This window comes from Paenibacillus sp. LT-B23, from assembly GCF_059417685.1.
This window is the reverse complement of the sequence record NZ_JBSQBM010000004.1, coordinates 1-57,671: the sequence shown is the minus strand read 5'-3', so window position 1 is coordinate 57,671 and position 57,671 is coordinate 1. Positions and strand designations below refer to the sequence as shown.

52 protein-coding genes, 1 pseudogene and 1 other annotated feature (1 of these 54 running past the window's edge) are annotated in these 57,671 nt (G+C 47.1%); of the genes and pseudogenes, 9 read left to right on the top strand and 44 right to left on the bottom strand.

The features are described from left to right. The 9 genes from dnaK to gpr all read right to left on the bottom strand — a co-directional run. Positions 1-505: the start of a molecular chaperone DnaK gene (dnaK, locus tag ACWXW9_RS07115; protein WP_044645109.1), read on the bottom strand. It extends 1,340 nt beyond the left edge of the window; the window shows 505 of its 1,845 coding nt (coding positions 1-505); the start codon lies at positions 503-505; its stop codon lies off the left edge, out of view. 85 nt (positions 506-590) lie between these two features. Further along, positions 591-1,163, bottom strand: a complete 573-nt coding sequence (gene grpE, locus ACWXW9_RS07110; RefSeq protein ID WP_044645110.1) for a nucleotide exchange factor GrpE — start codon at positions 1,161-1,163, stop codon at positions 591-593. A gap of 181 nt (positions 1,164-1,344) precedes the next feature. After that, a complete protein-coding gene (gene hrcA, locus ACWXW9_RS07105; protein ID WP_342414937.1) occupies positions 1,345-2,376 on the bottom strand; it encodes a heat-inducible transcriptional repressor HrcA in 1,032 nt (343 codons plus the stop codon). 557 nt (positions 2,377-2,933) lie between these two features. After that, positions 2,934-3,410 (bottom strand): N-acetyltransferase, encoded by a 477-nt coding sequence (locus ACWXW9_RS07100; protein WP_014282525.1) that lies wholly within the window; start codon positions 3,408-3,410, stop codon positions 2,934-2,936. Positions 3,411-3,566: 156 nt separating this feature from the next. Continuing rightward, on the bottom strand, positions 3,567-4,754 hold the full coding sequence (hemW, locus tag ACWXW9_RS07095) for a radical SAM family heme chaperone HemW (protein ID WP_025681999.1): 1,188 nt from the start codon (positions 4,752-4,754) through the stop codon (positions 3,567-3,569). 549 nt (positions 4,755-5,303) lie between these two features. Continuing rightward, positions 5,304-7,118, bottom strand: coding sequence for a translation elongation factor 4 (gene lepA, locus ACWXW9_RS07090; RefSeq protein ID WP_494928846.1), 1,815 nt, complete (start codon positions 7,116-7,118; stop codon positions 5,304-5,306). A gap of 71 nt (positions 7,119-7,189) precedes the next feature. Further along, a complete protein-coding gene (locus ACWXW9_RS07085; protein ID WP_494928845.1) occupies positions 7,190-7,702 on the bottom strand; it encodes a hypothetical protein in 513 nt (170 codons plus the stop codon). Positions 7,703-7,729: 27 nt separating this feature from the next. After that, on the bottom strand, positions 7,730-9,001 hold the full coding sequence (locus ACWXW9_RS07080) for a stage II sporulation protein P (RefSeq protein WP_494928844.1): 1,272 nt from the start codon (positions 8,999-9,001) through the stop codon (positions 7,730-7,732). A gap of 226 nt (positions 9,002-9,227) precedes the next feature. Next, positions 9,228-10,229: a GPR endopeptidase gene (gene gpr / locus ACWXW9_RS07075; protein WP_494928983.1), complete on the bottom strand. Its 1,002-nt coding sequence runs from the start codon at positions 10,227-10,229 to the stop codon at positions 9,228-9,230. Between the two features lie 198 nt (positions 10,230-10,427). Between gpr and rpsT the strand changes: the two genes are divergently transcribed. Beyond that, positions 10,428-10,700 carry a 30S ribosomal protein S20 gene (gene rpsT / locus ACWXW9_RS07070; protein WP_137061850.1) on the top strand — a complete coding sequence of 91 codons (273 nt, stop codon included), beginning with the start codon at positions 10,428-10,430 and terminating at the stop codon, positions 10,698-10,700. 133 nt (positions 10,701-10,833) lie between these two features. On the opposite strand, the gene holA is transcribed toward rpsT, so the two are convergent. The 5 genes from holA to ACWXW9_RS07045 form a co-directional block, all read right to left on the bottom strand. Continuing rightward, positions 10,834-11,865, bottom strand: coding sequence for a DNA polymerase III subunit delta (gene holA, locus ACWXW9_RS07065; protein WP_431087767.1), 1,032 nt, complete (start codon positions 11,863-11,865; stop codon positions 10,834-10,836). A 214-nt stretch (positions 11,866-12,079) separates the two neighbouring features. Next, positions 12,080-13,552 (bottom strand): anti-sigma factor family protein, encoded by a 1,473-nt coding sequence (locus ACWXW9_RS07060; protein WP_494928843.1) that lies wholly within the window; start codon positions 13,550-13,552, stop codon positions 12,080-12,082. Beyond that, a complete protein-coding gene (locus tag ACWXW9_RS07055) occupies positions 13,549-14,097 on the bottom strand; it encodes an RNA polymerase sigma factor (protein WP_014282534.1) in 549 nt (182 codons plus the stop codon). Before ACWXW9_RS07055 ends, ACWXW9_RS07060 begins: the two co-directional genes overlap by 4 nt. Before the next feature lie 231 nt (positions 14,098-14,328). Next, on the bottom strand, positions 14,329-15,228 hold the full coding sequence (locus tag ACWXW9_RS07050; RefSeq protein ID WP_494928842.1) for an iron-hydroxamate ABC transporter substrate-binding protein: 900 nt from the start codon (positions 15,226-15,228) through the stop codon (positions 14,329-14,331). A 245-nt stretch (positions 15,229-15,473) separates the two neighbouring features. Next, positions 15,474-16,445 (bottom strand): aldo/keto reductase, encoded by a 972-nt coding sequence (locus ACWXW9_RS07045; RefSeq protein WP_494928841.1) that lies wholly within the window; start codon positions 16,443-16,445, stop codon positions 15,474-15,476. A gap of 174 nt (positions 16,446-16,619) precedes the next feature. Between ACWXW9_RS07045 and ACWXW9_RS07040 the strand changes: the two genes are divergently transcribed. Further along, positions 16,620-17,291, top strand: a complete 672-nt coding sequence (locus ACWXW9_RS07040) for a TetR/AcrR family transcriptional regulator (protein WP_494928840.1) — start codon at positions 16,620-16,622, stop codon at positions 17,289-17,291. 89 nt (positions 17,292-17,380) lie between these two features. Here the strand turns inward: ACWXW9_RS07040 and ACWXW9_RS07035 are convergent, their stop codons facing one another. From ACWXW9_RS07035 to ACWXW9_RS07025, 3 genes are all read right to left on the bottom strand, one after another. Continuing rightward, positions 17,381-20,113 (bottom strand): ComEC/Rec2 family competence protein, encoded by a 2,733-nt coding sequence (locus tag ACWXW9_RS07035; protein WP_494928982.1) that lies wholly within the window; start codon positions 20,111-20,113, stop codon positions 17,381-17,383. A 219-nt stretch (positions 20,114-20,332) separates the two neighbouring features. After that, on the bottom strand, positions 20,333-20,851 hold the full coding sequence (locus ACWXW9_RS07030; protein WP_431087764.1) for a deoxycytidylate deaminase: 519 nt from the start codon (positions 20,849-20,851) through the stop codon (positions 20,333-20,335). 79 nt (positions 20,852-20,930) lie between these two features. Further along, entirely contained in the window at positions 20,931-21,566 is a 636-nt protein-coding gene (locus ACWXW9_RS07025; protein ID WP_494928839.1) for a ComEA family DNA-binding protein, read from the bottom strand. Positions 21,567-21,844: 278 nt separating this feature from the next. Here ACWXW9_RS07025 and comER point away from each other — a divergent pair, with 278 nt between their 5' ends. After that, a complete protein-coding gene (gene comER, locus ACWXW9_RS07020; protein ID WP_494928838.1) occupies positions 21,845-22,690 on the top strand; it encodes a late competence protein ComER in 846 nt (281 codons plus the stop codon). Here the strand turns inward: comER and leuS are convergent. After that, on the bottom strand, positions 22,671-25,109 hold the full coding sequence (gene leuS / locus ACWXW9_RS07015) for a leucine--tRNA ligase (RefSeq protein ID WP_494928837.1): 2,439 nt from the start codon (positions 25,107-25,109) through the stop codon (positions 22,671-22,673). The genes comER and leuS overlap by 20 nt on opposite strands. A gap of 61 nt (positions 25,110-25,170) precedes the next feature. Next, positions 25,171-25,428, bottom strand: a binding site (T-box leader). 174 nt (positions 25,429-25,602) lie between these two features. Between leuS and ACWXW9_RS07010 the strand changes: the two genes are divergently transcribed. Continuing rightward, complete coding sequence (locus ACWXW9_RS07010) at positions 25,603-25,989, top strand: tautomerase family protein (RefSeq protein WP_494928836.1); 387 nt, start codon at positions 25,603-25,605, stop codon at positions 25,987-25,989. A gap of 86 nt (positions 25,990-26,075) precedes the next feature. Here ACWXW9_RS07010 and ACWXW9_RS07005 read toward each other — a convergent pair whose 3' ends face one another. The 15 genes from ACWXW9_RS07005 to spoVAC form a co-directional block, all read right to left on the bottom strand. After that, positions 26,076-26,849 (bottom strand): class I SAM-dependent DNA methyltransferase, encoded by a 774-nt coding sequence (locus tag ACWXW9_RS07005; RefSeq protein ID WP_134913408.1) that lies wholly within the window; start codon positions 26,847-26,849, stop codon positions 26,076-26,078. Positions 26,850-26,852: 3 nt separating this feature from the next. Next, the gene (locus ACWXW9_RS07000; protein ID WP_014282544.1) at positions 26,853-27,761 is read right to left on the bottom strand and encodes a CvfB family protein; all 909 of its coding nucleotides are present in this window, start codon (positions 27,759-27,761) and stop codon (positions 26,853-26,855) included. Then, positions 27,758-28,105 (bottom strand): ribosome silencing factor, encoded by a 348-nt coding sequence (rsfS, locus tag ACWXW9_RS06995; protein ID WP_025682016.1) that lies wholly within the window; start codon positions 28,103-28,105, stop codon positions 27,758-27,760. Before rsfS ends, ACWXW9_RS07000 begins: the two co-directional genes overlap by 4 nt. Further along, a complete protein-coding gene (gene yqeK, locus ACWXW9_RS06990) occupies positions 28,102-28,698 on the bottom strand; it encodes a bis(5'-nucleosyl)-tetraphosphatase (symmetrical) YqeK (RefSeq protein ID WP_134913406.1) in 597 nt (198 codons plus the stop codon). Before yqeK ends, rsfS begins: the two co-directional genes overlap by 4 nt. Beyond that, entirely contained in the window at positions 28,682-29,272 is a 591-nt protein-coding gene (nadD, locus tag ACWXW9_RS06985) for a nicotinate-nucleotide adenylyltransferase (RefSeq protein ID WP_494928835.1), read from the bottom strand. The genes yqeK and nadD overlap by 17 nt, the downstream gene beginning before the upstream one ends. An 18-nt stretch (positions 29,273-29,290) precedes the next feature. Continuing rightward, the gene (gene yhbY, locus ACWXW9_RS06980) at positions 29,291-29,587 is read right to left on the bottom strand and encodes a ribosome assembly RNA-binding protein YhbY (RefSeq protein ID WP_014282548.1); all 297 of its coding nucleotides are present in this window, start codon (positions 29,585-29,587) and stop codon (positions 29,291-29,293) included. Positions 29,588-29,655: 68 nt separating this feature from the next. Further along, a complete protein-coding gene (gene aroE, locus ACWXW9_RS06975) occupies positions 29,656-30,525 on the bottom strand; it encodes a shikimate dehydrogenase (protein ID WP_494928834.1) in 870 nt (289 codons plus the stop codon). A gap of 105 nt (positions 30,526-30,630) precedes the next feature. Then, positions 30,631-31,758: a ribosome biogenesis GTPase YqeH gene (gene yqeH, locus ACWXW9_RS06970; RefSeq protein WP_494928833.1), complete on the bottom strand. Its 1,128-nt coding sequence runs from the start codon at positions 31,756-31,758 to the stop codon at positions 30,631-30,633. Next, positions 31,751-32,281, bottom strand: coding sequence for a YqeG family HAD IIIA-type phosphatase (locus ACWXW9_RS06965; RefSeq protein WP_044645131.1), 531 nt, complete (start codon positions 32,279-32,281; stop codon positions 31,751-31,753). Before ACWXW9_RS06965 ends, yqeH begins: the two co-directional genes overlap by 8 nt. 173 nt (positions 32,282-32,454) lie before the next feature. Beyond that, on the bottom strand, positions 32,455-34,647 hold the full coding sequence (locus ACWXW9_RS06960; RefSeq protein WP_494928832.1) for a transglutaminase TgpA family protein: 2,193 nt from the start codon (positions 34,645-34,647) through the stop codon (positions 32,455-32,457). Continuing rightward, positions 34,644-35,891, bottom strand: coding sequence for a DUF58 domain-containing protein (locus ACWXW9_RS06955; RefSeq protein WP_494928831.1), 1,248 nt, complete (start codon positions 35,889-35,891; stop codon positions 34,644-34,646). Before ACWXW9_RS06955 ends, ACWXW9_RS06960 begins: the two co-directional genes overlap by 4 nt. A gap of 3 nt (positions 35,892-35,894) precedes the next feature. After that, positions 35,895-36,854, bottom strand: a complete 960-nt coding sequence (locus ACWXW9_RS06950) for an AAA family ATPase (protein ID WP_494928830.1) — start codon at positions 36,852-36,854, stop codon at positions 35,895-35,897. Between the two features lie 224 nt (positions 36,855-37,078). After that, on the bottom strand, positions 37,079-37,429 hold the full coding sequence (gene spoVAE, locus ACWXW9_RS06945) for a stage V sporulation protein AE (protein WP_014282555.1): 351 nt from the start codon (positions 37,427-37,429) through the stop codon (positions 37,079-37,081). Positions 37,430-37,433: 4 nt separating this feature from the next. Further along, on the bottom strand, positions 37,434-38,450 hold the full coding sequence (gene spoVAD, locus ACWXW9_RS06940; RefSeq protein WP_494928829.1) for a stage V sporulation protein AD: 1,017 nt from the start codon (positions 38,448-38,450) through the stop codon (positions 37,434-37,436). After that, on the bottom strand, positions 38,447-38,953 hold the full coding sequence (spoVAC, locus tag ACWXW9_RS06935; protein ID WP_044645136.1) for a stage V sporulation protein AC: 507 nt from the start codon (positions 38,951-38,953) through the stop codon (positions 38,447-38,449). The genes spoVAD and spoVAC overlap by 4 nt, the downstream gene beginning before the upstream one ends. Positions 38,954-39,138: 185 nt before the next feature. Between spoVAC and ACWXW9_RS06930 the strand changes: the two genes are divergently transcribed. Continuing rightward, complete coding sequence (locus ACWXW9_RS06930) at positions 39,139-40,218, top strand: M42 family metallopeptidase (RefSeq protein ID WP_494928828.1); 1,080 nt, start codon at positions 39,139-39,141, stop codon at positions 40,216-40,218. A gap of 98 nt (positions 40,219-40,316) precedes the next feature. On the opposite strand, the gene ACWXW9_RS06925 is transcribed toward ACWXW9_RS06930, so the two are convergent. Next, positions 40,317-41,033, bottom strand: coding sequence for a metal-dependent hydrolase (locus ACWXW9_RS06925; protein WP_494928827.1), 717 nt, complete (start codon positions 41,031-41,033; stop codon positions 40,317-40,319). A gap of 157 nt (positions 41,034-41,190) precedes the next feature. After that, on the bottom strand, positions 41,191-42,342 hold the full coding sequence (locus tag ACWXW9_RS06920; RefSeq protein WP_494928826.1) for an iron-containing alcohol dehydrogenase: 1,152 nt from the start codon (positions 42,340-42,342) through the stop codon (positions 41,191-41,193). Positions 42,343-42,625: 283 nt separating this feature from the next. On the opposite strand from ACWXW9_RS06920, the gene exlX reads away from it, so the two are divergent. Together exlX and ACWXW9_RS06910 are read left to right on the top strand one after the other, a co-directional pair. After that, a complete protein-coding gene (gene exlX / locus ACWXW9_RS06915; protein ID WP_494928825.1) occupies positions 42,626-43,339 on the top strand; it encodes an expansin ExlX in 714 nt (237 codons plus the stop codon). 276 nt (positions 43,340-43,615) lie between these two features. Next, positions 43,616-45,877, top strand: coding sequence for an AraC family transcriptional regulator (locus tag ACWXW9_RS06910; RefSeq protein ID WP_494928824.1), 2,262 nt, complete (start codon positions 43,616-43,618; stop codon positions 45,875-45,877). Positions 45,878-46,176: 299 nt separating this feature from the next. Here the strand turns inward: ACWXW9_RS06910 and ACWXW9_RS06905 are convergent, their stop codons facing one another. The 5 genes from ACWXW9_RS06905 to ACWXW9_RS06885 all read right to left on the bottom strand — a co-directional run bounded on the left by ACWXW9_RS06905 (position 46,177) and on the right by ACWXW9_RS06885 (position 52,168). Continuing rightward, positions 46,177-47,718 carry an extracellular solute-binding protein gene (locus ACWXW9_RS06905; protein WP_494928823.1) on the bottom strand — a complete coding sequence of 514 codons (1,542 nt, stop codon included), beginning with the start codon at positions 47,716-47,718 and terminating at the stop codon, positions 46,177-46,179. A gap of 114 nt (positions 47,719-47,832) precedes the next feature. Beyond that, on the bottom strand, positions 47,833-48,726 hold the full coding sequence (locus ACWXW9_RS06900; RefSeq protein WP_134913395.1) for a carbohydrate ABC transporter permease: 894 nt from the start codon (positions 48,724-48,726) through the stop codon (positions 47,833-47,835). Between the two features lie 18 nt (positions 48,727-48,744). Beyond that, a complete protein-coding gene (locus ACWXW9_RS06895; protein ID WP_494928822.1) occupies positions 48,745-49,740 on the bottom strand; it encodes an ABC transporter permease in 996 nt (331 codons plus the stop codon). A 207-nt stretch (positions 49,741-49,947) separates the two neighbouring features. Further along, positions 49,948-51,138, bottom strand: coding sequence for a copper amine oxidase N-terminal domain-containing protein (locus tag ACWXW9_RS06890; RefSeq protein ID WP_494928821.1), 1,191 nt, complete (start codon positions 51,136-51,138; stop codon positions 49,948-49,950). A 142-nt stretch (positions 51,139-51,280) separates the two neighbouring features. Further along, the gene (locus ACWXW9_RS06885; RefSeq protein ID WP_494928820.1) at positions 51,281-52,168 is read right to left on the bottom strand and encodes a DMT family transporter; all 888 of its coding nucleotides are present in this window, start codon (positions 52,166-52,168) and stop codon (positions 51,281-51,283) included. A 184-nt stretch (positions 52,169-52,352) separates the two neighbouring features. Here ACWXW9_RS06885 and ACWXW9_RS06880 point away from each other — a divergent pair, with 184 nt between their 5' ends. Next, positions 52,353-53,102 carry a YdcF family protein gene (locus ACWXW9_RS06880; protein WP_494928819.1) on the top strand — a complete coding sequence of 250 codons (750 nt, stop codon included), beginning with the start codon at positions 52,353-52,355 and terminating at the stop codon, positions 53,100-53,102. A gap of 428 nt (positions 53,103-53,530) precedes the next feature. Here the strand turns inward: ACWXW9_RS06880 and ACWXW9_RS06875 are convergent, their stop codons facing one another. The 3 genes from ACWXW9_RS06875 to ACWXW9_RS06865 all read right to left on the bottom strand — a co-directional run bounded on the left by ACWXW9_RS06875 (position 53,531) and on the right by ACWXW9_RS06865 (position 55,605). Beyond that, positions 53,531-53,773, bottom strand: coding sequence for an antibiotic biosynthesis monooxygenase (locus tag ACWXW9_RS06875; protein WP_494928818.1), 243 nt, complete (start codon positions 53,771-53,773; stop codon positions 53,531-53,533). Positions 53,774-53,920: 147 nt separating this feature from the next. Next, positions 53,921-54,502, bottom strand: coding sequence for a TetR/AcrR family transcriptional regulator (locus ACWXW9_RS06870; RefSeq protein ID WP_379383256.1), 582 nt, complete (start codon positions 54,500-54,502; stop codon positions 53,921-53,923). A 92-nt stretch (positions 54,503-54,594) separates the two neighbouring features. Continuing rightward, positions 54,595-55,605 carry a fumarylacetoacetate hydrolase family protein gene (locus ACWXW9_RS06865; RefSeq protein ID WP_494928817.1) on the bottom strand — a complete coding sequence of 337 codons (1,011 nt, stop codon included), beginning with the start codon at positions 55,603-55,605 and terminating at the stop codon, positions 54,595-54,597. A 164-nt stretch (positions 55,606-55,769) separates the two neighbouring features. On the opposite strand from ACWXW9_RS06865, the gene ACWXW9_RS06860 reads away from it, so the two are divergent. Further along, entirely contained in the window at positions 55,770-56,792 is a 1,023-nt protein-coding gene (locus ACWXW9_RS06860; RefSeq protein ID WP_494928816.1) for an MBL fold metallo-hydrolase, read from the top strand. A 168-nt stretch (positions 56,793-56,960) separates the two neighbouring features. Here the strand turns inward: ACWXW9_RS06860 and ACWXW9_RS06855 are convergent. Then, positions 56,961-57,254, bottom strand: a pseudogene (locus ACWXW9_RS06855) (transposase); the annotation flags it as partial. Positions 57,255-57,671 lie beyond the last annotated feature (417 nt).

Sequence of the window (57,671 nt, the reverse complement as noted above, 5' to 3'; positions counted from 1 at the left end):
CATAAACAAGAATTGTTTGGTCTTCGGATTTTTCCATACCGTATGCCAGTGCAGCTGCTGTTGGCTCGTTGACAATACGCAGCACTTCCAGACCCGCGATTTTACCTGCATCCTTGGTTGCTTGACGTTGGCTATCATTGAAGTAAGCTGGAACCGTGATAACGGCTTGAGTTACCGTTTGGCCTAGGTAAGCTTCAGCATCGGATTTCAGCTTTTGCAAAATCATAGCGGAAATTTCCTGTGCAGAATATTCCTTGCCGTCGATGCTTTCTTTATGATTTGTACCCATGTGACGCTTGATGGACATAATTGTACGATCCGGGTTCGTGATTGCTTGGCGTTTTGCTGTTTCACCTACAGTACGTTCTCCATCTTTTTTGAAACCAACAACCGATGGGGTTGTGCGCGCGCCTTCCGGATTTGGAATTACAACGGCTTCGCCGCCCTCCATAACAGCCACACAAGAGTTGGTTGTACCTAAGTCAATACCGATTACTTTACTCATCAGACAATTCCTCCTTCTGTATATGCGAGGCCCTCAGGCCAAAATAGTTAAAGCAAACGATCTATTGCTAATATATATTAAAAAGCTACATGCTCACTTTTACCATAGCCGGACGAAGCACCTTGTCCTTCAGCATGTATCCTTTTTGCACCTCTTCAACGACGATGCCTTCCTCATGCTCTTCGCTTTCCACCTGCATGATCGCCTGATGGAAGTCAGGGTTAAACGGTTGGCCCACCGCATTCATGGCCGTCACTCCCTCAGCCTGAAGCACGCTCTCAAACTGACGGAAGATCATCTCCACACCTTTGGTGAATGACTCAGCCTCCGCTCCTTGCGGTGCTGTTGCCAGCGCACGCTCGAAGTTATCCAGAACAGGCACCAATTCGGTAACCAGTTTCATAGATGCATATTTGGCAAGGTCCTCTTTCTCTTTTAGCGTACGACGGCGAAAATTATCAAAATCTGCCTGTGCACGTAAAAACCGCTGTTGATTCTCTTCTGCCTCCACGCGAAGCTTAGCCAGTTCTGTATCACCCTCCTGGGCTTCCAGTGCTGCCGCTTCGTTCACCGGCTCTTCCTGCTGGTTCGTCTCAGTGGCTTCCTCTGTGCTTACATTTTGTTGTTTTTCTTCTTGGAACGCTTGTTCTTCCTTCAAAATGTTTCACCTCCTTCAAGTCATAACTACCATTACATTCATATTTGTACATTCAAACTTGTTTGCTGCACTTCATTTCAAATTGCTGTTACTTTGCAAAAACACGCAGCAATGCACCCGCGCAGGATACATACCGTATCCCGGCGCGGACATGTAGTACCGCAACATGCGCAGTCTTATTCTATTTAAACCGCTGCGTAAGCATTGCGGTCAAATCCTTAGACAGGATACCCAAAATATTAATAACTCTCGCATACTCCATCCGAGTCGGACCCAGTATACCTATTGTGCCCAACGCTTCGCCATCTACCGCATACGTCGCAGTAATCAGACTGCAATTGGCAAATGCTTCATGATCATTTTCTGTGCCGATACGGACTTGAATTTCAGGTGCCCCGGCGACAGGCATCATCAGCTTGAGCAGCGTCGGTGTTTCCTCCAGCAGATCGAGAATATGTTTGACCTTTTCAACGTCCTTAAATTCAGGCTGGTTTAGCATGTTCGTCGCACCGCTCAAATACAAGCGCTGATCCGATTCATTATCCAGTGCTTTGTCCAGCACCTTCATAGCGTCCTCAAAATGAGATACATGCTTCTCCATTTCTTGGCCAAGCGCGGTGTAAAGACGTGATTTAAGCTGATAAATCGGTACGCCGACCAGCTTGCTGTTCAGCAAATTCACAACCTTCTCCATCTCGGAAATCGAAATTCCCGGCGGAATATCCACTGTCTTGTTTTCCACTTGACCGGTATTGGTCACGATAATCGCTACAGCCGTCGTTTCGTTGAGCGGCAATAGCTGAAAATGACGCAATGAAGTATGAAAAACCTCCGGCCCAAGCAGGATGGAAGTATAATTGGTCATATGGGACAAAATACCAGATGCATGCTGGATTACTTGTTCCATTGCATTCAGCTTTTCGGCGTAAAAGGCTTTTAGTTCCCGCGTTTCCATAGGCTTCAACGTATCCAGTGGTACCAAATGATCCACATAATAGCGGTAGCCTTTATGAGACGGGATGCGTCCCGCAGAAGTATGGGGTTGCTCCAGATAGCCCTGTTCCTCCAAATCCGACATTTCATTACGGATCGTGGCGGGGCTGAATCCGACATCCTGCCTTTTGGATATGCTGCGGGAACCCACTGGCTCAGCCGAACGAATGTAGTCATCAATAATCGCATTCAAAATGAGTCTCTGACGTTCGGTTAACAAGCGAATCCCCCCTTGTGTTTATCCATAATAGCATGATCGTTCAATGGAATCATTAGCACTCGTTCGCGATGAGTGCTAACCGATAATACAAAAATACCAAACCGACCGGATCATTGTCAAGTCAGATCAGTATTTTCAATACCATGATTTCATCACTGCGGACAACAAAACCGTTTTTATAAATTTTTCAAGAAAAATATAGAAATTTTACTTCTTATTCTCTATAATATATTGAGCTCTACTGTACAATAAGGAGAAAGCTGGTTGAGAACAAATCGTCGCAGCTTTATCAATGTACTGATTGCACTCTTGCCTACTCTCTGTATGTTTTACCTTTTGATTGAGTTGTTTCCATTCACCTTTATAATAACGATAGTGATGAAGATGCAATAAGGACACTTGAAGATATACCAGCAAAACTTGACCCTCATCACAAGCTGATGTGGCGGTATCTTGAAAAGTCCCAAAAATGAGACAAGCAATTACAGCTTAATATTTACCACGAGCAGATGAAATCTCGATCCAATAAAAAAACGAACTGACCTGATATTCTCAGGTCAGTTCAGCATTTTCAACACCGCAATTTCATCACAATTGTTTTGTTTACTACAGTTAATGCAATCAGTCCATACCTTTTCAGGGAAAATCTCTTTGTTTACCACATCAAACCCGTTTTTTATAAAAAAGGAGACCTCGTAAGTCAAGGCCATAATCTTAGGGATACGCTGCCGCCGTGCTTCTATAATAAGGCCCTCTACGAGCTTGGAGCCGATGCCCATACCTTTATGTCCTTCAGAAATACCAAGTGAGCGAATCTCTACCAAATCATCACCCAGTTTGCATAAAGAACCACAACCGACGACTTCGCCGTCCACTTCTGCCACAATAAACAGCTCCAGTTGGCGCATAAGCACTTCCCTTGAACGTGGCAGCATTATTCCTCGCTCTGCATAGCCGCTAATCATTTGATATAAAGGCTCCACATCCTCAGGAACCGCACTTCTGCACAATACATCTTTACACACTGAAGCCATCTTGCTCTCCTCCTGCCGCTTGCCGCATATAATGAATAAATATACAACATTACGCATAGAATCGCAATACTCCATTTACCCTGCCGTGACAGAATTGTGTTATAAAATGAATGTCCCCGATTATGGTCTGCAAATGTACCGTTTTGAAGCTACGACTTATGAATTTACTGTAATGGAACCGATGAACTCCGCAAATACATCATTTCCGAACAAAATACCACGCTCGCTCAGACGATAACCGTCCTCGACCGGCTCAATCAATCCAGCATTCAGCATTTTTCCGAGAGGGGCCGTAAATGTATCCTCCAGTGACTGACCGAATTGAGCCTCAAAGCGGGACTTCGAGACACCTTCCAGCATTCTCAAACCGACCATGAGAAAATCCTCCATCGCTTCGGCCGCTGGCACCTCAAAGCTATCCAAACGCGGCAGTCCGTTACGGGTAGCCTCCACATAAGGATTAATGCCCTTAATGTTCATATGGCGCTCTCTGCCAACATATCCGTGCGCCCCTGCGCCGAGACCATAATAGTCCTCATTACGCCAGTAGGTCATATTGTGCTTGCTCCCCAGACCTGGTTTCGCGAAATTGCTGATCTCGTACTGCTCATAGCCCGCCTCTTTCATGCGACGCATCAGGAGCAAATACATTTCCAGTTCGTCGTCCTCATGTGGAAGCGGAAGCTGATTTTTCTGGTACAGCGTGTGGAATAGCGTGTTCTCTTCAACCTTCAAGCTATAAATGGAGTAATGAGGAAGTCCCAACTCCAGCGCCCGGCTGACACTTTCATGCAGCATTTCTACGGTCTGATTCGGTAAACCAAACATCAGGTCAATCGACAGATTGTCCAATCCGACCTTGCGTGCATTTTCCAAACTACGATAAACATCATCTGTATTATGAATTCGACCAATACCCGTAAGCAGCTCGTTTTGAAAAGCCTGTACGCCGAAGCTCAGCCGATTTACACCGCCTTCTTTCATCACGGTGAGCTTCTCAAAATCAGTTGTGCCCGGATTGGCTTCCATGGAAAACTCAATGTCTTCCGACCAGTTTGGGAAGTAGGTACGAACGCTTTTCAGGAAATATTCCATTTCCTTCGGATTCAGCGTTGTTGGTGTACCGCCCCCGACAAAAATAGTTTTAATCTCACCCGGCGGGTGAAGGCGAACCGTATGCTCCATCTCCCGTTCCAGTGCATACAGGTATTCCATAACAGGCTGATCCTTGAGCACGTAAGAGTTAAAGTCACAGTAAAAGCATTTGTTCGTGCAAAAAGGTATATGCAGATAAACCGCTTGAGGCGCGGATGAATATTCATGTTTGTGTATGGATGCGGTCATACCGATCCTCCTTGTCAGTGTTGAGGTGAGGTGAAAAAAAGGGCAGTTGAGGTGGAAGGTCGCTCCGTGTATGGATCATTCTTCCGATCGCTGTTACCCCCGGATTTTTCCATTGTAAATAAACCTTAAAGGTTAAAATCGGGGGATAAAGGCGAACGCTTACGCTTCTTCAGAACAATTCCATCCACAACGCTGCTGCCCACCGTCAATTGACCATTTTTTATGGTGTAAGTGTTGCAGTAAAAGAAAAACATCTCTAAAGTTACCCTTGCCATATGCTTGGGTAGGCTGGGTTGGAGTAGATAAGGCTCTCGTCTTGAATAGCTTGCTCAAATAAAGAACGTCCATTCTCCATGCACGGCAAAGGCCACATGAAAGAATGGACGAATACCGCTTGGGAACAAGCGGACCGTAGTATCTTGCAGTGCATCACAGAGTGTGTACCTAAGTTACTACGGGATCATGCTGTTGGTACTTATTTGTATTCAATTCATACTCACGTTCTGTGATGTACCAAATTGAATACGGTGCTGCTTGTGTCAAGCAGCTTTACTCATCTATTTTCAGTACCGCCATAAATGCTTCCTGTGGTACTTCTACGTTACCCACTTGCTTCATGCGCTTCTTGCCCTCTTTTTGCTTTTCAAGCAGCTTCCGTTTACGGGAAATATCGCCGCCGTAGCATTTGGCCAGGACGTTTTTACGCATTGCCTTAACGGTTTCACGTGCTACAACCTTCGTTCCAACAGATGCCTGAATTGGCACCTCGAACATTTGGCGTGGGATCAGCTCGCGCAGCTTCTCACAAATAATACGTCCGCGATGGTAAGCGCGATCTCTGTGGACGATGAACGATAACGCATCAACCTGTTCGCCGTTTAACAGAATATCCATTTTAACCAAATTAGACTGGCGATAGCCTGAAATTTCGTAATCGAAGGAGGCGTAGCCCTTGGTGCTGGATTTAAGCTGGTCAAAGAAATCGTACACGATTTCGGACAGTGGAATCTGGTACGTAATAGTTACCCGTGTCGTATCCAGATACTCCATGTTCACATACTCACCGCGCTTGGTCTGGCAAAGCTCCATAACCGTACCTACGTAATCATTAGGCACGATAATGCCTGCTCTTACGTATGGCTCCTCCACATGATCAATTCGTCCGATTTCCGGGTAATTTGACGGGTTATCGATCTGGATCGTTTCGCCATTCGTCAGCTTAATGCGGTAAATAACGCTCGGCGCTGTCGTAATCAGCGGGATGTTAAATTCGCGTTCAATCCGTTCCTGAATAACATCCATATGAAGCAGACCGAGGAAACCACAACGGAATCCGAAGCCTAACGCACTTGATGTTTCTGGCTCAAAACTGAGCGAAGCATCGTTCAGTTGCAGCTTTTCAAGTGCCTCGCGCAGATCGTTATACTCGGATGTTTCGATCGGATACAGTCCGCAATATACCATCGGATTAATTTTCCGATAGCCTGGCATCGGTTCTGGTGTTGGATTTTTCGCATCCGTCACCGTATCCCCGACACGCGTATCGCCCACATGCTTGATCCCGGCAACGATAAAACCAACATCACCGATGTTCAGCTCGTCCACGATGCTCATACGTGGCATGAAGGCTCCTACCTCGATAACCTCAAACGTTTTATCGGTCGCCATCATTTTAATTTTAGAACCAGCCTTGATGCTGCCATCCACGACGCGGACATATACGATAACGCCTTTATATGGATCATAATGCGAATCGAAAATAAGCGCCTTCAGCGGATTATTCGGATTCCCTTGCGGAGCAGGTACGCTTCTGACCACCTGTTCCAAAATTTCCTTGATACCGATTCCAGCTTTGGCCGATGCGTGTACAGTCTCGCTCGTATCCAGACCGATAACATCCTCGATTTCCTGCTTCACCCGTTCAGGATCGGCACTTGGCAAATCAATTTTGTTAAGCACCGGCAGAATCTCCAAATTGTTGTCCAACGCCAAATATACGTTAGCCAATGTCTGTGCTTCAATGCCCTGTGCCGCGTCTACAACCAGCAGGGCGCCTTCGCAGGCCGCCAAGCTTCGGGAAACCTCATACGTAAAATCGACGTGTCCCGGTGTATCAATCAGATTCAAAATGTACTCTTCGCCGTCATCGGCCTTATAAGTGAGTCGCACTGCCTGGAGCTTGATTGTAATCCCGCGCTCCCGTTCCAGATCCATCTGATCAAGCACTTGCTCCTGCATTTCACGGGATGTGAGTGCACCGGTATATTCCAAAATCCGGTCAGCCAGCGTGGATTTACCGTGGTCTATATGTGCAATGATACTAAAGTTCCGAATTTTACGTTGTCTTGCCAAAATGTCAGTCATGCCTTACCCCCACACAATGCCTAGTGTCAATCAGCTTATTATAGCAGTTGTACAGGGGGTCAGCAATATTTCTATTCCGTCACTCCGTCAAAAACAGACACAACCCAGCGAATACCCTGTCTTGACAGGTTTTGCAGCAGCCCGGCCGTTTTGTCTGCCATGGTATCCACCGAGGTTTGCTCTGCCTTGACCGCCAACAGCTCACGCGGTGTCTCCTGGCCCTGCAAATTGGCATCCTGTGCTGTCGAATACCAATGGCGAGTTTCTCCTGTGGCTTGGGCCTTACTTCGTTCTTTTGCATTAGCTTCGCTCGCAACAGCTCCCGTTCCCGACTCCATTACGACATTCCCATTTCCGTTATATGTGCGGGTATACGCACGAGCATCGGCTGCGGGTGTGTCTTCAATAACCGTCTGCTCATATCCGACAACGTTCTGCTGTACTTTGCTCTGAACCGAGTCTCCGGACCATTCAGGACCATATACAGAACGCAGTCCGGAGCCTGCCAGTTGCATGCCGAGCAGGACCCCCGCCCCCATCAGAAGTACAAATCCAAGCGCTTTTTTACGAAAATGTCCAGACATTGTATTTCCTCCTTTCCACCGCCTCAATTAATCGCCACCGTTGCTCTTTTTCGTATCGGATACGTTAGTACCCGCTTTCTGTGCTTTCTGATCCTCCCAGTACACCTCACCGATCATATCCGCCAGAACGTCAGAGGTACGTTTCAGTTCCTCTTCGGTATTATCAATCCCACCAATTTCGATCAAAATGCTATGAGACGACAAGCTCTGATTGTACTCACCGTTGTTGCCTTTACCGCCATCTTTTCCCCACACCCCACGGGAAACGCCGTGATACGATTTTTCCAGCTTCTCATGAATACGAGCGGCGAAAGCTTCATTTTTGCGCCAGTTTTTGTTGTCATGGCCGATAATAAAATACACCTTGGCATAAGAAAGTCCGTTTATCGTTGCTGTCGTTTTGCCGTGACGTTGAGAATCTCTGTGGATATCAAGCAGATAGGTTAAGCTTTTATTTCCAGCCAAGGCTTCCTTGACCGTTTCACGCGAATATTTATAGGAATAATTCCAATTGTAATTTTGAACGGTTTTGGCATAGTCCTTGTTCACATGCAAAGTAGATATCCCTTGCTTCTCCAATCTCTTTTTTACAAAATCCCCTACTCTCGACACATTGGCTGATTTAGAGCCAGAATTGGGATTAGAGCTGGTTTTACTGAGCAAAGGGTTATATGCCTCTCTCGGATGAGAATGGTAGATTAATATACGTTTGGCACCTTTGACTGCTGTATCACTCGGATCATCCTCTTGCGCAGGGTCCGTTTCTGGCGTTGTCGGAAGATCTGGCGTTGTAGAGCCATTGTTCGGTGGATTGGTAGAAGCATCCGGGCCGCCGGGAGCATCCGTCGTTCCCTGATCAGGCTGATAATCAATAGGCGCCTCCACCTTGTTGTTCCCTGAGCCCTTGCGCAACAAAACAGGCGTCCCCGCAGACATACCAGGAATTTCGCGAGCTATGAGACTTTTGGGGTCCTGTGGATTAATACCTGTGAGCATTTGGAAAACAAAAGGCGACCATTGTTCACCCGACAACGAAGATTGTTGCTTCTTCTGTGCCAAATGAGGTACTTCCATGCCGAGCATGTCCGCAAAAAAACCGCTGGAAACTGAGCCTGCAAATCCTTTCATCGAAGACACCGGAGACGTTTGTAAACGATTTTCCGCCAATCCTCCCAGTCCCAATACAACAAATAAAAGCGCCGAGCCCATAATAAGCAGCACAAGCGTATGTCCCATAGCCAAAATTTCTAGGCCCTTTCTTCTCCATCTTCCGACGTTCCAGGTTTGAATTTTTTTCATGTGGGTCTTGTCCTCCTTCGTCCCGTCGAAGCCCGCCTCATGTTCAGAACTACTGATTCCTGTCAGCAGCGGAAATCTCTTATACTTCAACTCTATGAACGGAGAACAATTACTAGAACACAAAAAAATCTCCACCCCCAGGTAAATCCCACTCTTTATTACAAGAGATAGGATGCCTGCTAGATAGAGAATTTTGTGTATGAAATATGCTTTTACTACCCCTGTATTAATGTGTATAAGCGGCGACGTTGCCAGGATCGACGGCTTCATGCAGGGCAGCGTTCAATCCGGTTGCAATGATATTCGCAATATCTTCGATAAATTCGTCAATCTCCTTAGGTGTCACAATTAGATCATGTCCTAGCGGCTGAAGCACCTCTCTCACCAGTCCAAGTCTCTCAGGCTCGGAAATATCATCCAGCATCCCCAGTATTGCTTTCGTAGGAGCCTTTTCCTTGGCAAAATGTGTTTTCATCAGCTCAATTACATTATTTACGATGGTCGAAGCGTAGCATACAGTTGGAACGCCGATGGCAATACACGGGACACCCATAATATCCTTGGTAATGCCGCGCCGCTTGTTACCAATACCTGAGCCCGGATGAATCCCGATATCTGCCACCTGGATAGTCGTATTGACGCGCTCCAATGAACGTGACGCCAGAGCGTCAATAGCAATAATCAGCTCCGGCTTCGTGCGATCTACGATACCCTGAACAATTTCGCTCGACTCGATCCCCGTAATGCCAAGAACCCCCGGTGCAATCGCGCTCACATCCCGATAACCCGGATTGATTTGATCAGGTGTCAGTTCAAAAAATTGACGGGTCACCATCAAATTTTCAACGACAAGCGGACCTAGTGAATCGGGAGTGACATTCCAGTTGCCCAGACCTACCACAAGTACGCGTGCCTTACTGGAGATCCCTATTTTTTGTATAAATTGCTCCATCTCCTTCGCGAATGCGATTGCTACCCGTTGCTGGAGTCCGGTGTCACCTTCACGTAAACCGGGCACTTCCAGCGTCACATAATGCCCCTGAACCCGTCCAATACGGTTAGCACCCTCTTCATTCAGCACATCCAGACGCGTGATTTTAATACCGTTATCTTCCTCCACGTCCTCATTGATGCCCGCCAGCGGCATTGGCTGATTGCGTTCCGCCAGTTCTCTTGCCTCCAGCGCCAAATCCGTACGTACCGCATACTTCTGCAAATCCAAATCCATCATTTACGCCTCCTTTTATACCATCTCAGGTTATAGTGTGCGAGACACCCAGCAGGTTTATGCACATCCATTTTCATCCTGTAATCTACCCCAGCCCGGAATGTTTTCTTATTGCAATTTGAGGTGTGGCGTGCTAAAATATTTTAAGTTGTGAAACGTTTGTGTTCATAAGTAATGCCTTTACAGGAGGTGAATGTAATGCCAAACATCAAATCCGCTATCAAACGCGTTAAAACAAGCGACAAACGCCGTGCGTTGAACGCTTCTCAAAAATCCGCGCTTCGTACAGCAGTAAAAGCTGCCGATACAGCGTTGGTGAATAACGAAGCTGAAAATGCTGCTGCTGCTTTCAAAGTAGCTTCCCAAAAGCTGGACAAGGCTGTAACTAAAGGTCTGATCCACAAAAATGCAGCTGCTCGCAAGAAATCCCGCTTGGCGAAAAAACTTAACGCTCTTACAGCTCAAGCGTAAGCAAGAGCTACTTTTATACGTTAATGAAAAAATCCTGACCAGCCTTGGCTGATCAGGATTTTTTAGTTCACCACGATTGGATTCTGCAATGTTAACTCTCATTTAAAATAAACCGATCAGCAAACAGACCGGGTTAGACCGAAGCCCCCGCGCCCATTTTCAGCAAAAACATCTCCAGCCCCAGCACCTTGTCGACAACTCCGGTTTTCATGCGGTAATCCAGCTCGCCTAAGTCGTAGAGAAGCTGTCGCAACTGCTCAGGACGAAATCTCCGCGCCTGCTCACCGGCAACTTTCACCCCATATGGATGCAAACTAAGCTGACTTGCAATTTGCTGCTGGGAATAGCTTTGACCCATCAGCTCCTTGACCTGCAACATAATACGGAACTGTCGCGTGATCAAAGCTGCAATCTTGATCGGTTCCTCTTTTTGCTTAAGCAGCTCATAAAAAATACTGAGTGCCTTATCCAGCCGCAAATTAGCCAAATCCTCGACCATCGCAAACACATTTTGTTCCGTGCTGCGAGGCACAAGTGATTCAATATCGGCTATGGAGATGGTACCCTGCGCTCCCGCATACAAGCACAGCTTGTCTATCTCGGCAGCCAGCGATTGCAATCCAGTACCCGTATATTGAATTAGACTTTCAGCAGCTCCCGCAGCCAATTGGACTTCTCGTTCGCCTGCTCGCTTATGAATCCATGCCACCAGGTCATCTCCCCCCAACGGAGTGAAGGCAATGACCGAAGCGTCACTTTTCAGCCTTTTAACAATCTTTTTCCGTTCATCCAGCTTTTCAGCCTGAACCGTAAAAATGATAATGCTATAGTCAGCCGGGTTATCCATATAAGTCAGCAATGCTTCAATGCGGTGCTCAATCTTACCGCCATCCTTGCCTGCCGCAAATACACTGGTGTCCCGTACAATAATCAGCTTTTTGGGCACCAAAAAAGGCGCAGTCTCGGCCTCCTCCACGACTACCTCAATTGGCGTCTCGGTCAGATCATAGGGAATAATAGCAAAGTCACGATGCTCCTCTTCCACCACTTTTTCCTTAAGCATATCGACAAACTGCTTCATTTGATATTTTTCGCTGCCGTAGAGCAAATACACTGGCGAAATATCGCCTTTGCGAATAGCCTTAGCGGCTGTTTTTGCATCCATTCTCCGTACCCCCCATCCATTGATCGTACCCGACATCTGGTCGGAAGGCAAGTCATTATACAAACGAAAGGACCCTGCCTATAGGCAAGATCCCTTCACCACCATCTATATCAACACGGCAGCAGAAAGCTCTAGAAACTTTCGGCCGTCGGGATACGACGTCGGTTCATATAATCTATTCTCTGCTTTTAAAAATGTGCCATCTTCATAGCAACTATTTTCCGGAGGTACGCGGAACGGTATACGTATATTTACTTGCTGTACCATCCTGCTCAGTCTCATACATGAAGGTTTGGCTGTCCTCGGACCAGCTTCCTTTGACCCAGGCACCCTTCAAAGTACGCACTTCCAGCGTTGTCCGGTCTACACCGTTGTCGGAAAGCTTATACACTTTCAGCTTTTTGCCCTCAATAACCACCGCATAGCTGCCATCAGGTGAATTAAGCTGATCTGTAGACGTCGACTGGGAGTTAAAGCCGGAAGCATTATTGCTGTCCGGAGAGATTATTGAATTAGATGAGAAACCTTCATTGCGTACCGGGTTTTGCGACACGGAGGGCTGCTGATCATTTGAAGCTGTATTGCTGCTCATATCTCCCGTCGTAGTCCCCGAATCCTTGGTAGCCCCTTTGGAGGTCGTGTCTTTCGACGTTTCATTTGAAGCAATCCGATTCTGTATCATCATATCCTGACTGACAGACAATGACGAATCATTAGTAGCCGTGCTGTTGTCATTACTGTCTTGAGCAGTACCCGTAACCGCTATAGGTGCTTTTTCTAATTTTGGTTCTCCCTGCTGTTCAGGGGCAATCGTTTGTTGTTCGGATTTTCCCTGCTTTGGCTGTTTATCATCAGACTTAAGAGTATCCGCAGCAGAACTTTGCCCGGCAGAGTTTTCTTTTGTCGCCTGACGATCCGTGTTTGGCTGTCCCTGCTGGCGATCCTGACGGGAAGGATGCCCTGCTGGCGCATGCTTCATTGAGCCTTTTTCACCAGCTCGCTGATCGTCACGTTGTGCAGCATCCTGTTTGGAAGGGTTCTTTTCATCATCCGCACTGTTCACATCCAGTTTGCTCGGGTCAGGTTGCTCCCCTAAAGGTGGCTGGGATGCGTTCGTTCCCTGATCCTGCTCTAACGGCTGCTTGGTCGAATCCGATCCAATAGCTACATCGCGGCCTCCGCTTCCATTCACCGTACCTGGAATTTCTGTCTGTTCCTGCTGACTCATCACTCCAGGCGACTGGGAATCAAGCATGCCTTCCGCATCCTGTACCGTTTTCGGTTCAAAATTGAATACCACAATACCCAGTACGACAGCAGCGGCAGCCACGCCCATCGCAGCTCGCCCACTCATCCGGTTCCACCAAGGTATAGGCTGGGTACGCCGTCTCGGCCCCGGTCCAGGATCGGCAGCTACAGGCTGCATCTCCTGAAGCGCGCTTCCCTGCTCCTCACGTGCGCGGTCAATGGCATCAAGCTGAGGCATGATGGAATCCACCAGGCTGAACGCCGGGGAAACCGCAGGCAATTCCTCCAGCTCGCGGGAAAGCGTCTGAAGAATATGAAATTTTTCCGCACAGTCTGGGCAAGTCGCAACATGGTTCATTAATTGGGACGTCTCTTCTTCGCCCAGCTCATGATCCACATAACGCTGCATCCAATCCATCACCTCGTCCCCACACTTCATCCTGATACACCACCTTTCTGATATTCCTGAAGTAGCCCTTGCAATTGCTGTCTTGCACGATACAAGTATGACTTGACCGTATTTAGCGGCAGATCCAGAGAGTCGGCAATCTCGTTATAAGAGAAATCCTGCAAATATCTCAATACGATCACCGTCCGGTGGTGCTCTGGAAGCTGCTGTATAGCCTCACGAACATCCTGTGCCAGGTAAGAGGTCAACACCTCGGCCTCCACATTTTGGGGATCGTTGAATATCATGTCGTGCTCGTCAATGGATACCGAGGGCTTCGTCCTTCTGAATTTGTCGATACATATGTTCGTTACAATGCGTTGAACCCAGGTTTTGAACTGCGCCTTTTCCTCATAAGAGTTAATTTTGGAATAAATCCGTATGAGGGCTTCTTGTGAAGCATCCATGGCGTCCTGTTCATTGTTTAAAATGTAATATGCCGTACGGTACACATGCTGTTCTATCTCTCTTAATAGGGTAATGAGAGCGTCGCGATCGCCCGATTGAGCGGCTCGAATGAGTCCCTGCTCTACCACAAAGGATCCCCCTCTCCCTGCAATATTACAGACGTTTCCCCTTTGCAAATTGTTGCAGGATAGACGTCTGACGATAATTTTATTTTTTATAGTGTAAAAAATGTTACCAAAAAGCCCATATTCCCCATTATAGCCTCCCTTAGAATAACAGAAAAAGGGAAGGTAGTCACCTTCCCTTAGCCCTTACTCACATAAATCTGCTGGAATCTGTCGAATTGAATTTACATCTTGTTACTTCTTGGAAATCAGAAGATCTGAAATAAGTTCCAACTGGTAATTCAGAGCGATCGGGTCCTGAAAATAAAAATCGTCGATCGAATACTGGTATACTTTCCCTGCTTTAACGGCAGAAAGGTTTTTCCACACACTTTTAGATTCAATATCTTTCCCTTGATCTACTCCATCTCCCCTAATCCCCAGCATCAGGTAATCGGCATCGCCTAGCATCTCCGGTAAAGCCTCCATCGAAATGCTGGCCCAGCCCTGTTCGAACGCCACCTTTTCTACCTTCGCCGGGGCATGAAGCCCCAACTCATCGTAAAGTATGGCTCCTCCCCGTCCGTAGGACTTGCCATAGAGATATAATTCTTTGCCCGTTATCTCAAAAATAGCAATTTTTTTACCCGAATCGATGACGTCAGACAAAGACTGTTTCTTCTCAGCAATCTTAGCCGCAAAATCAGCAAGGCAATTCTTCGCTTCCTGCTCCTTGTTTAACACTTTGCCCAGTTCCATCAGACGATCCTTATATTTATATTTACCGTATGGAATAAACACTGTAGGCGCTATTTTTTTCAGATTTTCATAAGCTTTCTCGTCATAGGTAATGATCAGATCCGGATTCAGGGTGGTCACCTTTTCAAGGGACAATGCAGAGCTGTCACCGATATTTTCAACACCATTCAAGTATTTTTTATAGTATGGAGCATCAAATACGACGTCTGGAGCCCCTACAGGCGTAACACCAAGTGCAAGCACATCGCCTACATAGTCGCCGACCGCTACAACGACACGCTGCGGATCCTCAGGAATAGTAACTGTACCTTTATCGCTTTCATATGTACGTGTGGCAGTTGCATCTCCAGTAGATGCAGTTTTGGAATCAGCCGTTGTCCCATTGTCCGTTGCCATTCCTCCTGAATTCGTAGCGCATGCGCTCAGTACCAGCAACAATGAAATAATCAACAAACAAGCCGAAGTTCGGAATTTTAAATAGTTCACAATAGTCCTACCGTTAATAATGATTCTCATTTTCAATACTTCTTAGATTCTATCAAAGCTCATAGGTTATGTCCATGCAGGTTGGGTTAAAATCAAAAAGCCCACTCCTTAGAGTGAGCATATGTTTTAGTGTTTTACCTGAGTCGCTCTTGTGCTTATTGATCCAAAGTGTCCAATTGGGCATCAGCATATCGGCTGCCATGCACCTTATTTTTGGGACTCACGGCTTCGATGAGAGCTAAATCTTCTGTGGTCAGTTCAACATCCACGGATGCTGCATTTTCCTCCAAATATTTTACACGTTTGGTTCCCGGAATTGGCAATGCGCCATTCGCTATGGTCCATGCTAATGCTAATTGGGAAGGAGTGCAATTCTTCTCTTGGGCAACTTCTTTAATCTTATCGACAAGATCAACATTTTTCTGGAAATTATCACCTTGGAAGCGCGGCATATATCTGCGAACATCACTAGCTTCAAGATCCTCAAATTTACGCAACTCGCCGGAAATAAAGCCTCTGCTCAAAGGGCTGTAACCCACAAGCGTGATTCCCAATTCTTTTATCACAGGCAGGATTTCATCCTCAATCTCCCGACTCCACAGAGAATATTCGGTTTGTAAAGCAGATATGGGATGTACCGCATGTGCGCGACGAACTGTAGCAGCAGATGCCTCCGACAAGCCGAGATAACGAACTTTCCCTGTCTTTACAAGCTCAGCCATAGCCCCTACGGTTTCCTCAATAGGAACATTCGGATCTACCCGGTGCTGGTAATAAAGATCAATATAGTCCACACCTAACCGACGAAGACTTTCGTCCGCTGTCTTTTTTACATAATCCGGATGACCATTAATGCCTTCAAAATTAGGGTCAAAAGCAAACTTTGTAGCAATAACGGCTTGTTCCCTGCGGCCTTTTAAAGCTCGTCCCAGTAGCTCCTCATTATGTCCATTACCATATACATCCGCAGTATCCAGCAAGGTGACACCTAACTCTAAAGCGCGATGAATCGTCCGAATCGATTCGTCATCATTAGTTTCACCGTATATTCCAGGAGACATACCCATTAAACCCAAACCAAGAGATGAAACGACCAAATCACTATTGCCCAGGTTACGTGTTTTCATGTAGTTGACCTCTCTTCCAAATCTTCATTTTTTAACTTCGAGATTCATCATAGCACATCAAAAAACACAATTCAAACAAAATATACGTTTTTTGTCTATATTGTTTTTGGAGTGTACAATATATATTCCATTGTGGATATCAGTTATAATAAAGCAGGATTGGAGGCTAATGATGTGACCGACGATAGCAAGGTAATAGATAAAAAAAACGAGACATGCATTAAACTCAGCATGAAGCTGGCTCCCTATGTAAAAAAACACGGATTTCAGACATTACGTATGGATGAAATCGCAAAAATTATGGATATAAGTAGAGCAACCTTATATAAATACTTTTCAACGAAAGAAGATGTTATAGAATACGTTGTGAACAATTTTATTGAGTTTATCAACGAATTGGTTATGGATTCATTGGATACAGATCAATTGTACGGGACTCGGTTTCAGCAGCTTTTTGAAAAATCAATTTTACTTGCTGTATATATTACAGACATTTTCTTAAATGAACTTGAGCACATATATCCTGAGAAGTATGATCGCTTAAGGATAGCGTTGCAGTTCCGAGAACAGCAATTGTTAGAATTTTATGAAGAGGGCATACAAAAAGGGGTGTTCAACCAAGTCAATGGCAAACTATTAATATTGCAGGATGAGCTATTGCGGTCCATGACTGATATTAAATACTTAATGTTAAACCACTTGACGATTTATCAGGTCTTGTATGACTTCTACCAATTAAAAAAGGTTCAATTATTTAAGCCTGAGAAAATTCAAAGCGTAGATGACGCATCGATGATACCTAGAATTGAGCATCTGGCCCAAAAAATCTCCAAGGAACTATACTAAATTCATTGAGAATTAGGTCCATTCCGGTCAAGTTAAAAGCAGGCTGCCACAGCGCCTGCTTGTTTGTATTTGAGAATTTTGCAAACTCCTCATTTTTTGTGCCGCACACTCAATTTTCCTTGCTGCGCACGGATTTGCACCTCTCCCATCGTATCTGTCCGATATATAGTAGAACCAACCGCTGATAAACGATCCAATACCGCTTCATTCGGGTGTCCATATGTATTGCTAGCTCCGACTGAAATGACGGATACCTTCGGTTTCCAGTAGGATAACCATTCTTCCGAGGTAGAGTACTTGCTACCGTGATGTGCTATTTTCATGACGTCTACAGCTTGCCTTACAGCCAACGTTTCCCCCTTTCCTTCGGTATGGGATGGAGAATGAGCTAACTCGAAGAGCAACTGCGATTCTGCTGCATCATCCATATCTCCTGTGAACAAAAAGGAAGCCCCCTCCATCTCCAATATCATTGCAACGGAATAATGATTTTGTTCCTTCAAAACGGCCAAACTTCCGGTTTCTTCCTCCTGCGACGGAAGCGGATGAATAAAGCGGATTTTCGTATCCTGATCCGGTCTCCACTCCATACCATAATGCGCACCATACAGCTTGACCTGCTTGTTTAAAGTCGTGTTCAACAGCTTGCGGAAAGGGGGCTTGTCTGTCAGGGTGCCGTTAAAAACCAAGGCCGATACTGGAATCTGGTCAAGCACAGCCTGCAATCCTCCAGCGTGGTCATGATCTCCATGCGTTAAAATGACTGCATCCAGCCGATGTACACCGCGCTGCTTCAACAAGGGTACAATCGTATCCTCTCCTACCTCATAGGGGTCTTTTCGTTTGCGCCAGGCATTTTTTCCTGTCGTAAAATCCATCGTGCCCCCGCCATCCACCAAAATATGTTTGCCACCCGGCGTTGTAATTAAAATGCTGTCACCTTGGCCCACATCCAGGTACTGAACTATTCCCGTATTCCCTCCACCTGGAGTTACGTAACCTATACACAGGATGCCAAACCAGGCAATACCGCTTAAGGCCAGCGCCAAATGACTATAACCATTCCACTGTCGACGTGCATATTTGCCTGCTCCTTCAGGCTCACGCTCCGTCTGCAATATAGCCGCCCACTCCGCAGATGCCGCTAATCCTGTATGTATGGGTGATGGCATGGGAGCGGATGTGCTTTGTCCCGCCGAATTGCGTTCGGCTGAAAGCCTTCCCTTGTTCTTATCCGGTGCTACCTCCAAGCCCAGAGATTCATCTGTTCGCCTTAGAGATATCATCCATGTTTTGAGCCAGTACAGAATACTGTACAAAGCAGCATAATACGCAATGACCCACAGAATGGAGGAAGACGGCCAAATACTCACATAAGCGTCATCCACGTTCATCCATTTTACAAGCCAAAAGGTCAGCTCGTTCAGTTGCTCTGCCGGCCATGCCAGGATACGAGCCCCGTCATCCCATAGAAAAGCAATCCCCATCGCAACCGTTCCCAGTGGAAGCACAACATACGTAATAAGTGGAACGAGCACAAAATTAGCTGCAAACGATAGTAGCGAGAATTGATTAAAGTAGAAGACAGTCATCGGAAACGAAACAAGCTGCGCTGTGATCGTAATCGCAATTTCGCCGCCAATCAGAAGAGGCCATTTGGCGAAAAACGGCTTCATCAGCGGCATGTAAATGAGCAGCCCAGCTGTTACCAGAAAAGAAAGCTGAAAACTGACACTAAGCAGGTAGTAAGGATTCCAAAGCAGCATCAATAATGCGGACACACTCAAAATGCTAAGTCCGTCCTTGAGCATTCCCCGTCTGGCTGCAAACAGGCCGATCATAGCCATAATTCCAGCCCTCACAACAGAGGGAGAAGCACCTGTCAGCAGTACATAAGCCGGAATAAGCACCATCACGACCGTAAGAGACGTCTCGCGACTCACTCGCAATAGCTTGAGTAAATACAGTAGCGTAGCTGCATATACCGCCACATGCATACCAGATATCGCTAAAATATGCGTTAATCCAAGCTGCGTAAATTCGTTATACGTTGCCGGATCCAGCTCATCCGTAACACCTAACACCAGTCCTTTCATATATCCTGCGTGGTAAAGAGAACCAAAAGATAAGTCCATCCGTTGCCCCAATTGCTCCCTAAGCTGATCATTCCACCTGAACAAGGTGTAACGGTTCCACTGGGAAGCTTGCTGCTTCTCTAGCGAAGCGGCTCCATTCCCTTTGAAAAGCCAGTGAATCTCCTGTGTATGCAGGTATTCATTGTAATCAAAGCCGCCAAAATTCCCCGCTGTTGCAGGAGCCTTTAAGCTGCCGTGCAGTTGAATTGCATCTCCACGCTGCCATTCTGCCGCAAGTTGCTGTTCCTGTTTGGCAGCCAGCTTGATGTGCACGATAACCTGTTCAGAAATAGCTTCGCTCTTTCCAACCCCGCCCTGAAAAGTGTCATTTGGCAGTAATGTAGAACCAGTACGGGTACTACTCGCAGATGTAGGCTTCTTGTTCGAATTGGAAATGCCTCTCGTTTTGCTTATTGCAGTAATCCTCATCTCAAATTGTGCCCGATCACCATCTACCTGTACCTCGGAAGCAATAAACCCGGATGCTTGAACAGGCACGTCTTCCAGCTTGGAAGCCGATACATGAAGGGCCTCGGGAATATGGCTCACATTATGCGTATCATGCCAAGCCCAATGGAATCCACCTCCGCTCAAGGCAAGCCACAGCAATACCACATGCCGGACTGGAATTTTCATCAATAGAGCTACAAGAGGTAAAATCAGCGTGACACCCGCCCAGAGCAACAGCAGCATACGTCCGGAATACAAGCATGCTCCTGCACTTCCCGTAATCCAACATACCGTAAGGGTCAGGATAGGTCTGCTTAAAACCAGTTTGGCTTGAATATAACCACCTCCCGGTAGAAAAATAGGGTTCTGTGCTCAAACCGCAAAACAAAAAAGAACCCCTGACTAAATAGCATTCGTCAGAGGTTCTTCCTCGTGTACTTTTTAATTCATCATGTCTTAATTCATAACATCCATCAGCGTTTCTTTCGGTGGATGATAGTTCTCCAGCATACGGAAGGCAATACCTTTTTGCTCCATCATGGCACGAACCTTGTCGGCATCCTTTGGGTAAGGACGGTGGTATACAATCTCCACAATACCGCTGTTCGCCAGCATGTTGGCACACGTCCAGCATGGCTGGTCGGTCACATATACCGAGGAGCCTTCACGATCAATCCGGTCCGTGAACAGTAGCAAGTTCTGCTCCGCATGAATCGTGCGGATGCAGCGCTGCTTTTTAACCATTTCCTCCCGCCCCTCGCGATGCACGACCTCGTATTCCTCTGAAATCATACAACCTGCCTCAGAGCAATCAGGTACCCCGGATGGTGCACCATTATAGGCTGTACCCAAAAGCTTTTTGCCTTGTACAAGTACGGCTCCAACATGACGCCGCGAGCAGCGCGAACGGGTGGATACCATATAAGCGATATCCATAAAATAGGTGTCCCAGTCCTTGCGTACATCTGCACTCATATCCATCTCTCCCGTAAACACAAGTTACAACGTAAATATATCCGCTAAAGCCATCCTGACAGCCTTGTCACATGTCCACTTATAAGCTGACGTAAGGCTTCATTTTCGCCAACATTTTAGCACCGATTCCCTTCACATGATCCAAATCGTTCACACGCTTGAACGGCCCGTTCTGATTACGATAGTTCAGAATCGCTTCGGCCTTTTTAGCTCCAACCCCCGGCAGTTCCATTAACTCGGCAGCATTCGCCGTGTTGATGTTCACCTTTTTTTCACCGGAAGCGGATGAAGCAATGGGATCGCTCACTGCATTCGTCCTGTTCGTCGTGGTATTCGAGTTGTCAACGCCAGTAGCGGAAGTAACGGAACCAGAATCCGTCGCCTCAGGCTGCTTTACAGCACTGGAGCTTTCGCTCCCGTCGACCGATGCACTAGCAGAACCCTGTACAGCACCACGCTTCACATTGCCAGCTCCTTCGCCATCCGAACTGCGTTCAGTTTTGCCTGAGGTTTCCGTTACAGCACGCTTTCCTTGAGTCAGTCCGCTATTGCTCTGTGACTCATTTTGGTCCGGCTCTACTAAAGCCTGCTCTACCTTACGATTAAGCAACTGCCACTCTTCTTCCGGCTCCGGACGCTGCCCACCAGCAAACAGAATAAGCCCACTGCCGATTAGAGAAAGCACTATTGCCGTTCCAGTCCATACGCGGTTCATTTCCATTTCGTCCCCTTCTACACATAGATTTAGGGAAAGTGAGCCACTCAATACAGCATCACAATCGAACAGAGCAAGCCTGTCCTATCCCGTTAACCGGAGGATGTAAACAACCTCCATACGGTTCGCTGTGAGCCATTTTCCAAAGAGAGGTACGTCCTTGGGCACGATCTAATATGCTCAGACATAAAATTCGTCATGTCGGCCAAGACCGGGTGCATACACTAAGAAGAATGACAGCGTCTATACCGCAAAGTATGAAAGGAGGACGTTGAACGATGAAAGTTGGATTTATCGGGACTGGCAGCATGGGAAGTCTGCTGATTGAATCTTTTATTCATTCCAACGCACTAAAGCCACAGCAAATATCAGCAAGCAATCGAACGTATTCCAAGGTAGCCGAGCTGGCCCGTCGTTATCCAGGATTACATGCAGCCCAAAGCAACCGTGAGACGGCAGCGGATAGCGATATCCTGTTTATCTGCGTGAAGCCGCTGGAATCAAAAGCCGTGACGGATGAAATACGCAACGTCATTACAGAAGAGCAAATCATCGTTTCTATTACAAGTCCGGTACAGATACGCATCTTGGAGCATTCACTGAAAGCCAAAGTGTCCAAAATTATTCCCAGCATTACCCACCAGGTAGGCAGCGGAGCCTCACTATGCATCCATGGCAGCCGGATTACAGAGGAGGATCGCTCCCTTCTGGAAGAGCTTATGTCCCACATTAGCAGGCCGATTCGGGTTAAGGAATCCCATACGCGTATTACGTCGGATTTTTCCAGCTGCGGCCCTGCTTTCCTGGCCTTTTTTATGGACCAGTGGATTCATGCTGCGGTTCAGGCTACGGGTATAGACCGTACGGAGCTATACGCCCTGGCCGGTGAAATGATTATCGGCACAGGAAAGCTACTTACGGAGGGCGGAATGACACCAGCCGAGTTGCAGTCGAGGGTAGCAGTTCCCGGAGGTATTACCGCTGAAGCCCTCGTGCTGCTGGACAACAGCCTGCACAGCGTCTTCCCCGAGCTGATACGGGCTACGCACAACAAGTATGAGGAGGACATGCAAAAGATAGACGCCTCCTTCGGCTTAAAGCCGATTAACCCGCAACAATATTGACCAGTTTGCCTGGAACAGCAATCACCTTGCGGACCGTTTTACCAGCCAGCGCCTGCTGAACGTTGTCCAGTGACAGCGCGAATGCCTCCATCGCTTTGGCGTCAAGGTCTTTGGCAATCGTCGCACGCTGCACGATTTTACCGTTCACCTGCACCACAATTTCCACTTCGGCATCCACCGTCCATGCTTCATTATAAGCAGGCCAAGCCGCGTAGGTAATGCTTTCGCTGTGTCCCAGCAACTGCCACAGTTCCTCAGCCAGATGCGGTGCAAGCGGCGACAGCATTTGCACGAAGTTTTCCATTGCTGCACGCGGCAGACGGTCTGCTTTATATGCATCATTGGTAAAAATCATTAATTGGCTGATCGCCGTATTGAAACGCAGCGCGTCCAGATCCTCGGTTACTTTTTTCAGCGTTTTATGCCAAGTCCGATTGAACTCATCACTGCCGCCTTCATTTGTAATTTTATCGTTCAGGCTACCATCCTCGGAAACGAACAGGCGCCATACGCGGGACAGAAAACGATGCGCTCCCTCAACCCCGTTTTCGCTCCATGGCTTGGTCGCTTCCAGCGGCCCCATAAACATCTCATAAATGCGCAGCGTATCGGCGCCAAACGTATTCACAATATCGTCAGGGTTGATGACATTACCGCGTGATTTACTCATTTTTTCATTATTGTTGCCCAGAATCATACCCTGATTGACCAGCTTGTAGAAAGGCTCTTTCGTTTCCACAACACCGATATCATACAGCACCTTGTGCCAGAAACGGGCATACAGCAAGTGAAGAACCGCATGTTCCGCACCGCCGATGTACAGATCCACAGGCAGCCATTCGCGCTGCTTCTCCTTGGATACAGGCTCTTTATCATTGTGCGGATCAATATAGCGCAGGTAATACCAGCAGCTTCCTGCCCATTGCGGCATGGTGTTCGTCTCACGGCGTGCTTTCAAGCCCGTCTCGGGATCAATAGTTTCTACCCAGTCCGTCGCATTCGCCAACGGAGACTCCCCCGTGCCTGAAGGCTTGATGTTATCCATTTCCGGCAACACGAGTGGCAGTTGATCCTCAGGAACTGTTTTGATCGTTCCATCTTCCAGATGAATCACTGGAATCGGCTCGCCCCAATAGCGTTGACGGCTGAAAAGCCAATCGCGCAAACGGTACGTTACTTTGCCTTGTCCTTTCCCCTCGGCTTCCAGCCATTCAATCATCTTCGGAATTGCTTCCTCATTCGTAAGTCCATTCAGCGGACCTGAATTGACGTGCGGACCATCCTCGGTGTATGGCTCTTTAGCCACGTCCCCACCTTGGACAACCTCAATGATATTCAGCCCGAATTGCTTCGCAAATTCCCAGTCACGTGTGTCGTGACCTGGTACAGCCATGATCGCGCCTGTTCCGTAGCCAGCCAGCACATAGTCGGCGATCCAGATCGGCAGCTTTTCACCGTTCACTGGATTCACTGCATAAGCGCCTGTGAAGACACCCGTTTTATCCTTTGCCAAATCCGTGCGCTCCAGATCGCTTTTACGGGCAGCTTGTTCACGGTATTGATTGACCGCATCCTTTTGCTCAGGTGTAGTGATAACATCCACCAATTCCTGCTCAGGAGCCAGCACACAGTAGCTTGCGCCGAACAGCGTATCCGGGCGGGTTGTAAATACCGTCAGTTGCTTGTCATGGCCTTCAATTGGAAAATGAACCTCTGCCCCGGTAGACTTGCCGATCCAGTTCCGCTGCATATCCTTAATGCTTTCGGACCAATCCAGCTCCTCCAAATCATCCAGCAGACGATCAGCATATTCCGTTATTTTCAGCATCCATTGACGCATAGGTTTGCGGATAACCGGATGACCGCCACGCTCACTCTTGCCGTCAATTACTTCTTCATTCGCCAACACCGTTCCCAATGCAGGACACCAGTTCACAGGCACTTCAGCTACATAAGCAAGACCGCGCTTATACAGCTGGATGAAAATCCACTGTGTCCATTTGTAATAATCCGGGTCTGTTGTGCTAATTTCACGATCCCAGTCGTATGAAAAGCCAAGCGATTTGATTTGACGGCGGAAGTTATTTACATTTTTCACCGTAATTTCACGTGGATGCTCTCCTGTATCCAGCGCATGCTGCTCGGCAGGCAGACCGAAGGCGTCCCAACCCATCGGATGCAGTACGTTGTAGCCGCGCATTCTTTTATACCGTGAAACAATATCCGTTGCCGTATATCCTTCCGGGTGGCCTACATGCAGACCAGCTCCAGACGGGTACGGGAACATATCCAAAGCATAAAACTTCGGTTTGCCCGGCTCTTCCCCGGTACGGAACGTTTTGTTCTCATCCCAATATTTCTGCCATTTTGGTTCAATACTTTGCGGTTGATAGCCGTGCTTCGGCTGTGTGTCTGTCATTGTCATTTCCTCCTCAAACGGTATGCAACAAAAAAACCTCTGCATCCCGTAGCGTGTCAGCGCTAGGGACGAGAGGTTATATTCCCGTGGTACCACCCTAGTTAGCAGAAAGCGTTCTTCGCCTTCTACTCCCTTTGCACCTGATAACGGAGGTGATCCGATGCGGGTTAATAACAGGGTTCAAGCACCTGTATAGGGCATTCCTGCGTTGGGCGCATATCTCCGAGGCGAGTTCACTTTGCACTGTCAACCGGCTTGCACCATCCGCCGGCTCTCTACATGTCCAGACAAAACTACTATTCCTCATCAGCGATTGTTTAACCGTTAATAATGGCACTATTATATTGAAAACCGCGAAAAAAGTCAAATAGGGACTACATTTGGTGCTAAACACCAACTTCATTCGTTTTCTCCATGACACACGGAGGCAAATGTTTTATAATAACTCCGAGTCAGATTGAGATGAGTTGAGATGAGAAAGGTGAGCTGAGATATGGCACAAATTAAAATTTACGGAATAAAAGAAGCCCTGAATCCGATCAAGGAGCAACTTTCAGATGTGATTCATTCCGCTGTGGTGGATGCCTTCCAATATCCCCCCGACAAAAGGTTTCATCGTTTTTTCCCTATGAATCAGGAAGACTTCATATTTGCCCACGATCGCTCGGAGGCTTACACCATTATTGAAATTAGTGTGTTTGAAGGCAGAACAACAGAGGCTAAAAAGCACCTCATCCAGCTGCTCTTCCAAAGAATTGACGATTTAGGCATTGCCCCTCAAGATCTTGAAATTACTATATTTGAGACACCGAAACAGAATTGGGGCATTCGTGGTGTACCGGGTGATGAACTTCAACTGAACTATAAAGTAAACATATAATTTCGAAGCTCTTATGCAGAAAGACGCCCTTCATGTCATCATGAAAAGCGTCTTTCTTTTTCCCATATTCACTTGATGAAGCTACACTATTTTACAGCAACATAAAATAATCTGGCCGCGTCATCTACTGCTTCTACCCATTCAAAGTCCGCATATACTTTCACATCGCGAAAACCGGCTTTGGACAATTCCGTTTTCATCCAGTCCGGGTCATAGGCACGTTGCACATGAATTTCCTCGAACCGCTGGTATACATCGCGCCCTTCATTTTCTGCTCTCGCAAAAATGCTGAGATGATGCTCAATTTCACAGCGTGGAGCATCCAACGCACAAGTCCAGATATATGAAATGGAGCGCTCATCCAGTACAAAGGGCTGCTCTTCATCATAACGCACAAACGTCTGGGGATGATGTACATCGAACAGAAAGGTTCCGCCAGGCTTAAGACCGGCATACGTTCTGCGAAAAGTAGCAGCAATGTCCTCTTCCTCCAGCAAATAATTCAGACAATCGCAAAAAGAAATGACAGAATCCACAGGCTCCGGTAAATTCCATTCCCGCATATCCTGCTCTATCCAGCGAATGCTACCCTCACGGAACAAACGCTGTCCTTGCGTAGTCGTTTCCATTTTGCGACGGGCTACTGCCAGCATGTCTGAAGACAAGTCGATGCCAGCCACCTCGAAGCCCGAGTTGACCAGTGGAATCGTAATGGAGCCCGTCCCACAGCCCAGCTCTGCCACCGTATGCGGCATACCATGCTGATCCCAGGCCTGCCGAGCAAAACGCAGCCAGTCCGGGTACGGCATGTCCTGCATCAGCTCATCATACACATAGGCAAACTTCCGGTAAGAAGCCATTTTTTATTCCCCATTCCCGTCCTTCGGTTCAGGCATTTTCTCCACCAGGTAGGTCCAGTTTTCCTTTTGTGTAACCAGTCCTTCCTTCATCAGCTTGCCCATCGCACGCTTGAAGGCGGATTTACTGATACCGAACCGTTGCTTAATAATATCCGGTGGCGTTGCGTCGGAATAAGGCATACCGCCACCCGGACGCTCTTTCAGAAAGGCAATGAGACGATCTGCATCCTCATCACGGCCCACTTCCTTGCGTGGCGACATCGCCAGATTCACCCGACCGTCTTCACGAACCAGTGTGACCCGTACCTTCACCTCTTCACCCAAACGAAGCATCCGGTTGCGTTCCGAGGAGTGGATCATGCCAATCGCGCCAAAACCAAGCACGCCTCCGTCCACCAGGACGAACGTACCCATCTGAAGCGGCTTGTACACTGTCGCCTGCACCCATGTATTTAGCCATGAATCAGGTGCATGGAAGGACAACGGAGCCAGCTCCTGCTCACCCGCCAGCTTCGCCCGCAGTCTGCCCTGCTTATCATGCTCCATGATAGCATACACGTAGTCGCCCACCTGAGGATGCAAATCCCGGTTCTCAGGCAACTCACGAATCGGCAGCAGCAATTGACGACCCAATCCCATTTCCAGAAAACAACCCAGACGCGGATGCACATCCGCCACCTGTAGCTTTGCCAGTTCGCCCAACGACAGGAACGGTTTTTTCATAGTAGCGGCCAAACGGTCCTCTGTATCGTGAAAAATAAATACTTCCAGCCGTTCTCCAACCTCGATCTCACGTGTCAATTCTGTATAATGCAGCAGTACATCCTGATCGCCGACTGTGAGAAAGTAGCCGAAGGGGGATACCTCACGATCTACCATAATCGTGACATAAGTACCAGCAATCAGATTCATACCTTCTCCACGACCTTAGCATCCGACCAAAGTCTTTCAATGTTATAATATTCGCGCTCGTCACGATGGAAGACATGCACTACGACATCACCCAAGTCCATCAGAACCCAGCGACCGGAATCCATTCCTTCGATCCCTTTGATTGTCGTACCTTCATCATGAGCGCGTTTGCGAATTTCCGTCACAATCGCCTGTACCTGGGTATCCGAATTACCGTGGCAAATTACAAAATAATCCGCGACAAGGGATACCCCCCGCAAGTCAAGGGCTACAATATTCATGGCCTTCTTATCTTCAGCGGCCTCAACCGTAATTTGCATTAATTTCTCATTAGTTATGGTCATTCATGAACCTCCGATTTTCTCTGTTTAAGTTGTTGAATCAGATCATTTCGCGACAGTACCGTCAGCGGAAAAATAACCTTCTTCTTCTCCAGCAGCAGTGAAATCGTGGAATCAAATCCAGCGACAAGACCCTGCTCCAAACTTTTTTTCGCCTGCTTGCGGATATGCTCGACCCCGGGAAAATCCCGTCCCGGCTCGATGTAATCAGCTAGACACACGACTTTGTCCAGCAAACTCATACCCACACGCCCTGAGGTGTGCCAGCGAATGGCATTCCGTATTTCAAGGTCTTCCACCCCGTAGTCTCTAGAGGCAACGCAATATCCTACCTCAGAATGCCACAGTTGCTTGTCATGCTGTAAAAGCTCCTGGTCACATTCGGGATGATTGCGAATTACTTCCTCCATCTGCTGAACGGGCCAATATTTCGCTACATCATGCAAAATAGCCGCCAATTCGGCCTTATCCGGGTCCGCGCCATACCGCTTGGCAAGCTCCACCGAGGTATGCATGACCCCCAGGGTGTGCTTCCAGCGTTTTTCAGGCATTTGACCGGATACGGCCTCCATCAATTGCTCACGGCTGTACTTCATACAAACCGCCCCTTGTAATGTAGTCATACACACGATCAGGCACAAGATAACGAATGGTACGCCCTTCCGCAACACGTTCCCGAATATCCGTCGAAGAAATATCCACCACCGGCATATCCGCCAGTAGCACCTTGTTCTGCAAATAATGCGGCAGTTCATTCAGCGCAAGTTGGAAACCGGGACGCCGGACACCGATAAAACAAATTCGCTGTGCCAGCTCCTCAATCCCCTGCCAATGAGGTAAGTAATTCACCATATCCGCGCCGATGATAAAATAAAAATCCACAGCAGGATGCAGCTCCTGAAGCTCTTTGATCGTGTCAATAGTATAAGATACCCCACCGCGAAGCACTTCAATATCCAACACTTCAAAAGCAGGATGGCCCGCCACCGCTTCACTCGTCATCTCCAGCCGCTCCGTGCCACTCGCCCCCGCCTGATGCTTGTGAGGAGGGATATGGGAAGGCATGAACCATACATGGTCCAGCGCATAGGCATCCCTTGCCGCTTCTCCAGCCAGCAGATGTCCAATATGAATCGGGTCAAATGTACCGCCCATAATACCGATTTTCATAGTCTTCTCCCCGCGTGCTTATCCTCTAGGTAACTCGATTTGCTTGTTATCACGGGATTCTTTGTATAAAATAATCGTGCTCCCGATGAGCTGTACAAGCTCGGAACCTGTTTCCGTAGCCAGTTCTTCCGCAATTTCATGCTTGTCATCCAGACAGTTGTTCAAAATCTGCACCTTCATCAGCTCGCGCTTTTCAATCGCATCGTTAATATGACGCATAAGATGCTCGTTCGTACCGTTTTTCCCTACTTGAAAAACGGGGTCCAGATGATGCGCCATCGAGCGCAAATACCTTTTTTGTTTACCTGTTAACATGTATAATTAACTCCTTCATAACCACATATGCCATGCGGCAATTCCATAATTTTAATGTAAAATCCGACTTACGACAGGCTTCTCAGCACCGCCGCTCTCATTTCATCTACAGCAGGAGCTACGCCCATAAAATACTCAAAAGCCACCGCTCCCTGATACACGAACATGCCCAAGCCTCCATGCACTGTGCAGCCGCGCTGTTCACGGCTTTCGCGTAAAAATCTCGTTTCCAGCGGGTTGTAGATCAAATCACTCACAATGATTCCTTGCGGAATCAGACTCGTTTCCAGTGGAAGCTCATCGGATAGAGGAGACATTCCTACTGAGGTCGTATTGATCAGCACATCCACCGATGCAAGCACGCGCTCCGCTTCATCGTTAGAATAGCCCGTCACAGGGATCGCTTCCGTCGTCCACTCCAATGCCAGTTGCTCTGCCTTATCGCGTGTCCGATTCAGAATAATGACTGATTCGGGCTGTTCCTCCAGTAAAGCATGAATCACACCTCTGGCAGCACCTCCAGCTCCGAGGACTGCAATTTTTGTGCCTTTCAACTTAACCGAAGTCTCTTCTTTGAGCGAGCGTACGTAGCCGATCCCGTCCGTATTGTAACCCTTGAGCCGTCCGTTGTCGTTCACAATCGTGTTAACAGCACCGATGAGTCTGGCCCCTTCATCAATCTCATCCAAATATTTCATAACCTCAACTTTATGGGGAATCGTCACATTGACTCCGCGGAAATGCAAAGCCCGAATCCCCTTCATGGCGTCCTCTAGCTGTTCCGGCTTAACATGAAGAGGAACGAAATCCCCCTCTATCCCCGCAGCCTTTAAAGCTACTTTATGCATGAGAGGCGATTTGGAGTGCTTGATCGGATCACCCAATACGCCCAATAATACAAGATCTTGTTCAGTCACTCCAGACTCCCCGCTGCTCATCGTTGTTCTCCCCCATATTGCAAAATATTAGGCTGCACAAATACATGAACGGCGGCAGGAACCTGAATATGTTCCTTGCCGCCCTATCACATGGTTTAACATCCGTTAAATCAACGAAGGCCGTAAAAGGACACGGATTCCACGAGGAGCATGAACCGCTACCAAAGCCCCGTTCTCACTATTGACCCTGATCCATCCCAGACCGGAGATATAAATATCCGATTGAGATTTACGGGGAACGCGGAACTCATGTCTTGTCCATTCCGGCATATCTGCCAACTGATCACGTGTCGGCGGTGACAGCAGTTCTCCGGCATGATCTTCGAACAGTTGATCCGCCCGCTCCAGCTTGGTGCGATGAATTTTAAGGCCGCCATTGATGTAGCATGTGAACGATTGGTGTTGCCCCTCTACAAAATCGAACCGTGCCATCCCACCGAAAAACAGCGTTTGTCCGGGATCTAGCTGATAAGCAGCTGGTTTCAGCGGCTTGTCCGGCATAATAGCGCCCAAATCCTGCCGGGACACGATTTCACTGAAACGCCAAGGATACACAATCCCCGGTGTATCAATAATATGCTTGCCGTCGTCAAGCGGAATATTCACCATATCCAGCGTCGTTCCCGGGTAACGGGATGTTGTTAACTCCTGTTCCATATCGCTATGATCACGGATCAAACGGTTAATGAGCGTGGATTTACCAACATTTGTTGCACCGACCACATACACATCCCGATTGCCGCGCAGTTCGGATACTACATCCAGCAGACGATCAAAGCCCTGATTTTTTTTGGCCGAGCACAGAACGATATCCGCCGTGCGAAGTCCTTGCTCCTTAGCCTGTTTTTGTACCCAATTCAGGACCTTGTTCCAGTTCGTTACCTTAGGCAACAAATCCGTCTTGTTCACAGCCAGTACAACCGGATTAGAGCCTACAAAACGTTGTAAGCCGGAAATCAGACTACCTTCAAAGTCAAAAATATCCACAATGTGGATGACGAGCGCGTCCTTATCCCCAATCTGGCTAAGCAGTTTCAGGAACTCATCCTGATCCACGGCTACCGAAGACGTTTCATTATAGTTTTTAATCCGGAAACAGCGCTGGCAAATGACAGGCTCTCGTGTAAACAGTTTTTCCAGAATATATCCCGGAAGCTCCGGGCTGGTGGTCTGCATCGTGATACCGCAGCCACTACATTTGACGGCAGTTCCGCCATCAGGTCTTTCAGTCATTCTTCTTTTCCTCCTCAAGCCATAAGCCTTTCTTACGTAACCTTGTGAGCGCGATTCGCTCCAGCCGCCGATTAAAGCGGGTCATGATTCCTTCATCATGGATGGATATCGGCAACACGAGCACCGTGTGCAATCCCAGTCGGTTGCCACCCAATACATCTGTCAACATTTGGTCCCCGACCATAATAGTCTCTTCCGGAGTAAGTCCCATCATACGGATGGCTCTGCGAAAAGACGAGTTGGAAGGTTTCCGTGCAGCATGTATAAATTCAATGTCCAAAGGCGTAGCGAACACGGATACACGTCCCATATTATTGTTGGACACGATGACAAGCTTAAAACCCGCCTGTTTGACCTTCTCAAACCAGGCCACCAGCTCGGGAGTCGCATTCGGCGCTTTTGCACCAACCAGCGTATTATCCAAATCCGTAATAATGCCACGATATCCTTGAGCATACAAGCCTTCAAGATCAATATCAAAGACGGTATTCACCCGTAATTTGGGCATCAGCATTTCAAACAACGTCGGTCACCTCAGTTTCATACGACAAACTATACCATATTAATATGGGTTAGTAAAAAGCTATCCGCAACAAACGGACAGCTTTTTACAAAGCATATGAAGAAGATTATAAATCGGCAGTATTCGAGCCGAATAAAAATGGTTTAGCCCTTTCGTTCAGTTTGTCGTCTGGACTAACCTTTCTTATGCAATAGGGCCGCTTGTCGGCGGACCTTGCGCCAATCCTCGGCAATTACCGAGGAAGGACTGTAGCGTGCCTGTTCAAACAGCTCCAGCAACAGATTCAGAATTGAAGCACGTTCCGGTGATTCAACCGACCATCTGCCAACCGATTCCCTCAGCGTCTCGTGGCTAGTGCGGGCAAACCCCTTACTCCGCATATACCGTAACCAGCGCTCAGTTTCGACGATCACCTTTTCATCAGGGGTCAACGGCTTTCCTTTACGCAGCCGCAGCAAATAAAAATGAATATCTGCCCGATTACGCCATACGATATAAGCGCTCCACAGTACAATAACAGCCACTGCCGCTGCTATGATTACCGGATGAATCTTCGTGCCTTCCTCCAGATTGGCCTGTGGTGTCTGCGCAGACTGTTCCGGTTCAGACTGATCTTTCACCTTCGGAGCATCAGGTGTCTTCGAATCCTCCTGCTCCGTAAGCAGGGGCATATCAAAACCCGGTGTGGCTTCTACAGGAACCCAGCCGTATTCACCCAGATATACCTCTGCCCAGGAATGCGCATCCGCATTGGTAATAGAGTAGGAAGACATATTTTCATTATCATCGCCTGTCGTTGCATCATCCGAAAATGTCTGCTGACCGGGAGCATAACCTTTGACCCACCGAGCCGGAACTCCAACGGAACGAGCCATCATAACCAGCGAAGTGGAATAATAATCGCAATAGCCTTCCCGAATCTCAAACAGAAAGGCATCCACAAAATCCTTGCTTTTTTTGCGGGAAAGATCCGGATTGTTCGTATATGCATAATTTCGCTGTAAATATTGCTGGAGCAGTCCGACCTTTTCATAAGGCGTCTTCGCCGACGACGTTACATTTTGAGCCAAATCACGCACTCGCTGAGGCAGCTCATTCGGGATTTGCAAATAGGCTTCCTGCTTGTTCTTTCCATACAGCTCAGTAAACGTTTTTGTGCGAAGCTCTTTTTCCGGGATCACAGGCACATGTGACACCAGAGTATACGTTTTTGGATAAGCCGTTCTTCTGGAGGGTGGGTTCCAAAGCAGTTCTGCCTGTTCCGGTTTCCAACTCAGCCCGTCTGTCCGCGAGTCTCTGTCCACCGATTGAACACGATGTACCGAATAGGCGCCGAACAAAACCGGATAGCTCTGATCGTTTTGCATCGTTACGGTCTGAACGACCTGCTCAGTCGAATGCCGTGTTTCTTGTGTATTTTCCAGCTCTGCCGTCATCGACACATCGTTCAGCGTCTGGTCGTCGTTGCCTGCATCTCTCCAACCTGTGCCGGAATACGTTCGCTTCGTCTCGCCCCGCCAGTAGCTTCGCTGATTGGTTGTGATCGTCATTACCGGAGAATAGTCAAAATTGAATCCCCCGCCCAGCCGATTGTCCTGCCGGCTATAGCCTGATGCCGTACTCATCCGCTGATTCATAGCCCCGGTACCATTGTTAATACCAACAGTGGATGAGCTATTTCGCTGGGTCCATGCCGTATAAGGGTCAGTTAAGGTCGGCTGTATCTCCGGCATATTCACGCCAGCCATAATAATCAAAGCAAAAATCACCGCAATATTGGCTGCAATTTTGTATGGGTAACGGCGAATGTGCTTCCAGCCTTGAGGGTAATGCTGCCGAAAATACTGCAAATGCTGAGTCACCAGCCACCCCATACCCGCAAAGACCATCCATGCGACTTCTTGCCACAGCACAGTTGGCGTGAACGAATCAAGCACTGCCAGCGCAGCAATATTAATGCCTACAAACACCAGAATGCGCTGCTTCGTCGTAACGATGAGCGGCAACATCTCAATGACTAGCCAAGCAATCAGTGAAAACCAGATATACGGAGACATATTCGATATAAATTGATCCAGACGGTTTGTAAAACCCCCGAAAGGAATAATGATCGAGTAAGACACGAGCGTCCGGTACAAAATAAAAAATAACGTCGCAGCCTTGAGGATAAATTCAATCCAAGGTCGAAGCGGCAGCAAAATTTTCACCAAAGCCAGCATCGTAACCGTCGCCAATACCAGCGTTCTTGTCTCTTTCAGCCATAGGTCTGAAGCAAAGGATACCCATTGCATGGCAATAATAATAATCCATAAAAATGTAAAGGCAGCAGCCCAAGAGCCCTTCAGCGATTGCAGCCAGTTTTTCATAGCGTCCCTCCCCCCATTACTGTTGGGAGCTCTTCAAGACCCGGAACATGATAACCCTGAATGCCTCTTGTACGAAGCATGCTCATCCATTCTTCAGCCTGTCCCTCGCTTGAACCTTCTCCGATATAGATGTGGCAAGGGGTCATGCCCCGGGTATCGGCCCAGCGAAGAAGCTCCAACGCCTGATGATCCTTCAACGGACTGATCAGCACAAAATGGCAGCCTTGTGGAAATTGCCGCACACCGCTTTCTACAGCAGCCATAAGACTGCCTTGGGAAGTAGTGTGTATGTCCACCAAATGATGCATCATCCGTTGCCGTTCTATCATCTGCTCACTGGGCTGAAAAACAGTACCAGTTTCCCCGGCCGTACAAAGACCTACTCCCATTCGCTCCCGCCCGCCATATTCCAGCAATGAAGCAATGGAGGATACGGCCAGCTCAAACTGATCGGCATTTACATAATGTTTTTTGTGTGTATCCAGTACAAGCATCGTTTTGGGAACCGTCTCATGCTCAAATTCCTTAGATTTCCAACTGCCTGTACGTGCGGTTGCATTCCAATGGATACGTGAAAAACGGTCCCCATATACATAGTCCCGCACTCCATTAATTTGCGTCGTTTCGCGCCGTGTTCGAGTCTGGACAGTTTGTGGTCCAGACATCCGCGAGCGACGATCATTCAACTGCCAATACGGAATGAATACTGTGCGGGGCAGTACCCGAAATTCACCGGGTGCGTTTAACTTGCCTTTATGCTCCAACAGACCGAAGATATCCTCACTCACGCATTCAGTTTCGGCAAAATAATAGCTTCCCCGCTCCAACGCAGGAGTCTGAAAAGCAAGCTGTCCGCTCCCTTTCATGCTAGGGATAACACTGTCCTCAAACGACCAGGATTCACCTGTATGACGCTTGAGCACCTCGCGAACAATGATATACGGCAACGGCAGAAAGCCGGGAAGGCTCAAGCTCAGCTTTACATGTACCTGATCTCCCGCATGCAGCAGCTCCCCGAACTCCGAGCCTTGTGAAAGCTGTCTTGAACCCTGAACACGGCGTACTCCGCTCAGCCCAACGATCCATAAATATATACCCAGTAGCGTAACCATGGACAATAGCATGACTGACGTCTTGCCACCCTGAAACAACAGATATAGCAGACATAACACCCATATGACCATCAGAAGCCAGATTCGGCCCGACAGCCGGAGGAGCCTGCGCTTCCTTTTGACCATCTTCATTCCCTACGGTCGCTCCATTCGTACGGGTACGTTCACCTGCCGAAGGACAGCCTGAAGTACAGACTGGGCGTTGGAGCTGTCGAGACGCGCCTCGGGACGTAACAGCAAACGATGCGCCAGCACATAGGGTGCCAATATTTTCACATCATCAGGGAGAACGTAATCCCGATTTTCCAGAAAAGCGTACGCCTTGGCCGCCATCACAAAAGCAAGCGCCGCCCGCGGACTGGCTCCCAGCAGTACCGATGGGTGCTCTCTTGTCGCACGGACAATATCAAGTAAATAGGACGTAACTGCTTCGTCCATGTACATTTCTCTGATTTCCTGCTGGATCGCGGCAATCTGTTCCATATGGGCTACCGCCTCCAGACGGTCTGCCGGCTGACCCTCCTGATGACGAAGCAGCATGTTCCGCTCAGTCTCCATATCAGGATAGCCGAGACTGATTTTGAGCATAAAACGATCAAGCTGCGCTTCCGGCAGCATATAAGTCCCTTCAAAATCAATCGGATTTTGCGTAGCACACAGCATAAAAGGATGAGGCAGCATATGTGTTTCTCCATCCACAGTTACACTGCGCTCCTCCATCACTTCCAGCAAAGCCGATTGGGTTTTCGTCGTGGCCCGGTTAATTTCGTCTGCCAGTAAAATATTGGTCATCACGGGACCCGGACGGAAATAAAACCGCTCATCCCGTGGATGAAATATGGAAACCCCTGTAATATCACTGGGGAGAATATCAGGATTACATTGAACACGGCGGTAATCACCGCGCATGGATTTGGCAAGAGCCTTGATCATTTGCGTTTTTCCCGTACCCGGAACGTCTTCGATCAGAATGTGCCCACCCGCCAGCATAGCTGTTAACAGTAATTTTATTTCAAAGGATTTACCTAATATGCATGTTTCCAGATTAGATCGGATTGCAGATACAATCTGCACAGATTCTTGACGCACGGGCATAGCCTAATAAACCTCCTAGATAGCAACATGTTTCCTATTATTGTACATGAAGGAGGACATAGAGTACACTTGAGTCCTTGTCCAGATGTTCGAGCCAGTACTACAGTTTGGCAACATTTTGTAGGCAGGCACATAAAAAGACCTCCGGGCATACAATCCGAAGGGCTGATTTTTATGCTTGTTCCATTGTTTGTTTTAATCTATAATGCGTTGCTTTTATGTGGTTATCCTTTAGGACGCACGACCAAGGCCGCCAAAAAAGAGAAAATAATCGCCGAGGAAATACCTGCACTTGTCACACTAAAGATCCCTGTAATAACACCAAGCCATCCATCCTTTTCCAGCTCGGTCAATGCGCCGTGTACCAGTGAATTACCAAAACTTGTAATTGGAATAGTCGCACCCGCGCCTGCAAATTTAATTAGTGGATCATATATGCCCACAGCATCCGCAATCGCACCTGCCACCACCAACGTGCTCATCGTATGTGCCGGGGTCATTTTAATAACATCCATCATCAATTGACCCACAACGCAAATAGCACCGCCGACTAAAAAAGCCCATAGATATATCATTTGGTTAGCCTCCCGCTTCCAAAGCTACTGCATGCGCAATACAAGGAATACTTTCCCCTTGTTGTGTCGACAAAGGAGACAGCAAGGCCCCGGTCGCCACGACCAGCACTTTCTGGAGTTCTCCCTTTTCAATCCGCTTTAGCAGATGTCCGTAAGTTACGACAGCCGAGCATCCGGCACCACTGCCGCCTGCAATAACTTGCTTTTGTTTGTTCAGATCATAAATAAGTAAACCGCAATCGTTGAATTCCGTCTGATTCATATCAATATTTTGTTTTTTTAGCAGTTCCTTCGTAATCGGTAAGCCCACAGATGCCAAATCTCCCGTTACAATGAGATCATAATAACCAGGATCCCGGCCTGTATCTCGAAAATGTGACAACAGGGTATCTGCTGCCGCCGGAGCCATTGCTCCGCCCATGTTAAACGGATCTTTAATGCCCATATCCGTAACACGTCCAATGGTAGCACAATCCACCACCGTACCTGTCTTGGCATGTCCCACTACTACGGTGCCTGAGCCTGTGACCGTATACTGGGCCGTTGGCGGCTTCTGGGCTCCGTATTCCGTAGGATAACGGAACTGCTTTTCCACAGTACAGTTATGGCTGGTCGTACCGGCCATCACATAGTCGCCTGCCTCTGAATCCACAATAAGCGCGGCTAAGGCCAAACTTTCCATCGACGTAGAGCAGGCTCCGAAAACACCCAAATAAGGAATCGCGAGCTTGCGTGCCGAAAAGGAGCTACTGATAATCTGGTTCATCAGATCACCACTGATAAAAAACTGCACTTCCTCTTTGTTCAAATTGGCATTAATTAACGCCAGCTCAGTGGAGTGCTCAAACAATCTGCGTTCCGCTTTTTCCCACGTTTTTTCGTTAATTTCGAGATTGTCATAAATGTAGTCAAAATCCGTGGACAACGGTCCCTCTCCTTCATCCGGGCCAACAACGGTTGCACTTCCCACGATGCGCGGTCTGGATTCGAACTTCCAGGTTTGTCCTCCCTGTCTTCTCATAAATGGTTGCCTCCCACTCCAAGAATGGCGTAGATGACACCTACAACGAATGCGGCAACAACCCCGAATACGATAACCGACCCTGCCAGCTTGAACATATTCGCGCCTACTCCGAGCACCAGCCCCTCAGAACGATGCTCCAGTGCAGCCGAACACATCGAGTTGGCAAAGCCTGTAATCGGTACAGCGGTTCCCGCACCCGCCCATTGGGCAAACTTGTCGTAAACCCCGAAGCAGGTCAATATAACCGCCAACAGGATCATCATGGATGAGGTCGGCGGTGCCGCCTCCTTGGCCGAAATGTGCATCCCTGCCATGAAGGCTTCCTGAATCGCCTGACCAATCACACAGATGCCGCCTCCAACCAGAAAAGCCCGCACACAGTTGGCAAAAACTTTTCTGGAGGGCTCGTGCTTTTTGGAAATACTTTGATAGTCCTTCTCATTTATGGACAGCGGCGGCGTATTGGTACGAAAACCGCTTTGCCCGGATTTAGCTGGCATCATTCACCACCCCTTGTTCGTAATTTCCGCACTTGGCGGTTCGGATTCATTGTGTCCTTATCATTATTAGCTTTATGGGGAATTGTTATGTCAGGAAAATGATATCGTGGACATTCCGTACAAATCCATTCATACTGGATGGATGACGACCACTGGTTAATTAATAAGGAGTGAGGTATAACATCATGGAATCAAAAACATTAGAACTGTTTAAAACTTTAACGGAGTTTCCTTCCATTCCCGGGCATGAGCGAGAGCTGCGGGCATGGGTTAAAGAGCGGATATCCGGTTATACGGACGAAATCGTACAGGATCGTTTGGGCAGCCTTTTCGGCGTGCTGCGCGGTGAAGAGAACGGACCGCGTGTCATGGTGGCAGGGCATCTGGATGAAGTCGGATTTATCGTCAATGGCATTTCGGAAAATGGCATGATTCGTTTTCAGCCAGTTGGAGGCTGGTGGAGTCAGGCCATCATGTCACAGCGTCTTCAGGTGCTGACTCCGAATGGACCAGTTATCGGTGTCGTTGGCTCTGTCTCCCCCCATTTACTGGATGAATCGCAACGCAGCAAGCCTATGGACATCAAGCATATGTATCTGGATATCGGCGTGGACAGCCGTCAGGAAGCACAGGATCTGGGCATCGTGCCGGGAACAGCCATTGCGCCGATTTGTGATTTTACTCCACTGGCGAATCCGAAAAAAATTATGGCTAAAGCGTGGGATAACCGTTATGGTGTAGGCTTGGCTATTGAACTGCTTGAAGCGTTACATAAGGAAAAGGACAAACTGCCTAATACGCTGTATGCGGGGGCTACCGTTCAGGAGGAAGTGGGACTGCGCGGCGCACGCACGGCTGCTAGCCTGATTCAGCCAGACGTTTTCTTCGCACTGGATTGCAGTGCAGCCAACGATATGGGTGGTGATCCGAACGCGTACGGGCATTTGGGTAAAGGCGCGCTGCTACGGGTATTTGATCCGGGTATGATTACCCATCGCGGAATAGTGGAATACGTGCAGGATATGGCTGAGACGCACAAGATCAAGTATCAATACTTCATCTCCACAGGTGGAACCGATGCAGGTCAGATCCATTTGAGCGGAATTGGAGTGCCGTCCACCGTTATTGGCATTTGCGGACGATACATCCACACTTCCTCGTCCATTATTCACACCGACGATTATGATGCAGCCAAAGAGCTGATCGTCAAGCTGGTGCAAAACCTGGATCGCACGACACTGAATACGATTATTGAACGAGCTTAAGCTTTTTCCAGAGAACTAGAATCTATTAAAAACAGTCAAAACACGGATAACGTGCTTTGACTGTTTTTTAGTTGAATAGAGTTACCGATTGGAGCACTTCATATCAAATGCTTATAACGAAGCAAGGCGATAATAACAAGTATAGCCGTCAAGGCAATGCAGATGTTCTCCACCTGCGTCCCTTTGCGCGTTCCGGTACTCATCAGCTTAAATCGCAGCTTCCATTTGAACGGTGGCAAAGGTTTAATTCCGTTATTCGTCAAGGAATCTGCCAATAAATGCAGCAGATACGCCAAGCCGCCAGCCAGCCATATGCTGTCACCATGCAGACGGGTTGTACCGTACAGCAACGCAGTCCATGCGACTGTTCCATACACCGTATGCGTCAATCCCCGGTGCGGGACAAGTGTACAGATAATCAGCAGACACCCGGCTATGTAATTCCACGGCGCGTAGGCTTCTCCATACCAGGCCAAACCAATTCCAATTAAAAAGATAATGGCCTTTCGCATCGACCGTGAAGGCATAAAGGAAGCGCTGATCATCAGCAAAGCCAGAACAAGATTCCACGGCGGCGGAGCCAGACGGGTAAAAAATACCCAGCCCGCAGCCCCAATCATCAGGAGCTGTACGAGTCTGAGCATTTTGGTAGGCAACGCACGACTCACGAGCATGGAGTTAGGCTCGTCAATATCCGGCAGCAGTGAACCGACTACAGCGGCAGCCACGGCAGCCGGAGTCACTTCGTATCCGTTCAAGGCTAATACCGACAGGGAGACCCCGGTTCCAATAATCAAATGGGCTCTTCCCATCATGGTGCATAACATCCTTTCGTTGCAGCATACAACAGAGTTCGACATCACTCTATTTGAATCAGCATGATTCGATTGTATACGACAAACAAAAGGAGAACAATAGTTCGCTTATTCTATTTAAAGGATATCGTTCAAAAGTCCCGGTCAAAAATTCGCCTTACAGTATTTTTTGGAACAGCGCGATAACTTCCTCTTTGGTCGGCTGAAACGGATTACCAGGCGCACACGCATCTTTCATCGCATTGTCGGCTAACAGATTAAGATCCGGGTCCGTTACCCCCAGCTCAGACAAGCGTTTCGGGATCCCTACCTCCTGTGCCAGTCCGCGGATGGCATCCACGACAAATTCAGCGCACTCCTCGTCGGTTCGCCCTCTGACCGAGAATCCGATCGCTTGAGCGATAGGTCTGAATTTACGGGGAACATGCTGTGCATTGGCCTCCTGCACATAGGGCAATAGCATTGCATTACATACCCCATGCGGAAGGTCATACACACCTCCAAGCTGATGAGCCATCGCATGCACATATCCCAACCCCGCATTGTTGAAAGCCAGCCCTCCCAGAAAAACAGCATACACAAGCTTTTCCCGAGCCTCAATATTTTGACCGTTCTCCACAGCTTCTGGCAAATAACGGAATATCAGCTCGACAGCGGCCAAGGCAGTAGCATCTGTGACCGGATAAGCACCCGGAGTAACCAGTGCCTCAATCGCATGAGTAAGCGCATCCATACCTGTCGCAGCAGTTAATTCAGCCGGCTTGCCCACCATTAATTCGGGGTCATTTACGGAGATGGAAGCCAGACTGTTTTTATCAACCATGACCATTTTAACCTTACGCTTCTCATCTGTAATGACATAGTTAATGGTGACCTCACTGGAAGTTCCCGCCGTTGTATTCACCGCCACAATTGGAACGGACGGCCGTTTGGATTTGTGAACGCCTTCATATTCTGAAATATGTCCTCCGTTGGTGACAATGATGCCAATAGCTTTGGCAGCATCCTGAGGCGACCCACCGCCTACCGAGACGAGAACATCACATTCGTTATTCTGAAATACCTTGACTCCTTCGTGAACATTGTCACAGGTAGGGTTAGGCTGTACTCCGTCATACACGATATATGGAACTTCATGTTGCTCCAAAACAGCAATAACCCGATCGGTAATCCCATTTCGACGCAGCCATTTATCTGTCACGATAAGCGCTTTCATAAATCCTTTTTCTTGCAGCATCGGTCCCAGATCCCCAAGACATCCAATCCCCATCAAGTTTACTGGCGGTACATAAAAGACGTTCGTTCCCATGCGTAAACCCCTCCTTTGTGCTTTACGTTCTCCAGTTATCCCTGCTCTCTGATATTAAGCTCCATCTTCCTGATCCTACCATCTGACCGAGCAAACGTCTGCGAAAAAAAGCACAGTTCAATCATTCCCATAAAAACACGCAATAAGGCCTAGAAGCATGTTGACAAACATTTGCAAAATTTTCTTTTTGCCTCAAAAGCCTATTGTGCTATTTGAAATATTATGTAATATAGTGTTTATATTTACTATATGAATCTATTAAATGAACAAGGAGGAAATAATTATGCAAAAGAGTTCTGCGATTCGCAAGTTCAAAACGGTTGGTCTGGCATCATTGCTAAGTCTTGTTTTGTTCGCTCTCCCCGCTTCAGCTGCTTGGAATGATACATACACGGGTTACGCCACCTATACCGGATCTGGCTACTCAGGAGGAGCATTACTACTTGATCCCATCCCTTCCGATGCCAAAATTACGGCTCTTAACCGCACACAATTGAATTATAACGGAATCAAAGCCGCATTGGCAGGAGCATATCTGGAAGTACAAGGCCCCAAAGGGAAAACAACAGTCTATGTAACCGATATTTATCCTGAAGGCCCAAGCGGTGCGCTTGACCTGTCCCCGAATGCTTTTAACCAAATTGGCAATCAAATTGATGGAAAAATCAATATCTCATGGAAAGTCGTCAAAGCTCCAGTTACTGGCAACGTCTCCTACCGCATTAAAGAAGGCAGTAGCCGGTGGTGGGCAGCTATTCAGGTACGCAATCATAAATATCCGGTTTTGAAGCTGGAAGTCCAACAAAATGGACAATGGCTCAATCTCGAAAAACAGGACTACAACCACTTTCTCGGTACGAACTTAGGGAACCAGCCTCTTAAAATCCGGATTACAGACATTCGCGGTGTGGTGCTGAACGATACCCTCCCGGCTCTAGCAGAAAATGGCTCTGGCGGAGCCTATATTGTCAAAGGTAATGTGCAATTCCCTGACTGATTGTAGATATCTTCTCACAGCTTGAGTCCTGTCAGGCACAAATGGGCGCTTTCCTACCCATGTGCTGTCCAATTCGTGACAGGCTTTATGTAATCCCCAGGCTGGGAACCGACGCGAGCGATTATGCGCGTTTCGTTCCCAGCCTTTTTACGAAAAAATCATTATTTTCATAAAAAATTGGTTTGTTCACTGTCCCGTTCACAGGAAGGCACGTATAATGAATACATAAATAGGGTTTATTTTGGCTATATGCACATAGACAGGAGACCTGCGCACATGAGCAATTTCAAAAAGCATCACAAGCTTCACAGCAAATTGCTGATCAGTATCACGTTATGTATTACGCTGACGTTGCTGGTATCTACCACGGTGTATTATTTTTATTATATTCGGGTGGAGAAGGAGCAGGCATTCGAAGCCAATCACAGTAGCCTGGCACTGAGAAGCAGAGAGGTCATTAACATGACATCCATCGCCCAATCGTTGGCCTTTCAAATGTACCGCAGCAGTACCCTGTCCAAGTTGTTGTATTATCCCAAACCCAATGTATATGATGAAACCGCTGCCATGTCTGAGCTGAACAATTATCTCAATTCTATGCCGTACATTGAATCCATCTATGTATATAATCCGAAAAGCGACACCTTCTACATTGCATCCTCGCGGGGGCAAAACGGGTTATTCAGCAAAAAAGAACTGGTTGATACGGATATTATACGCGTGCTGGATCATTATCAGGATTATAAGCCATTTACACCCATCCCACGCACCTATCCGTTGCTGTCTGCGTCCGATTCGGTGGCCGGAGCAGATCAAGCCAGCACAGACATTACAGCCTATACGTATTTATGCTATGACGCTATCAACTCAAACGAAGCGATGAATTCGGCTGTGATCGTCAATGTATCTGCGACCTGGATGAACAAGGAAATGGCGATGAATCCGACATCAGGCGGAACGGCTTATATTTTGGATGATCAAGGCAGACTTTTATCCGGCGCGACACTGGCAGACGAAGCATTGAACGAAAAAGAACAGCTATGGCTGCACACCCGAGTCAAAAAACAGGAAACAGGATATTTTGTAGAAGATTTTCACGGTAAAAGATCACTCATTTCTTATACCTCCCAGGACGGACTGGGTTGGCAGTATATTAGTGTCACTCCGTATGAAAGCGTTATCAAAATGGCGAGTGTTATCCGCAATGCGATGCTGCTGATTGCCGTTGTCATTGCATTGGCAGGGTTTGTGGCTTCCTGGCTACTGTCCAGAATGCTGTATACCCCCATCGGGCAGATTGTTGTCCATATGAATTCACTCGAATCAGAGAAACGAAACAGCATGTATACGATCCGGCAAAACATTTTACGGAATATTATTCGGGGGGTCCATTTTCTTCCTGCTGGAGAGGAACCGGAGCGGTTACGTGAGCTTGGAATTACATTCCAGTTCGACAAAGACTATCGACTGGTGCTGCTGCGAATAGATGAATTTACCCGTTGGCAAAGCGAACGCGGTCCTGACCTGTTGCCCTATAAGTTTGCCATGATGAATATCGCTTCTGAAATATGCGGGCAGACGTACCAGGTGGAAGCCGTGGATATCAACGAAGACAGCGTCCTATTGTTGCTCAACATTCTTGATCCTGCGGAGCATACAGATACCGTGCTGCTGGAAACCTTATTGCGCCAAATACGCGAAGCTTGCCTTGAATACTTGAAGCTGAGTATATCTCTGACCTATAGTGCCATTGCAAGCCAGCCGGAACGACTACATCTGTTGTATCGTCAGGTACAGGAATCGTCCATGCACCGATTTTTTCAAGGGCACGGCTGTATTATTGATGCGCAGAACACCATTGACGCAACTGCTCAAAATGCTTACGTATATCCGTCGGATAAGGAGAAAAAATTGCTAGACACGCTGTTATCTGGTCATACGGAGGACGCTCATGGCATGTTCAAGGACTTGCTGATGCATATGGAAAAATATTCGTTTTCCATCGTGCAGGTAGCCATATCTCGGCTGATGATGAGTGTGAATCATGCCATTCAGCATATGAGTGAACGTAATGGATTTGCTCCCGAATCTGTACCTGAATTGCCATCCGCGGATCAGCTTGAGACGGCCCAGGAGCTTATCGAACAATATCAATTGGTCTTTGATCATGTACGCTCCAGCCTATTGGAAAAACGAAACACGAAACAAGAGCGGCTGGTACGGCAAATTAATGAGCGAATAGAGCAAGCCTATGCTGATCCGGATTTTTGCCTCAACCAGATCGCTGAAGAGCTGGATATGTCGCCGATCTATGTCAGCAGACTATACAAGCAACAAACTATGTCTACCATCGTAGATGTCATTCAACAGTTGCGCATTCGCAAAGCCTGCGAGCTGCTGGAGCAAACCGACTGGTCGGTAGCTGACGTGGCAGAACAAACCGGATTTGCGAGCAGCTCTTATTTTCACCGCATGTTCAAACGTAGCTTGGGCGTGACACCGACAGATTTTCGCCGTTCTAAAGCAAATGCGCAATAAGGTAGACTGAAAAATGCTTCCGTAAAAAGTTCTGGCTGCTGTATGCGGCCGCTCCGCGAACGGAACGTTGCTCCCATCGCTGTTGTCTCCGCTCATTTTACCGTAACCTATCACTCCTTGTAATAGACATTAAAGAAGTGGAACCTAGCCTATACAATACTTCTTAATGATTTAGCTGTATGATGTAGGAGCATTCCATGATGTCACACTAGACCGACATTAAAAAAGCAAGCCTCCAACTTCCTGGAGACTTGCTTTTTCTTTTTATCCAACTGTTAAAGTCTCTTTGCCTTGCCCAATTACTTAATACCCTTCTCCTTGACGTAGGCTTCCCATTGCTTGGTATATTCCGTCTGAATTTTCTCCAGGCCAGCCTGGTTCGCCTTCTGCAAGAAGGTCTCCAGACCTTGATCTACGTTGTCGATCAGTCCAGCTTGGAGCGGATAGAGATATTGCTTTTCTACTTGCTCCAGAGCGGCTTTTTCAGCCTGATAGGTCGTGTAATCCTCGGCAAAGCCGGTAAACAGGTCAGGCTTTTGGATTTTATCCAGCTCGGCAAAAATCTTCTTCACACGGTCAAAGCCTGAATCAAACAGCATGTATTCCGGGTTACGCCATGCCCAGCTATTCATGCCTTCCCGTGAGAATCCGTTGGAACTGCCGCTACCGATCATTTGATAGTAACCGTCTTTGACTTCATAGTTTTTGCCCTCAATACCGTATTGCGTGAGCAGGTTATAGCGTTTGTCCGTGACAAGCTTTTCATAGAAAGCTAATGCGCGCGCAGGGTTAGGACTGCTTTTTGGAATCGCAAAGCCGTTATGAATCGGATGCACTGGAGTTGCATACCCCGTCGTCAGCGGGAACGGATAGTAATCCAGCTTCCAGTCCGGGTGAGACGCTTTGAGCTTAATCACCATGTCATTAAAACGGGTCGGATTGTCACCGAAAATACTCGCTGCTTTACCGGAAGTCACCTGATCCTGAAGCGTATCCTTTACGTTCAATACGTTTTTAGGGATAAATCCTTTGTCGGCCCAGCGTTTGTAGGTACTCAGCTCTTCTTTTTGCTCATCTGAACCCCAATATTTATAAACCTCTGTCGGTTTTTCATATTTAATACCAATGCCGTAAGGCAGAGCACCCACACTCTTCGTCACCAATTCGGAATAACGGTCATGCAGGTTCCCTTTGATATCACTGTTCAGGGAGATGGGTTTCATGCTAGTCTCATGCTGACGAATGCCATCCAAATAAGCCTCGTAGCTCTTCATATCAGTAGGCTTAGGCAAGTTGTATTTCTCACGCAAATCCTCGCGCCATACAAATCCATTTGTAACGTATTCCTTGTACGTGCCAGGCACGGTGTAGATTTTGCCTCCGATTTTAACGCCATCCCACATCTCCTGAGGCACAAATTTTTGCAAGGCAGGTGCCGCCTTCGGCAGCAGATCGTCAAGCGGCAGGAATGCGCCTTTCTTGGCATACGCCTGATACTGCGTCCAGTCTGCGGTAAAGATCAGGTCAATCGGCTGGCCAGAAGACAACAGCAGCTTATACTTTTGATCCCAGTCCGTCCACGTCGTATAGTTAAATTTGACAGTGGCATTCAAATCTTTTTCCGCCAATTTATTGATTTCAGTCTCAATAGCTGGCAAATCCTTAGGAGCATCACCCAGCATATAAAATTGCAGTTGTACCTTTTGGGTTTTATCGTCCTCTCCGCTTGCCTTTTGTGCGCTGTTTCCGCTACCGCCTCCACATCCGGCTAATAGCGCCATGATAACCAAAACTGCAATCAGGATGGACATGCGTTGCTTTCTTTTCTTTGTAAATGTCATGTGAATCCTCCTTTTGAAGTGGTTGCTGGTTTTAATAAAACGCTTACAATATATGTTGTCAGAATGGCACAACGTCAGCACGTCATGCCATCTTTAAACCAATGAGTGTCCACTTTAGCCTTTTACAGCACCAATGGTCAAGCCCTTGACAAAATAACGCTGAATGAAAGGATACAGCAGTAAAATCGGCCCGGTGACAACGATCGCCATTGCCATTTTGGTCGATTCGGTCGGCATATCGTTGGAGAGTGAAACGCCGGTACCTGCTCCCATTTGGGCGATAAACTGCATCGAGTTGATTACATTATACAAATAATATTGCAGTTGGTATTTATGCGGATCATTAATAAAGAGTGAAGAAGAGAACCAGTCATTCCAATACGCCAGAGCCAGAAATAACCCCACGGTGGCAATTCCCGGTGTAGACAAAGGCAGCACAATCCGATAGTAGATTTTAAAATCACCCGCACCGTCAATTTTAGCAGACTCAAACAGCTCTTCCGGCATAGACGAACGAATGAAATTCTTCATCAAAATGATCAGAAACGGAGTCATAAGCCCCGGAAAAATAAGCACCGTATACGTATCCAGCAGCCCTAAATACTTCGTCAACATAATGTACCAGGGTACCAAGCCGCCCCCAAACAACGTTGTAAAGTAAATATAGAACGAAAATGCGTTCCGGTATTTAAAATCTTTACGCGCCAGCACATATCCCGCCATCGTCATCAGGAACAGGCCCAACGTCGTACCTACTACGGTTGTAAAAATGGTCACCCCGTATGCCCTCAGCACCTCTTCAGGAAAGGTGAACACCGTCCGGTATCCTTCCAGCGAAAATTCCTGTGGAATAAAATGATATCCATCTCTGATAATCGACTCATTACTGGTCAATGATGCCGAAATAATAAGTAGAAATGGCAGTAAACAAGCAATAGAAGCAATAATGATTACCGCATAAGAAATAATCTGAAAAATTCGGGTGTATACATCCTCTTTGATCGCCATCCGTTTGGGTCCTCCTTTCTAGAACAAGGCATATTCGTCGTTCAACTTGCGAATGATGTAGTTCACGGTCATGATCAGCACGAATCCGAACAAGGACTGGTATACGCCTGCTGCCGAAGCCATGCCCACATCAAAGGTTACTTTCAGCGAACGGTACACGTAAGTGTCCAAAATATCCGTTGTATTGTATAGCACCCCATTATTGCCGATTAATTGATAGAACAGGTCGAACTGTCCCTTCATAATACTGCCGAGCGCGAACAGCAGCAGCACGACAAACGTCGATTTGAGCATAGGCACGGTAATGTACCAGATCCGCTGAAAAATGTTGGCCCCGTCCATTTTCGCCGCCTCATAATACTCGTCGCTAATGCCTGTAATGGCCGCCAGATAAATCACCATACTGTAGCCGAGATTTTTCCACAGGTAGAACAGGATAATCAGGAAAATCCATACCCACGGCTTGTTGTATACATCCACGCGTTCACCGCCAAATTGCAGCAGCAGCGTGTTTAGAAAACCGTTGTCATAATTAAATATGTTGTACACGATGACGCTTAGAATAACGAAAGAAACAAAATAGGGCAGGAACATCACAGATTGAGCTATCTTTTTAAAATAACGGCCACGTAGCTCATTCAGCAAAATCGAGCACACAATCGCCAGCACGTTGCCGAGTAAAATAAAAGCTGCGTTGTATCCGACCGTATTCAATGTCAGTTTGGTCAGCGTGCCGGATTGCCATAAAAACTGAAAATTCTGGAGTCCGACGAACTTGGCATCGAACAAGCTGGTATTGAAGTCAAACTGGGTAAATGCATAATAGATACCCACCATAGGAATGTAAGAGTTAATGAAGAAAAAGATCAAGGTCGGCAGCAACATGAGAAATAATATCCGATTGCGGATCAGTTCACGGAAAAATCCGTTTTTCCTGCCGCTTGCCAGCCTCCTCCCGTTCAGACGGGAATCTGTCGTAAGCATAGCGGAACTCTTAGGCACAGGCTGATTCAATGTGAGTCACTCCCCCTCTGTATACGTTACCGACAGCATGGTTTGCAGCACCGCCGTCGTATGCCTTTATTTTATGTAAGCGTATTCAAAATGAAAAGTGAAGCCTTTCATGCTTCATGAACAAAGGAGTGTACAGGGGGGTGAACAATTCGGATATTTGTGAAGTATTGTGTGATATCAGGCGCCTGATAGACGCCCGAAACCCACTTACAAAGCATAATTGAACGTTTGAGGCTGTCCTTCACTATCATGTAGCTCGAAGCGCAGTTCACCGTCATTTTTGTTCTGACCGATAAACTTAATACCATCTTCCCTGAATCCGTTCAGTTGCTCAGGAGCTAATTGAAGCAACTCATACACCAACAATGACTGGTGGGTTTTAAGATTAAATAATATTAAAAAGCCCTCATCATTCGATCTGGCAAGAATAAATCCCTCACCCATGCCTTCCACCGCAAAGCTGTCCTTCAAACGACCGGAAAGCTTCCCCATATTCCATGTTTCTTTTACAGAACCATTAGCGTCAATCAGACGAACGGTCTGTCCATCGTTCATGACTGCTTTACCATTATAAAGCTTGATATTGTTGGCATTAAAATTCCAATAATGAGCCTTTGCCTGACGAAGTACCTTTCCCTTCTGGACGAACAGCGTATAAAAATCGTCATTAATCATGGGCTCCCCATACGCTTGCCATACCGTAACCAAATCTGCATCCTCCGTAACCTTGGTCGAAAGGATTTTCGTCATGCCAAAATAATCTTCTTTCAATTTGATATTTGTTGGACTGAGCGCGCGGATACGGCCGCCATCCTCTTTACGGTACAATACTCCGCTGCTTGCATCCAGCAAATAGCCTTTACTTTCCTCCGATTCCCCAACCAACTGAGGATAGCTTATGCTAGCCATTCGTTCGTTTTTCTTCCATTCCAGCTTGCCTCCGACCACATCACTGATAAATGCCAGAGGAACATAAAGCGTTCCATGAATGCTACTGGCTGAAACGTCGTAAGTAACCTTCCTGTTATGTACAAAACCTATATTGGAGTTAGCCTGTATTCGACCGGAACCCAGACTGGCTATACCATTGGTGAGTGAAAGCGTCTGTGTTTTGGGGTCATAGTCCGTGGCTATTCCTGGCAGAGCAGCATCTGTAATAGGAATCATGACCTGTCCCTTGTTAATGAATGGCTCTCCTTTGGGAAACGACATTATATTTCCGTTAAAATAAACACGGACACTTGCAGTTTCCTGACCTTGCTTCACAGATGCAGAAGTTCCCGCTGCCTGAGCAAACTCTTCATCGTTCAGTCCGATTGCCACACTTGCCAATAAAACAAATGCAGCTATTATCCGCTTGGCAGGCTTATACCGTTTGACATTTTGAAGCTGGATCATGCTTGAACCCCTCCTTAAAGATCAAATTCATTTCAGCCGAACCCGTTTCATTCTTCCTAAAATTCGCCGGACAGGTGTTAAAATCCTCTAAAAAAAGACCCTGCTACCTGCGCAGAGTCCTTGCTTATACCATATCCTATTTTCAAGCTTGCTGTACTACTCTCGCTCTGCGATTCACCAAATAAATGCTAAGCCCAATTAATACCAGACCGATCAGCAGGAAAGCCGTAATTGCTTCGCGCAGCACCAAAGAGCTGACAAACACCGAAATAACTGGGACTAAAAACGTATATGACGCAACTTTACTCGCATCCCCTGAGTTGACCAGTGTGAAATACAGCAGCCATGAAAGTGAAATTCCCAGCACAATGCCGAATACCAGCCCTGACACATAAGGAACATTCCATATGATGTCTGACCAGCTTTCCGTCACTGTTCCGGCTCCTGTCAACACGATGCCTCCCAGTGTGCACTGAAATGCGACCAGCCACAAGGAGTCCACGCGCTGGTTTACCTTTTTCACGTAGACGGTACCCAATGCCCAGCTCACGGCTGTAATAATAGCGATAACAACACCTGCCACAGCCACATGTCCCGAAAATCCTCCGACACTTACAGCCGCGACACCCAAAAATCCGATGACCAAACCTGTCACCTTAAGTCCGGACATCGCTTCACCCAGCCACATCCATGCAAAAATTCCGACCAGTACAGGCTGGAGATATACCAGCACTGAAAACAGGCCGGACGGTACGTACATCAGCCCCACCGTTTGCAGACCATAAAACAGTACCACGTTAAAAACACTCGAAATAGCATAGACCCGCCAGTTCTCTTTCCAACGGATACGTTTCCATCTCGGCAGTAAAATCGCTCCTAACAGCAGACCTCCCAGCAACGTGCGCAACCCTGCAAACAAAAGTGGAGGCGTAAACTGCAACGCTACTTTATAAATGGGCCAGGATATGCCCCACAATACAACCAACAGCGCAATCATCAAGATCCGTTTGGCTGTCGTTAACTCTTTCATGCTGCTTTCGCTCCTCTATGCAAAAAAATGACTAGACTTTATATTTTACGCCTATAGGACGAGTTTATCAAACAAAAAATATGTATTGGAAAGTCCAGACAGAGGAATCCGGTCATTTGCCTATGTTACAATATACCAAACCAAAAAGAAAAATAGAGATTGAAGGATAGGAGGATGTCTGCACTTGATTTATATCATCAAATTTTTATACAGCTTCGTGCTGCCTCCCGGTTTATTTATCCTCGTGATGGTTGGACTTGTGATCTGGCTATGGAGGCGTGCGCGTAAACCTGCTTTCGTTCTACTCGTTGTCACACTACTGCTGTATGGCTCCTCCACCAATTGGGTCGGGGATTTGCTGATCAGCAGTCTGGAAAAACAGTACCCGCAGCCTCATGCCGTGCAAGGCGATGTTATCGTTGTGCTTGGCGGCGGAGCTACAGAGGGAACACCTGATATCAACGGACAAGGTAATCTGCTGGGTTCAGCGGCCAATCGCCTGCTCACTGCGGTACGGTTGCACGAAGCAACAGGCTTACCTATTCTGTTTTCCGGTGGACAGGTATTTAGCGACAGTGGCAACGAAGCGAATATTGCCCAAAGACAACTTCTGGGACTCGGTATTCCCGCAAAAGATATTTTGATCGAAAACCGTTCCCTGAACACGCAGCAAAATGCCGTCTATACATCCCAGATTTTGAAGCAGCATCAGTTCACCAAACCCATTTTGGTAACTTCCGCCTTCCATATGCCACGTGCGGCGCTGGAATTTCAGCGTGCAGGCATGCAGGCTGTACCTTATCCGACCGACTATCTGGCAAGTGAAAATCTGTCACTGTATGCCGCCAAGCTCTCCCCGTCTGCCGGAGCCATGGCTACTACTGGAACAGCTCTCAAGGAGTATCTGGGGATTCTTGCGTTGAAGCTTAAATAATGTGACGTATATCTAGCGTATAGGCACACATCACAAACAAGCGCCTTGGCAGCTCGCAGGTATAAACCTGTATGCTACCAAGCGCTTGATTTTACCATGAATCCAAAGAAAATAAAATTGTAGACTGAGAAAATAAAGTATTAGACTGGCTCCAACAAAAAAGACAGCGGCAGCCTTAGACCAGAAAATATAGTATTAGACTACCGCTGTTTTATTAAACTAGCGTGTCCCGTTAGTTCAATAACATCCACAAAATTATAGCATGGTAAGAACTAACTAACGTATCACAATAATGGCTGCAATAGAAAGAGTGGATATGGGAGACTACAAAATATAGTATACAGACTCTGTTTCAGTCCTTTCTTTAAAATGAGAAAGAGCAACCTGTTTTTTAGACAAGTCACTCTTTAAATTATTAATTAATCTATCTATTTGTTTGTTAAATTAGTTCTCCACTCATTCGTTGGTGTAAGATAACTAATTATTCTTTCATCGATTAAATCCACAAGTTTATTCTCATATGTTTTTCTATAAGGTTTAGGAAGTTCTTCTTTTAGCCAACTTTCCTTTGTTCCTTTCCAGATTTCAAAAAGAGTAACCTCATTTGAATTATCAATATCATCTGAAAGAACGGCACTTACAAAAGCTGGTTCATGTTCCATCACTCTCATATTAGCAGATAATAGTTCTTTGAATTCTTCCTTTTTTTAACTTTTAATTTTAAATCTTATATAGAGTATTACGTTTTCTTTATTATTACTCATAAATATCCTCCAACTTAATAAGTTTAAACTTATCATTAAATAAATCAACAAAGCTTATGACTGAGACAAAATTCCTTTAACAAACAATGAGACACTATGCTTGTAGAACTCTTCCTCGGTGACGAGTTGGGACTGATATTGCCGGTGAATCAGCTCGCTCATCTGAAATCCGTAGCACATCGAGAGAAAAGACATGGCGGCAAGACGCTCATCCTGTCTGGCTATAACTTTTTTCATCTGCAGGCGTTCAAAATATTCAACCAGCAAGGAGTGCAGCTTCACCGGCGGATCGGCCAGCACTCTGTCCAATTCGGGTAGCATTCCTTTGTCGCGGATGCCAATCAAAATGATGTCCGCATTTTTATGGAAAAACAAACGGTACTGCTGACTTACATTCAGCAGATCGACTTCCGGATTATCGGTCGCGCCCTCTTTTAACAGCTTCTCAAATTGCGGGATATCTGAATGTCTTTCAATGATGGCTTCCAATATGCCTTGCTTGCTTCCAAATTGCCGGAAAATCGTAGATTCATTGACTTTAGCTTCCGTTGCAATGGCTTTGGTGCTTACTCCCCGATAGCCCTTCTTTTTGATGAGCCGTGTCGCGGCTTCAATGATTCTGTCTGATGTTTGCATTGTATTTCTCCTTTTGCATATGTTAAACCTATTCTACTACAAGTTTTGCATATGCAGCAGGGTCGGGGTTCATCATTTTCATAAACGTTTATTTAAGGCAAATCGCTTCTTTTTTCCCAGCGGCTTGGTTCCGTAATCTTGACATGATCAGGCACCAATTGCGTGAGCGTGCCTAATTTATCAAATGTAATCTGGATTCGGTCAGAGGGCAACAGCCATTGTTCGGTCTCGATTGCGCAGCAATCCGGTATCGTCCCCATTCCTATAATCGTGCTCGGGAGCGGCGTGAAAACTTTGAGAACCTCCTCCATCACTTTTGCAGGGTGTGCAGAATACTCGGATGTGCTTCCCTTCCAGTGCAGTCTCTCCCCGATGCGTACATCCACATCCAGTACCAGCGGGTTGTCAATTTCATCCGGCGTAACCAGAAATGGTCCTATTCCTTTGCTGCGATCAAAATCTTTGCAGCGCGTCGGTCCGATCAGCGCCTGGAAATCCGGCCACTGCACATCGCGGACAGTACTGTCGTTAAAAATAACATAACCTGCAATGCAGTTCCCCTTCCCTGTAACAAAGGCCAGCTCCGGCTCGATATCCAGGTAGGAAGAGTACGAAGGCCAATGAATCGTATCCCCATCGCCAATTAATGCATTATGGTTACACTTGTAATAACTGAAAGTTACTTTATTCGGATCTTTCTGGAATTTTTCAGCAATTTTTCGTTTAAGCTCTTCTCTTTCCGGCCCTGTATATTCTCTTTGCAACAGATTTACGCCAGCATTTCTCAGATGTCTTGGCGTCAGCCCGAAATCGATAAGCGCAGCCGGATTCGGAACCGGCGGCAGCAGTTTTACCGCTGCAATCGGGCAGATTTCATTTTCATTGAATTGATGCGACTGTTCGACAGCATATTGCATCAATTCCTTAGCAGCATCATAACTTGTCGGCAAATAATGAAGATAGCTGTCTATACTTTCAAGACTGTCAATGAATGTTCCCTGCTTTTTCATGATTGCGGCAAAAGACACGACAAATTTCTCGTTAATTACAAGCCCAAACAAAGGTTCCTGGGATGTCTTGGCTTGAAAGGTTACTAGCTTCATGTTGCAGCTCCTCCATCCATGTAGTGTGATGTTGTTCTGTTACTATCATAAAGCATAGAACAAATGCATGCAAGTACATGCTTGCATTTTGTTTTCCATTCTCTATAATAAAGACATAGTCAGTATGCCTTACCCCAAAAACATATACACAAAGGAGAATTTTTATGAAGTATGGACGTATTATACAAAAACCTCGCGTTAAATTTTTTGAAGTCGCAGATGGCGTCTTTGCCGGTATTTCGCCGTATCGCGGGATCAGTTGGGCCAATGCCGGGTTCATCAACAAGGGTGAAGGGCTGGTGTATGACACGTTCTTCGATTTGTTCCATGCACGGGAAATGCAGAAGGCTTTTATGGAAGTAAGCAACGGCGGCTCTCCCGCATATGTGGTGAACTCGCACTATAACAGCGACCATGCCTGGGGAAACAAAGTGTTTGAAGATGCTTGCATTATTATGCACAAGGAAGCGTCCAGAGAGCGTCTCACCGAAAATATCGCCTGGATGGACAGCGTCATTAGAAGAGGAAAGGATTCTCCGGAATCGACTTCGGGCGAGCGGTTTTTTGCAGCGGAATTTGAAGGATTCGACCTGGAAGGCGTAGAATGGGTGCTCCCGAATATTGAGATAAAGGACGATATCAACATCCGTCTTGGAGATACGGAAGTTATGATTTACAACGTAGCTCCGGCCCACTCTGACAGTGACTTGCTGCTGTGGATGCCAAAAGAAAAAGTGCTGTTCGCCGGCGATGTCGTGTTTAACGGTTGTACGGCATACAGCGAAGAGGGAACCCTCAATTGGGTTAAAGTGCTTGATCGCATTATTGATGAAATTAAACCCGAAATCGTTGTTCCAGGACATGGCGCCATCTGCGGCCTGGACTTCGTGAAGGAGCAGAGAGACTACCTCCTGAATCTGATCAGCGAGTTCAACAAGCATTACAATGACGAAATTGATTCCTTGTCCCTGACCAAGCAAATTGATATTTCCCGCTTTCTTCATTGGATTCAGCCAGAACGCTTGTATGTTACAGTGGATATCCTATTGAAAAGCAAACGAGGGTTACCACCCCTTCCAATTTGGAACGAGGTGCCTGCTAAGCTGGAAGACATGAAAGCTTTTTTGACCGGAAAATATGGCAATCAGATCAAGCCATGGGACCCTATGAGTGTTTGGCAAAAATAGTGCATGCAAGCCGTTATTAAGTGATCGTTGTCAGGGAATGCGGATGAACGATGTGGAAGAAGAGCAAGTACGTATCAGATCATGAGGGCTCAGAGAGTCGATAGTTGCTGTGAACCTATCCTCACCTGATACCGAATGGGCTTCTGAGTCGCTTCGCTGAACAATGAGCTTCTTCACCACGAGTGGCTCAAACTCGCCGAGGCGGTCGCGTGGCACGGAGATCTCTTGTTCGCCGTACTCGCTGACCACAGTTTTCTTGCTTTTGCCATTCCGGCTGTTTGGCGTCTCCTTGGCCTTCACATCGTGCTTCTCATAGCCCAGATGCGTTTCCATTTCCGCCTCCAGCATCTCCTGGATCGTCTCGGCAAACAGGTTCTTCAGCGCATTTTGCGCATCTTGCGCCGTAACCAAATTATTCTCCTTAATGAAGGCCTGCAGTTGCTGTTTCGCCCAAAGTCCCATTTCTTTTGTGGAACAATCATAAAAAAGTTCCGCTGTTCGCATCAGTTTCCAGATGTTAATAGTTTTGAGTGGTTTTGTTTTCTTCAAGTAGCTTCGAATTGCTACCCAATCTGTTCTTTGCAGGGGTCATACTACTTCACAGCCTCTCAAAAAATGAAAAGCCGAGCAATTTGAAGCTAGCGTACGAAAAATAAAAAACGGCCCTGTCGCAAACGATGCGAACAGCGGCCGTTTTTTGAATTGTTCCACGGAATTAAAATCGGCGCTTAGAACCGATTATGAAGAAAAATGGAGATGGACTTATGACTTACTAGTAGAACTCTTCTAAATCGATATAACCAAAATTTGATGTTAAGTGTATTTCTCTTCTTTAAAGGGATTCCAAGACTTTTGGCGGTAGCCACCATCACTAAACTG

What these genes read in the sequence shown, in the direction of transcription:
- ACWXW9_RS07100 (WP_014282525.1), bottom strand. Translation starts at nt 3,410, where the DNA reads ATGGCTTCAGTGTGTAAAGATGTATTGTGCAGAAGTGCGGTTCCTGAG.
- hemW (WP_025681999.1), bottom strand. Translation starts at nt 4,754, where the DNA reads ATGACCGCATCCATACACAAACATGAATATTCATCCGCGCCTCAAGCG.
- lepA (WP_494928846.1), bottom strand. Translation starts at nt 7,118, where the DNA reads ATGACTGACATTTTGGCAAGACAACGTAAAATTCGGAACTTTAGTATC.
- ACWXW9_RS07085 (WP_494928845.1), bottom strand. Translation starts at nt 7,702, where the DNA reads ATGTCTGGACATTTTCGTAAAAAAGCGCTTGGATTTGTACTTCTGATG.
- ACWXW9_RS07080 (WP_494928844.1), bottom strand. Translation starts at nt 9,001, where the DNA reads ATGAAAAAAATTCAAACCTGGAACGTCGGAAGATGGAGAAGAAAGGGC.
- gpr (WP_494928983.1), bottom strand. Translation starts at nt 10,229, where the DNA reads ATGGATTTGGATTTGCAGAAGTATGCGGTACGTACGGATTTGGCGCTG.
- rpsT (WP_137061850.1), top strand. Translation starts at nt 10,428, where the DNA reads ATGCCAAACATCAAATCCGCTATCAAACGCGTTAAAACAAGCGACAAA.
- holA (WP_431087767.1), bottom strand. Translation starts at nt 11,865, where the DNA reads ATGGATGCAAAAACAGCCGCTAAGGCTATTCGCAAAGGCGATATTTCG.
- ACWXW9_RS07060 (WP_494928843.1), bottom strand. Translation starts at nt 13,552, where the DNA reads ATGAAGTGTGGGGACGAGGTGATGGATTGGATGCAGCGTTATGTGGAT.
- ACWXW9_RS07050 (WP_494928842.1), bottom strand. Translation starts at nt 15,228, where the DNA reads ATGGCAACGGACAATGGGACAACGGCTGATTCCAAAACTGCATCTACT.
- ACWXW9_RS07045 (WP_494928841.1), bottom strand. Translation starts at nt 16,445, where the DNA reads ATGAAAACACGTAACCTGGGCAATAGTGATTTGGTCGTTTCATCTCTT.
- ACWXW9_RS07030 (WP_431087764.1), bottom strand. Translation starts at nt 20,851, where the DNA reads ATGAGTGCAGATGTACGCAAGGACTGGGACACCTATTTTATGGATATC.
- ACWXW9_RS07025 (WP_494928839.1), bottom strand. Translation starts at nt 21,566, where the DNA reads ATGAACCGCGTATGGACTGGAACGGCAATAGTGCTTTCTCTAATCGGC.
- comER (WP_494928838.1), top strand. Translation starts at nt 21,845, where the DNA reads ATGAAAGTTGGATTTATCGGGACTGGCAGCATGGGAAGTCTGCTGATT.
- leuS (WP_494928837.1), bottom strand. Translation starts at nt 25,109, where the DNA reads ATGACAGACACACAGCCGAAGCACGGCTATCAACCGCAAAGTATTGAA.
- ACWXW9_RS07010 (WP_494928836.1), top strand. Translation starts at nt 25,603, where the DNA reads ATGGCACAAATTAAAATTTACGGAATAAAAGAAGCCCTGAATCCGATC.
- ACWXW9_RS07005 (WP_134913408.1), bottom strand. Translation starts at nt 26,849, where the DNA reads ATGGCTTCTTACCGGAAGTTTGCCTATGTGTATGATGAGCTGATGCAG.
- ACWXW9_RS07000 (WP_014282544.1), bottom strand. Translation starts at nt 27,761, where the DNA reads ATGAATCTGATTGCTGGTACTTATGTCACGATTATGGTAGATCGTGAG.
- rsfS (WP_025682016.1), bottom strand. Translation starts at nt 28,105, where the DNA reads ATGACCATAACTAATGAGAAATTAATGCAAATTACGGTTGAGGCCGCT.
- yqeK (WP_134913406.1), bottom strand. Translation starts at nt 28,698, where the DNA reads ATGAAGTACAGCCGTGAGCAATTGATGGAGGCCGTATCCGGTCAAATG.
- nadD (WP_494928835.1), bottom strand. Translation starts at nt 29,272, where the DNA reads ATGAAAATCGGTATTATGGGCGGTACATTTGACCCGATTCATATTGGA.
- yhbY (WP_014282548.1), bottom strand. Translation starts at nt 29,587, where the DNA reads ATGTTAACAGGTAAACAAAAAAGGTATTTGCGCTCGATGGCGCATCAT.
- aroE (WP_494928834.1), bottom strand. Translation starts at nt 30,525, where the DNA reads ATGAGCAGCGGGGAGTCTGGAGTGACTGAACAAGATCTTGTATTATTG.
- yqeH (WP_494928833.1), bottom strand. Translation starts at nt 31,758, where the DNA reads ATGACTGAAAGACCTGATGGCGGAACTGCCGTCAAATGTAGTGGCTGC.
- ACWXW9_RS06960 (WP_494928832.1), bottom strand. Translation starts at nt 34,647, where the DNA reads ATGAAAAACTGGCTGCAATCGCTGAAGGGCTCTTGGGCTGCTGCCTTT.
- ACWXW9_RS06955 (WP_494928831.1), bottom strand. Translation starts at nt 35,891, where the DNA reads ATGAAGATGGTCAAAAGGAAGCGCAGGCTCCTCCGGCTGTCGGGCCGA.
- ACWXW9_RS06950 (WP_494928830.1), bottom strand. Translation starts at nt 36,854, where the DNA reads ATGCCCGTGCGTCAAGAATCTGTGCAGATTGTATCTGCAATCCGATCT.
- spoVAE (WP_014282555.1), bottom strand. Translation starts at nt 37,429, where the DNA reads ATGATATATCTATGGGCTTTTTTAGTCGGCGGTGCTATTTGCGTTGTG.
- spoVAD (WP_494928829.1), bottom strand. Translation starts at nt 38,450, where the DNA reads ATGAGAAGACAGGGAGGACAAACCTGGAAGTTCGAATCCAGACCGCGC.
- spoVAC (WP_044645136.1), bottom strand. Translation starts at nt 38,953, where the DNA reads ATGCCAGCTAAATCCGGGCAAAGCGGTTTTCGTACCAATACGCCGCCG.
- ACWXW9_RS06930 (WP_494928828.1), top strand. Translation starts at nt 39,139, where the DNA reads ATGGAATCAAAAACATTAGAACTGTTTAAAACTTTAACGGAGTTTCCT.
- ACWXW9_RS06925 (WP_494928827.1), bottom strand. Translation starts at nt 41,033, where the DNA reads ATGATGGGAAGAGCCCATTTGATTATTGGAACCGGGGTCTCCCTGTCG.
- ACWXW9_RS06920 (WP_494928826.1), bottom strand. Translation starts at nt 42,342, where the DNA reads ATGGGAACGAACGTCTTTTATGTACCGCCAGTAAACTTGATGGGGATT.
- exlX (WP_494928825.1), top strand. Translation starts at nt 42,626, where the DNA reads ATGCAAAAGAGTTCTGCGATTCGCAAGTTCAAAACGGTTGGTCTGGCA.
- ACWXW9_RS06910 (WP_494928824.1), top strand. Translation starts at nt 43,616, where the DNA reads ATGAGCAATTTCAAAAAGCATCACAAGCTTCACAGCAAATTGCTGATC.
- ACWXW9_RS06905 (WP_494928823.1), bottom strand. Translation starts at nt 47,718, where the DNA reads ATGACATTTACAAAGAAAAGAAAGCAACGCATGTCCATCCTGATTGCA.
- ACWXW9_RS06900 (WP_134913395.1), bottom strand. Translation starts at nt 48,726, where the DNA reads ATGGCGATCAAAGAGGATGTATACACCCGAATTTTTCAGATTATTTCT.
- ACWXW9_RS06890 (WP_494928821.1), bottom strand. Translation starts at nt 51,138, where the DNA reads ATGATCCAGCTTCAAAATGTCAAACGGTATAAGCCTGCCAAGCGGATA.
- ACWXW9_RS06885 (WP_494928820.1), bottom strand. Translation starts at nt 52,168, where the DNA reads ATGAAAGAGTTAACGACAGCCAAACGGATCTTGATGATTGCGCTGTTG.
- ACWXW9_RS06875 (WP_494928818.1), bottom strand. Translation starts at nt 53,773, where the DNA reads ATGAGAGTGATGGAACATGAACCAGCTTTTGTAAGTGCCGTTCTTTCA.
- ACWXW9_RS06870 (WP_379383256.1), bottom strand. Translation starts at nt 54,502, where the DNA reads ATGCAAACATCAGACAGAATCATTGAAGCCGCGACACGGCTCATCAAA.
- ACWXW9_RS06865 (WP_494928817.1), bottom strand. Translation starts at nt 55,605, where the DNA reads ATGAAGCTAGTAACCTTTCAAGCCAAGACATCCCAGGAACCTTTGTTT.
- ACWXW9_RS06860 (WP_494928816.1), top strand. Translation starts at nt 55,770, where the DNA reads ATGAAGTATGGACGTATTATACAAAAACCTCGCGTTAAATTTTTTGAA.